At 59.8% G+C, this 56,161-nt stretch carries 57 protein-coding genes and 1 pseudogene (1 of these 58 only partly in view); 26 read left to right on the plus strand and 32 right to left on the minus strand.

Going from position 1 to position 56,161, the window contains the following annotated elements; genetic code table 11:
• The 5 genes from IB248_RS21960 to IB248_RS21980 form a co-directional block, all read right to left on the minus strand.
• On the minus strand, positions 1-1,060 hold the 5' portion of the coding sequence (locus IB248_RS21960) for an efflux RND transporter periplasmic adaptor subunit (protein ID WP_018116918.1). 131 nt of this gene lie to the left of the window's left edge; the window shows 1,060 of its 1,191 coding nt (coding positions 1-1,060); it begins with the start codon at positions 1,058-1,060; the stop codon falls past the left edge of the window.
• Positions 1,061-1,462: 402 nt separating this feature from the next.
• Positions 1,463-2,434: an ABC transporter substrate-binding protein gene (locus IB248_RS21965; RefSeq protein WP_169683554.1), complete on the minus strand. Its 972-nt coding sequence runs from the start codon at positions 2,432-2,434 to the stop codon at positions 1,463-1,465.
• A 57-nt stretch (positions 2,435-2,491) separates the two neighbouring features.
• Entirely contained in the window at positions 2,492-3,619 is a 1,128-nt protein-coding gene (locus tag IB248_RS21970) for an ABC transporter permease (RefSeq protein WP_169683552.1), read from the minus strand.
• Positions 3,616-4,500: an ABC transporter permease gene (locus IB248_RS21975; RefSeq protein ID WP_169683550.1), complete on the minus strand. Its 885-nt coding sequence runs from the start codon at positions 4,498-4,500 to the stop codon at positions 3,616-3,618. Before IB248_RS21975 ends, IB248_RS21970 begins: the two co-directional genes overlap by 4 nt.
• Positions 4,501-4,536: 36 nt before the next feature.
• Positions 4,537-5,325 carry an ABC transporter ATP-binding protein gene (locus IB248_RS21980; protein ID WP_018116922.1) on the minus strand — a complete coding sequence of 263 codons (789 nt, stop codon included), beginning with the start codon at positions 5,323-5,325 and terminating at the stop codon, positions 4,537-4,539.
• 95 nt (positions 5,326-5,420) lie between these two features.
• Between IB248_RS21980 and IB248_RS21985 the strand changes: the two genes are divergently transcribed.
• On the plus strand, positions 5,421-5,834 hold the full coding sequence (locus IB248_RS21985) for a cupin domain-containing protein (protein WP_018858244.1): 414 nt from the start codon (positions 5,421-5,423) through the stop codon (positions 5,832-5,834).
• A gap of 9 nt (positions 5,835-5,843) precedes the next feature.
• Here the strand turns inward: IB248_RS21985 and hydA are convergent, their stop codons facing one another.
• Entirely contained in the window at positions 5,844-7,298 is a 1,455-nt protein-coding gene (gene hydA / locus IB248_RS21990; RefSeq protein WP_169683549.1) for a dihydropyrimidinase, read from the minus strand.
• Positions 7,299-7,376: 78 nt separating this feature from the next.
• Positions 7,377-8,630, minus strand: coding sequence for a Zn-dependent hydrolase (locus tag IB248_RS21995; protein WP_169683547.1), 1,254 nt, complete (start codon positions 8,628-8,630; stop codon positions 7,377-7,379).
• A gap of 302 nt (positions 8,631-8,932) precedes the next feature.
• On the opposite strand from IB248_RS21995, the gene IB248_RS22000 reads away from it, so the two are divergent.
• The gene (locus IB248_RS22000; RefSeq protein WP_018116926.1) at positions 8,933-9,589 is read left to right on the plus strand and encodes a TetR family transcriptional regulator C-terminal domain-containing protein; all 657 of its coding nucleotides are present in this window, start codon (positions 8,933-8,935) and stop codon (positions 9,587-9,589) included.
• Positions 9,590-9,599: 10 nt separating this feature from the next.
• Here IB248_RS22000 and IB248_RS22005 read toward each other — a convergent pair whose 3' ends face one another.
• On the minus strand, positions 9,600-10,667 hold the full coding sequence (locus IB248_RS22005) for a glycosyltransferase family 4 protein (protein ID WP_169683545.1): 1,068 nt from the start codon (positions 10,665-10,667) through the stop codon (positions 9,600-9,602).
• 88 nt (positions 10,668-10,755) lie between these two features.
• Positions 10,756-11,169 carry a rhodanese-like domain-containing protein gene (locus IB248_RS22010; RefSeq protein WP_169683543.1) on the minus strand — a complete coding sequence of 138 codons (414 nt, stop codon included), beginning with the start codon at positions 11,167-11,169 and terminating at the stop codon, positions 10,756-10,758.
• Between the two features lie 68 nt (positions 11,170-11,237).
• Between IB248_RS22010 and ftrA the strand changes: the two genes are divergently transcribed.
• On the plus strand, positions 11,238-12,227 hold the full coding sequence (gene ftrA, locus IB248_RS22015) for a transcriptional regulator FtrA (protein WP_169683541.1): 990 nt from the start codon (positions 11,238-11,240) through the stop codon (positions 12,225-12,227).
• Between the two features lie 88 nt (positions 12,228-12,315).
• Here the strand turns inward: ftrA and IB248_RS22020 are convergent.
• From IB248_RS22020 to IB248_RS22040, 5 genes and pseudogenes are all read right to left on the minus strand, one after another.
• Positions 12,316-12,607 (minus strand): annotated as a pseudogene (locus IB248_RS22020) (GIY-YIG nuclease family protein).
• Between the two features lie 133 nt (positions 12,608-12,740).
• Positions 12,741-14,054, minus strand: a complete 1,314-nt coding sequence (gene preA / locus IB248_RS22025) for an NAD-dependent dihydropyrimidine dehydrogenase subunit PreA (protein WP_018116930.1) — start codon at positions 14,052-14,054, stop codon at positions 12,741-12,743.
• Positions 14,055-14,069: 15 nt separating this feature from the next.
• Positions 14,070-15,431, minus strand: coding sequence for an NAD(P)-dependent oxidoreductase (locus tag IB248_RS22030; RefSeq protein WP_169683539.1), 1,362 nt, complete (start codon positions 15,429-15,431; stop codon positions 14,070-14,072).
• Between the two features lie 366 nt (positions 15,432-15,797).
• The gene (locus IB248_RS22035) at positions 15,798-16,814 is read right to left on the minus strand and encodes a sensor histidine kinase (RefSeq protein ID WP_018858251.1); all 1,017 of its coding nucleotides are present in this window, start codon (positions 16,812-16,814) and stop codon (positions 15,798-15,800) included.
• 184 nt (positions 16,815-16,998) lie between these two features.
• A complete protein-coding gene (locus tag IB248_RS22040; protein ID WP_018858252.1) occupies positions 16,999-17,793 on the minus strand; it encodes a response regulator in 795 nt (264 codons plus the stop codon).
• A 302-nt stretch (positions 17,794-18,095) separates the two neighbouring features.
• On the opposite strand from IB248_RS22040, the gene IB248_RS22045 reads away from it, so the two are divergent.
• Complete coding sequence (locus IB248_RS22045) at positions 18,096-18,257, plus strand: NepR family anti-sigma factor (RefSeq protein WP_245267976.1); 162 nt, start codon at positions 18,096-18,098, stop codon at positions 18,255-18,257.
• A gap of 9 nt (positions 18,258-18,266) precedes the next feature.
• The gene (locus tag IB248_RS22050) at positions 18,267-18,821 is read left to right on the plus strand and encodes an RNA polymerase sigma factor (RefSeq protein ID WP_007533712.1); all 555 of its coding nucleotides are present in this window, start codon (positions 18,267-18,269) and stop codon (positions 18,819-18,821) included.
• Between the two features lie 86 nt (positions 18,822-18,907).
• Here IB248_RS22050 and IB248_RS22055 read toward each other — a convergent pair whose 3' ends face one another.
• The 7 genes from IB248_RS22055 to IB248_RS22085 form a co-directional block, all read right to left on the minus strand.
• On the minus strand, positions 18,908-19,309 hold the full coding sequence (locus tag IB248_RS22055) for a hypothetical protein (protein WP_018116935.1): 402 nt from the start codon (positions 19,307-19,309) through the stop codon (positions 18,908-18,910).
• 9 nt (positions 19,310-19,318) lie between these two features.
• Positions 19,319-19,666 carry a DUF883 family protein gene (locus tag IB248_RS22060; protein WP_018116936.1) on the minus strand — a complete coding sequence of 116 codons (348 nt, stop codon included), beginning with the start codon at positions 19,664-19,666 and terminating at the stop codon, positions 19,319-19,321.
• A gap of 137 nt (positions 19,667-19,803) precedes the next feature.
• On the minus strand, positions 19,804-20,610 hold the full coding sequence (locus IB248_RS22065) for a heme ABC transporter ATP-binding protein (protein WP_018858254.1): 807 nt from the start codon (positions 20,608-20,610) through the stop codon (positions 19,804-19,806).
• 10 nt (positions 20,611-20,620) lie between these two features.
• Positions 20,621-21,733 carry an iron ABC transporter permease gene (locus IB248_RS22070; RefSeq protein WP_018858255.1) on the minus strand — a complete coding sequence of 371 codons (1,113 nt, stop codon included), beginning with the start codon at positions 21,731-21,733 and terminating at the stop codon, positions 20,621-20,623.
• A gap of 2 nt (positions 21,734-21,735) precedes the next feature.
• Complete coding sequence (locus IB248_RS22075; protein ID WP_245267974.1) at positions 21,736-22,626, minus strand: hemin ABC transporter substrate-binding protein; 891 nt, start codon at positions 22,624-22,626, stop codon at positions 21,736-21,738.
• Between the two features lie 14 nt (positions 22,627-22,640).
• Entirely contained in the window at positions 22,641-23,693 is a 1,053-nt protein-coding gene (locus tag IB248_RS22080; protein WP_169683537.1) for a ChuX/HutX family heme-like substrate-binding protein, read from the minus strand.
• Between the two features lie 9 nt (positions 23,694-23,702).
• Positions 23,703-23,885: a hemin uptake protein HemP gene (locus IB248_RS22085; protein WP_018116941.1), complete on the minus strand. Its 183-nt coding sequence runs from the start codon at positions 23,883-23,885 to the stop codon at positions 23,703-23,705.
• A 141-nt stretch (positions 23,886-24,026) separates the two neighbouring features.
• Between IB248_RS22085 and IB248_RS22090 the strand changes: the two genes are divergently transcribed.
• The 6 genes from IB248_RS22090 to IB248_RS22115 all read left to right on the plus strand — a co-directional run bounded on the left by IB248_RS22090 (position 24,027) and on the right by IB248_RS22115 (position 27,269).
• The gene (locus IB248_RS22090; protein WP_025660163.1) at positions 24,027-24,470 is read left to right on the plus strand and encodes a hypothetical protein; all 444 of its coding nucleotides are present in this window, start codon (positions 24,027-24,029) and stop codon (positions 24,468-24,470) included.
• 59 nt (positions 24,471-24,529) lie between these two features.
• Positions 24,530-25,819 carry an energy transducer TonB gene (locus IB248_RS22095; RefSeq protein WP_169683535.1) on the plus strand — a complete coding sequence of 430 codons (1,290 nt, stop codon included), beginning with the start codon at positions 24,530-24,532 and terminating at the stop codon, positions 25,817-25,819.
• Positions 25,820-25,931: 112 nt separating this feature from the next.
• On the plus strand, positions 25,932-26,339 hold the full coding sequence (locus IB248_RS22100; RefSeq protein ID WP_018116944.1) for a DUF2325 domain-containing protein: 408 nt from the start codon (positions 25,932-25,934) through the stop codon (positions 26,337-26,339).
• Complete coding sequence (locus tag IB248_RS22105; protein WP_018858260.1) at positions 26,336-26,605, plus strand: hypothetical protein; 270 nt, start codon at positions 26,336-26,338, stop codon at positions 26,603-26,605. The genes IB248_RS22100 and IB248_RS22105 overlap by 4 nt, the downstream gene beginning before the upstream one ends.
• 9 nt (positions 26,606-26,614) lie before the next feature.
• Positions 26,615-26,929, plus strand: a complete 315-nt coding sequence (locus IB248_RS22110) for an antibiotic biosynthesis monooxygenase (protein ID WP_025660166.1) — start codon at positions 26,615-26,617, stop codon at positions 26,927-26,929.
• 1 nt (position 26,930) lies between these two features.
• Positions 26,931-27,269 carry a VOC family protein gene (locus IB248_RS22115; protein ID WP_169683533.1) on the plus strand — a complete coding sequence of 113 codons (339 nt, stop codon included), beginning with the start codon at positions 26,931-26,933 and terminating at the stop codon, positions 27,267-27,269.
• 4 nt (positions 27,270-27,273) lie between these two features.
• On the opposite strand, the gene IB248_RS22120 is transcribed toward IB248_RS22115, so the two are convergent.
• A complete protein-coding gene (locus IB248_RS22120; protein ID WP_169683576.1) occupies positions 27,274-27,642 on the minus strand; it encodes a DUF423 domain-containing protein in 369 nt (122 codons plus the stop codon).
• 2 nt (positions 27,643-27,644) lie between these two features.
• Entirely contained in the window at positions 27,645-28,040 is a 396-nt protein-coding gene (locus IB248_RS22125; RefSeq protein WP_062376241.1) for a group II truncated hemoglobin, read from the minus strand.
• Between the two features lie 148 nt (positions 28,041-28,188).
• On the opposite strand from IB248_RS22125, the gene IB248_RS22130 reads away from it, so the two are divergent.
• The 3 genes from IB248_RS22130 (at position 28,189) to IB248_RS22140 (ending at position 30,107) form a co-directional block, all read left to right on the plus strand.
• The gene (locus IB248_RS22130) at positions 28,189-28,749 is read left to right on the plus strand and encodes a TetR/AcrR family transcriptional regulator (protein WP_026371931.1); all 561 of its coding nucleotides are present in this window, start codon (positions 28,189-28,191) and stop codon (positions 28,747-28,749) included.
• A gap of 12 nt (positions 28,750-28,761) precedes the next feature.
• Positions 28,762-29,103: an SMR family transporter gene (locus IB248_RS22135; RefSeq protein ID WP_018858266.1), complete on the plus strand. Its 342-nt coding sequence runs from the start codon at positions 28,762-28,764 to the stop codon at positions 29,101-29,103.
• Between the two features lie 161 nt (positions 29,104-29,264).
• A complete protein-coding gene (locus IB248_RS22140) occupies positions 29,265-30,107 on the plus strand; it encodes an aspartyl/asparaginyl beta-hydroxylase domain-containing protein (protein ID WP_112824726.1) in 843 nt (280 codons plus the stop codon).
• Between the two features lie 70 nt (positions 30,108-30,177).
• Here IB248_RS22140 and IB248_RS22145 read toward each other — a convergent pair whose 3' ends face one another.
• A complete protein-coding gene (locus tag IB248_RS22145; protein WP_169683531.1) occupies positions 30,178-30,399 on the minus strand; it encodes a hypothetical protein in 222 nt (73 codons plus the stop codon).
• 406 nt (positions 30,400-30,805) lie between these two features.
• On the opposite strand from IB248_RS22145, the gene IB248_RS22150 reads away from it, so the two are divergent.
• From IB248_RS22150 to IB248_RS22180, 7 genes are all read left to right on the plus strand, one after another.
• Positions 30,806-31,273, plus strand: coding sequence for a MarR family transcriptional regulator (locus tag IB248_RS22150; protein ID WP_018116954.1), 468 nt, complete (start codon positions 30,806-30,808; stop codon positions 31,271-31,273).
• Positions 31,263-33,353, plus strand: coding sequence for an FUSC family protein (locus IB248_RS22155; protein ID WP_169683529.1), 2,091 nt, complete (start codon positions 31,263-31,265; stop codon positions 33,351-33,353). The genes IB248_RS22150 and IB248_RS22155 overlap by 11 nt, the downstream gene beginning before the upstream one ends.
• Positions 33,350-33,559, plus strand: a complete 210-nt coding sequence (locus tag IB248_RS22160) for a DUF1656 domain-containing protein (RefSeq protein WP_018116956.1) — start codon at positions 33,350-33,352, stop codon at positions 33,557-33,559. Before IB248_RS22155 ends, IB248_RS22160 begins: the two co-directional genes overlap by 4 nt.
• Positions 33,556-34,422, plus strand: a complete 867-nt coding sequence (locus IB248_RS22165) for an HlyD family secretion protein (protein ID WP_169683527.1) — start codon at positions 33,556-33,558, stop codon at positions 34,420-34,422. Before IB248_RS22160 ends, IB248_RS22165 begins: the two co-directional genes overlap by 4 nt.
• Positions 34,423-34,550: 128 nt before the next feature.
• Positions 34,551-35,759 (plus strand): adenylate/guanylate cyclase domain-containing protein, encoded by a 1,209-nt coding sequence (locus tag IB248_RS22170; protein WP_169683525.1) that lies wholly within the window; start codon positions 34,551-34,553, stop codon positions 35,757-35,759.
• 191 nt (positions 35,760-35,950) lie between these two features.
• Entirely contained in the window at positions 35,951-36,259 is a 309-nt protein-coding gene (locus IB248_RS22175; protein ID WP_018858272.1) for a hypothetical protein, read from the plus strand.
• A 129-nt stretch (positions 36,260-36,388) separates the two neighbouring features.
• Positions 36,389-38,140: a tetratricopeptide repeat protein gene (locus tag IB248_RS22180; RefSeq protein ID WP_169683523.1), complete on the plus strand. Its 1,752-nt coding sequence runs from the start codon at positions 36,389-36,391 to the stop codon at positions 38,138-38,140.
• Positions 38,141-38,301: 161 nt separating this feature from the next.
• Here the strand turns inward: IB248_RS22180 and IB248_RS22185 are convergent, their stop codons facing one another.
• From IB248_RS22185 to IB248_RS22205, 5 genes are all read right to left on the minus strand, one after another.
• Positions 38,302-38,877 (minus strand): DUF1269 domain-containing protein, encoded by a 576-nt coding sequence (locus IB248_RS22185; protein WP_018116961.1) that lies wholly within the window; start codon positions 38,875-38,877, stop codon positions 38,302-38,304.
• 68 nt (positions 38,878-38,945) lie between these two features.
• Positions 38,946-39,923 (minus strand): HAD family hydrolase, encoded by a 978-nt coding sequence (locus IB248_RS22190; RefSeq protein WP_018116962.1) that lies wholly within the window; start codon positions 39,921-39,923, stop codon positions 38,946-38,948.
• 13 nt (positions 39,924-39,936) lie between these two features.
• Positions 39,937-40,911, minus strand: a complete 975-nt coding sequence (locus tag IB248_RS22195) for a formylglycine-generating enzyme family protein (RefSeq protein ID WP_169683521.1) — start codon at positions 40,909-40,911, stop codon at positions 39,937-39,939.
• A 366-nt stretch (positions 40,912-41,277) separates the two neighbouring features.
• Complete coding sequence (locus IB248_RS22200) at positions 41,278-42,888, minus strand: arylsulfatase (protein WP_192241682.1); 1,611 nt, start codon at positions 42,886-42,888, stop codon at positions 41,278-41,280.
• A gap of 161 nt (positions 42,889-43,049) precedes the next feature.
• The gene (locus tag IB248_RS22205) at positions 43,050-44,189 is read right to left on the minus strand and encodes an alpha/beta hydrolase (protein ID WP_018858277.1); all 1,140 of its coding nucleotides are present in this window, start codon (positions 44,187-44,189) and stop codon (positions 43,050-43,052) included.
• A gap of 423 nt (positions 44,190-44,612) precedes the next feature.
• Between IB248_RS22205 and IB248_RS22210 the strand changes: the two genes are divergently transcribed.
• The 5 genes from IB248_RS22210 (at position 44,613) to IB248_RS22230 (ending at position 52,315) form a co-directional block, all read left to right on the plus strand.
• Positions 44,613-45,806 carry an MFS transporter gene (locus tag IB248_RS22210; RefSeq protein ID WP_169684459.1) on the plus strand — a complete coding sequence of 398 codons (1,194 nt, stop codon included), beginning with the start codon at positions 44,613-44,615 and terminating at the stop codon, positions 45,804-45,806.
• Positions 45,807-46,173: 367 nt separating this feature from the next.
• Positions 46,174-46,470: a hypothetical protein gene (locus IB248_RS22215; protein ID WP_051085606.1), complete on the plus strand. Its 297-nt coding sequence runs from the start codon at positions 46,174-46,176 to the stop codon at positions 46,468-46,470.
• A gap of 177 nt (positions 46,471-46,647) precedes the next feature.
• Positions 46,648-48,357 carry an SbmA/BacA-like family transporter gene (locus tag IB248_RS22220; protein ID WP_018858280.1) on the plus strand — a complete coding sequence of 570 codons (1,710 nt, stop codon included), beginning with the start codon at positions 46,648-46,650 and terminating at the stop codon, positions 48,355-48,357.
• Between the two features lie 30 nt (positions 48,358-48,387).
• A complete protein-coding gene (locus IB248_RS22225) occupies positions 48,388-50,835 on the plus strand; it encodes a phosphoketolase family protein (protein ID WP_026371934.1) in 2,448 nt (815 codons plus the stop codon).
• 163 nt (positions 50,836-50,998) lie between these two features.
• Positions 50,999-52,315 (plus strand): glucoamylase family protein, encoded by a 1,317-nt coding sequence (locus IB248_RS22230; protein ID WP_169684458.1) that lies wholly within the window; start codon positions 50,999-51,001, stop codon positions 52,313-52,315.
• Between the two features lie 43 nt (positions 52,316-52,358).
• On the opposite strand, the gene IB248_RS22235 is transcribed toward IB248_RS22230, so the two are convergent.
• From IB248_RS22235 to IB248_RS22245, 3 genes are all read right to left on the minus strand, one after another.
• A complete protein-coding gene (locus tag IB248_RS22235; protein ID WP_169684457.1) occupies positions 52,359-52,652 on the minus strand; it encodes a hypothetical protein in 294 nt (97 codons plus the stop codon).
• A gap of 387 nt (positions 52,653-53,039) precedes the next feature.
• Entirely contained in the window at positions 53,040-55,088 is a 2,049-nt protein-coding gene (locus tag IB248_RS22240) for a methyl-accepting chemotaxis protein (protein WP_246733904.1), read from the minus strand.
• 497 nt (positions 55,089-55,585) lie between these two features.
• Positions 55,586-56,023 (minus strand): universal stress protein, encoded by a 438-nt coding sequence (locus IB248_RS22245; RefSeq protein ID WP_018858285.1) that lies wholly within the window; start codon positions 56,021-56,023, stop codon positions 55,586-55,588.
• Between the last annotated feature and the right edge of the window lie 138 nt (positions 56,024-56,161).

Here is a 56,161-nt window from a genome sequence, read left to right on the forward strand (position 1 = left end):
GAATGCCGGTTTCGACCTTGGCAAACTTGACGACGTTATTCTCGACCTTACGGGCCGAGGATCCTTCATTGCCCGACAGCACGGCCGAGACGGGGAGCGCTACGTTTTCCGTTGTGCGCACGACGATGTCGGCGCTGCCGTACATGCCCGAACGCGCCTTGCTGGAATCGTCGATCAAAATGTGGACCAAACCGAGGCGCGTGAGCGGATCGACTGTCGGCGAGACCAGACGCACGGAGCCGCTAATCTTTTCGCGACTACCAGAGAGCAAGATGGTGGCCTTCTGGCCGGGTTGAACCTTCACAATCTCGCTCTCACCCACTTCCGCCACAAGCTCGATCTCGTCATCGCGAATGACCGTGAAAAGCGGATCGCCGGTGGCGAGCGCAATTGCTCCGATCCTGGCGTTCTTGGCTGCGACAGTACCGGCGACCGGCGTCTTGACGTCGGTGCGTGCGAGCTTCAGATCAGCGTCCGCGATCTGGCTCTCCGTGACCTTGATCTCCGCGACGGCTACCTGGATTGCCTGCTTTGCCGAGTCGACACGGGCGTTGGCGGAAGCTGCAGCAGCATCCGCCTGTTCGACCGTTGCTGTCGAGACAGTGCCCTTCTTGCCCATTTCCTGGGCGCGGACCTGCTGCTGTCGTGCCTGCTCCGCATTTGCCTCTGCTTCAATCAGTTGTGCGCGAAGCTGGGCAAGGCTCGCCTCGTTCTTGGCCTTCGTGGCCTGCATCTGGCTCTTCTGCAGGATGATTGCGTCGTCGTTCAGGGTCGCCAGCGTGCTATCGGCCTGGACCCTGTCGCCGATATCCGCGTTGAGCGCACGGATCGACAAGCCTTCGACCTGCGGCTGGATATAGACTTCCTCGACTGGCTTAACCGTACCGGTCGCAACAACACGATCGACGAGCGTGCGGGTGGAGGCTTTCGTCACGACGATGGCCGGCAGGTTTTGTTGCGGCTTTGCGACCGGCTGTTCCTGCGCAAATGTCGTTGAAGCTACAACCGCCGCGATCAGCAGAGTTGAGGCGCGAAGTATCTTAACAGGCGTACGTGCCATGCGTCGTCATCCAGTTTTTGCTCGGCCTAGCTTGCGCGTTGTCATCAGCGCGCCCATGACCGGTTCCCGTATTGGTATTCTCAGAAGTATTTTCGTTCATTTGCCGACTCTTACTTAAGAAGTCCCTCATCCGGCAAACTCGGCTTGTACGTGGTAGCTATTTGCCCATCGCGCAAGTCCGGCAGAAAATAATTCCTCGTTCGAACACAATAATTACCAATGTGATGCAGATCAATCACTGTGCGGTTATGCAAGCATTCCGTTAGTTGATTCTGCGTCGTTGTTATGACGTGCGAGCACCGCTCGATGCGACATCGATCGCGAAATTTCTTCGATAAAAACAGCAAAAAAATGAAAAAACGCGCGGAGGGTCCGCGCGTTTCGTGTCTTGTCGTTACCGAATTACTTGGAAGCAGCGTCCGTTACGTCGTGCGTCCACGCTCCGGTCGGTTCCTTGTTGATGATCTTTTGGTCAAGGAGTGCCTTGGCCGTGCGATCATAGAGGGTCGTGTCGAGCTTGCCGGTGCCATCGCCGATCAACTTGGCAACTTCGCCCATCATACGCTTCTGGTGGTTTTCGTCCTGGCCGCCGGCGTCAACGACGATTCCGGCAGCTTCATCCGGGTTCTCGGTTGCGTACTTCCAGCCCTTCATCGAAGCCTTGACGAACTTGACCATCTTTTCCTTGAAGGCCGGGTCCTTGAGCTTGTCTTCCATGGCATAGAGGCCGTCTTCGAGAAGGTCGTTGCCCATGGCGGTATAGTTGAAGACGATCAGGTCTTCGGGCTTGAAGCCGGCATCGATCGCCTGCCAGTATTCGTTATAGGTCATGACGGAGATGCAGTCGGCCTGCTTCTGCAGCAGCGGCTGCACGTCGAAGCTCTGCTTCAACACGGTCACGCCATCGGCACCGCCTTCGGTCTTCAGGCCAAGCTTGTTCATCCAGGCGAAGAACGGATATTCGTTGCCGAAGAACCAGACGCCGAGCGTATGGCCCTTGAAATCGGCTTCGGTCTTGATCGGGCCGTCCTTGCGGCAGACCATTTCCATGCCTGATTTCTGGTAGGGCTGGGCGATGTTGACGAGCGGAACGCCCTTCTCACGAGCAACAAGCGCGCCGCCCATCCAGTCGACGATGACGTCAGCGCCGCCGCCGGCGATCACCTGTTCCGGCGCAATGTCAGGGCCGCCCGGCTTGATGGTGACGTCGAGGCCTTCTTCCTCGTAGTAGCCCTTATCCTTGGCGACGTAATAACCGGCGAACTGCGACTGCGTCACCCACTTGAGCTGCAGCGTCACCTTGTCGGCAGCCATCGCTTGGGTTGCCGCGAGCGACATCGCGCTCGCCATCATCGCAATAATCAGTTTTTTCATTTTCTTTTTTCCCTCTGAAGTTATGCCCTAATCCCATTCGCGGGAATAAAGCGACGCCTAGCCACCACGGATAGACGGATGCCAGAAAGTCACCGCCCTTTCGGCGAGGGCGACGACGCCATAGAAGACCGAGCCTACCAGCGCCGCAATGGCGATTTCGGCCCAGACCATGTCGACATTCATGCGCCCGATCTCGGTGGAGATACGGAAGCCCATGCCGACGATCGGCGTACCAAAGAACTCCGCAACGATGGCACCGATCAGCGCCAGCGTCGAGTTGATCTTCAATGCATTGAAAATGAAGGGCATCGCCGCCGGAAGCCGGAGCTTCAGCAGCGTCTGCCAATAGTTGGAGGCATACGTCTGCATCAGGTCGCGCTCCATCGCGCCGGATGCGGTGAGGCCGGCGACGGTGTTCACCAACATCGGGAAGAACGTCATGATGATGACGACGGCTGCCTTCGACTGCCAGTCGAAGCCGAACCACATCACCATGATCGGCGCGACGCCGATAATCGGGAGCGCCGACACCATATTGCCGATCGGCAGAAGGCCCCGGCGCAGGAAACCGACGCGATCGGCGAGGATCGCGACGGCAAAGCCTGCGCTACAGCCGATGATGTAACCGGCGAATACTGCCTTGAAGATCGTCTGACGTACGTCGTCGGCCAGGATCGGCAGCGAGCCGGCGATCCTGGCTCCAATGGCGCTAGGTGGCGGCAGCAGGACGAAGGGAATGCCGGCGCCGCGCGTCAGCGCCTCCCAGAGTATCAGGATCCAGGCACCGAAGATTGCCGGGATCAGCAGCCGCAGGCACGAGCGGCCCACATTCGAGGCCGGCGTCATGGCCGAAAGCTCGGTGACGCATCGCCAGGCAAGCAGCCAGCAGGCGGCCATCAGTAGGAAGAAGGATTTCGTCGCCAGGCCTTCGTTGCCGGTCACACCAGCGAGCAGGACCCATGCCGCCCAGTGCGCGCCGATCAGCAGAACGGCGGCGACATACAGCTTCGGCAATGGCGAGAAGGAAACGAGGGCGACCGCGACGATCAACGCGATCGTAAGGCCCGCGGTTATCGACGACACCGGGTCCGGTGCGCCCTCGGCCATGATCGGCAAGGTGATCATCGCAATCGCGGTCAGCACCAGGGCAAGAATACCCTGCCAGGAAAAGGCCATCTGCTTCATGCCGACCTCCCGCCCATCGAACGGTCGACGAACTTTGCGACAAGGCCGACGATGGCGACCAAGCTTGCGGCCAACACCGAGCCCGCGACAAGCGCTGCCCAGATGTCGATCGTCTGGCTGTAATAGGAGCCGGCGAGCAGTTTCGAGCCGATGCCGGCGACGGCGCCGGTCGGAAGCTCGCCGACAATGGCGCCGACAAGGCTTGCGGCGATCGCGACCTTCATCGAGGTGAAGAGGAACGGCACGGATGCCGGAACACGCAGCTTCCAGAATGTCTGGGCGGGTGTCGCGTTATAGGTTCGCATCAGGTCGAGGAACATGACCTCGGGCGACCGCAGGCCCTTCACCATGCCAACAGTGACCGGGAAGAAGGAGAGGTAGGTCGAGATCAGCGCCTTCGGGATCAGCCCGGTGATGTTGATGGCGCCGAGGACGACGATCACCATCGGTGCGATTGCCAGGATCGGTACGGTCTGCGAAGCAATGACCCACGGCATGAGGCTGCGGTCGAGCGCCTTGATATGAACGATCCCGACAGCGATCAGGATCCCGAGCAGCGTGCCGAAGCCGAAGCCAAGCAGCGTCGAGGAAAGCGTAACCCAGCTGTGGTAGACGAGGCTGCGGTTGCTCGAGAGCTTCCGCAGAAACGTGTTTTCGAAGACGTTTTGCACTACCTGATGGGGAGCGGGCAGCAACGGCTTCGGTTGCGAGAGCGTTTTCTCGATGAATTCGATGGTGTCAGGCGTCTGGTTGGCGCGCTGATCCATGTCCCGCTGGAAGGAGGCGTTCATCAGGACCGCCGCAACGTACCAGATCGCGATCAGGACCACGAGGATCGTGACGACGGGGACGATCCTGTCTTCGAGAGTGTCGGGCTTCATGAGCGCCCCCGCGCAACGGTTCCAACGCTAAGTGCCTTAGTGCTCATAGCTGTGCCCCGCTCTCAGGCCCTCGCGCACGCGGTGGGCGATTTCGAGGAACTCGGGCGCCTCGCGGATGTCCAGCGGTCGCTCCCTGGGAAGCGGCGAGTCGATGACATCAGTCACGCGGCCGGGGCGAGGCGACATCACGACAATCTTGGTGGAGAGGTAGACCGCCTCGGGGATCGAGTGGGTGACGAAGCAGATCGTCTTGTTGGTGCGCGCCCAGAGCTTCAGAAGCTCCTCGTTCAGGTGGTCGCGGACGATTTCGTCAAGCGCGCCGAAGGGTTCGTCCATCAGGAGCAAGTCGGCATCGAAGGCGAGCGCGCGGGCGATGGAGGCACGCTGCTGCATGCCGCCGGAAAGCTGCCAGGGGAACTTCTTCTCGAAGCCGGTAAGATTGACGAGATCGAGCGCATCGGCGATGCGCTTCTTCTGATCGGCCGACGCATAGCCCATGATCTCGAGCGGCAGGGCGATATTCTTCTCGATGGTCCGCCAGGGATAGAGCGCCGGCGCCTGGAAGACATAGCCGTAGGCGCGGGCCTTGCGGGCCTCCTCAGGCGTCATGCCGTTGACGGTGATTTCGCCCGATGTTTTCTTTTCCAGATCGGCAATAACGCGCAGAAATGTCGTCTTTCCGCAGCCGGAAGGGCCAATGAACGAGACGAAGTCGCCCTTGCGCACGTCGAGATTGACGTTGGTCAGCGCATGCACAGGAGCGTCGCTGGCATCGTAGGTCAGACAGAGGTCCTTGGCGGATACGACTGAGGTAGCTTGCGTCAACGCTTGTGTATCCTGTTTTCCCCGCGCTTCCGCGGTTTGCGTGATAGTATGAGTAGCTGTTTTCATTGTTCCGGCAAGGTCCATGGAGGATGACGATGGACGCGACATCAAAGCCCACCTGTCACATTGTGCACCCCAGTCATGCCTATGATGGCAAGCAGGGGCTCAGTTACTTCGAAGGCATCGCGGCCGAGACGGTCGGCGCCAAGGGTATCTGCATGCATTTGCTGACGATTCCGCCCGGCGTTCGCGCCAAGGCGCATCTGCACGAGTCGCATGAAACGGCGATCTACATGCTCTCCGGCGAGGCTCACACCTGGTACGGCGACGAGCTGGAGCATCATGTCGTCGTCCACGCCGGCGAGTTGTTCTACATCCCCGCCGGAGTGCCGCATCTGCCTGCCAACCTCAGCAGCACCCCTTGCACCGCGATCATCGCCCGCACGGACCCGAACGAGCAGGAAAGCGTCGTTTTGCTTCCGGAGCTTGATCGGCTGGTGAAGGAGTGATGCCAAGGATCAGACCCCCGTCGCCGGGATGCCTGACCGTTCGACCTTGCGCGGCGCCACGAGCTCCTTCCATGTCGACAGCGCCTTGTTAACCGCCTGGAACGGCTCGCGCTTCACGAACTGGCCGTGTCCTTCCTTCGTCTTGACGGTGCTTTCCTCGATCGCGACTTCGCCGCGCGTCAGCGTGTAGCGCGGCAGGCCGGTGACCTGCTTGCCCTCGAAGACGTTGTAGTCGATCGATGATTGCTGGGTCTTGGCCGAGATCGTCTTCGAGCGCTTGGGATCCCAGACGACGATATCGGCATCGGCGCCGACGAGGATCGCGCCCTTCTTCGGATAGACGTTGAGGATCTTGGCAATGTTGGTCGAGGTGACCGCAACGAACTCGTTCATCGTCAGGCGGCCGGTGTTGACGCCGTGGGTCCACAACATCGGCAGTCGGTCTTCGAGGCCGCCAGTGCCATTCGGGATCTTGGAGAAATCACCAACGCCGAAGCGCTTCTGATCGGTGGTGAAGGCGCAATGGTCCGTCGCCACGACCGAGAGCGATCCGGATTGCAGGCCGGCCCAGAGGCTGTCCTGATGCTGTTTGTTGCGGAAGGGCGGGGACATGACACGTCGGGCAGCATGGTCCCAGTCCTTGTTGAAATATTCGCTTTCATCGAGCGTCAGATGCTGGATCAGTGGTTCACCGTAGACGCGCATGCCCTTCTGGCGGGCGCGACGGATCGCTTCATGCGCCTGTTCGCAGGAGGTATGCACGACGTAGAGCGGCACACCCGCCATGTCGGCCAGCATGATGGCGCGATTGGTTGCCTCGCCTTCGACCTCGGGCGGACGGGAGTAGGCGTGCGCCTCCGGACCGTTGTTGCCTTCGGCAAGAAGCTTTGCGGTCATCGAGGCAACGACGTCGCCGTTTTCGGCATGCACCAGCGGCAGCGCGCCGAGTTCGGCACAGCGCTGGAAGGAGGCGAACATTTCGTCGTCGTTCACCATCAGCGCGCCCTTGTAGGCCATGAAGTGCTTAAAGGTGTTGATGCCCTTTTCCTTGACCACTATCTCCATCTCGTTGAAGACGCGCTCGTTCCAGCCGGTGATCGCCATGTGGAACGAGTAGTCGGCGTTGGCGCGGCTCGTCTTGTTGTCCCACATCTGCAGCGCTTCGAGCAGCGATTGCTCCGGCCCCGGCAGGCAGAAATCGACGACCATGGTCGTGCCGCCGGCGAGACCGGCGCGCGTGCCGCTTTCGAAGTCGTCGGAGGAATAGGTGCCCATGAACGGCATTTCGAGGTGAACGTGCGGGTCGATGCCACCCGGCATCACGTAGCAGCCCGTCGCATCGAGCGTTTCGGTGCCGGAGAGGTTCGGGCCGATCTCGACGATCTTGCTGCCCTCGATCTTCACGTCCGCCTTGTAGGTCAGGTCGGCGGTGACGATGGTTCCGCCCTTGATGACTTTGCTCATGATCAGTTCCCTTGCATTGATTGCTCGCGGCTCTTCGTCCGCTGGTAAAAGAAAAGGCGGGAATGACCCCGCCCTTGATTATGCAACGATTTCAGCGGTCTCGACGACGGCGTGGAAGAGGACGTCAGCGCCGGCCGTCGCCCATTCCTTGGAGATGTCCTCCGCCTCGTTGTGCGAGAGGCCCCCGACGCAGGGGCACATGACCATCGTTGTAGGGGCCACCTTCGCGGCCCAGCAGGCGTCGTGGCCCGCACCCGAGATGAGGTTCATGTGGCTATAGCCGAGCCGTTCGGCAGCACCGCGCACGCGGGAAACAAGCGTGGGATCGAAGGTGACGGGCGCGAAGTGGCCGATCGCCTCGATCGCGCAGCCGACGCCCAGCGCCTCGCAAATCTTGGGTGCTTCCGCCTCGATCCTGGTACGCATGCCGTCGAGTTTCGCCTGATCCGGCGAGCGGATGTCGACGGTGAAGACGACCTTGCCCGGCAGGACGTTGCGGGAGTTCGGCGTGAAAAACACCTGGCCGACGCCGCCGACGGCGCCCGGCTGGTTTTCCATCGCCACGGTCTGCACCATTTCCATGATGCGCGACATCGCAAGGCCGGCGTTGACGCGCATGTTCATCGGGGTCGAACCGGTATGGGCCTCCCTGCCGGTCAGCGTGAACTCCAGCCACCACAGGCCCTGACAGTGCGTGACCACGCCGATCTGCTTGTTCTCGACCTCAAGGATCGGACCCTGCTCGATGTGATACTCGAAATAGGCGTGCATCTTGCGCGCGCCGACCTCTTCGTCGCCAACCCAGCCGATGCGCTTCAGTTCCTCGCCGAACGTCTTGCCTTCGGGATCCTTGCGGTCATAGGCATATTCCAGCGTATGGGCGCCGGCGAAAACGCCGGAGGCGAGCATGGCGGGCGCAAAGCGGGCGCCTTCCTCGTTGGTCCAGTTGGTGACGACAACAGGGTGCTTGGTCTTGATGCCGAGGTCGTTCATGGTGCGGACGGCCTCGAGTGCGCCAAGCACGCCGAGTACGCCGTCATACTTACCGCCGGTCGGCTGCGTGTCGAGGTGCGAGCCGACATAAACAGGCAGCGCGTCCGGATCGGTGCCCGGCCGGGTCGCGAACATCGTGCCCATCTTGTCGACGCCCAGCGTCATGCCTGCGTCTTCGCACCATGTCCGGAAGAGGCTGCGCCCTTCGGCATCGGAATCCGTTAAGGTCTGGCGATTGTTACCGCCAGCAATTCCCGGGCCGATCTTTGCCATCTCCATGAGGCTGTCCCAAAGACGGTCCCCGTTGACGCGCATGTTCTCGCCTGGTGCTGCCACCATGTCTAAAGTCCTCACCTGTTTTCTGCGGTCATGCAATGCACATGGCCGCCTGTTCCCGTGGTCAGTATCCGAGCGCCCTTGTTTGTTTTGTTAGCGCCGGAAAATCGCCAGTTGCCTTTGTTTAGCATCTGATCGATAATTTGACCGATTGGTAAACATTACAACTTCCGGCGCTGGGCTCAAGACGAAAATCAGGAAAAATACAGACAAAATTACCGGCATCTGCTCATTTTTGTAGCACGGTGCCGCGCCGGTTCAATCTTGAGTGAAACGGTTGAATTTGAAGGGAAAACAAGATCGACATGGCAATCCCGAGAGCAGCCAAGACCCAGCGCCGCACGCGCATTCAAGAAGAGAAGGAAGAGCAAATTCTTGAAGCCGCGCTCGATGTGTTTTCGGTCAACGGCTTTCGTGGCTCCACTATTGATCAGATTGCCGAAGTTGCCGGCATGTCGAAGCCGAACTTGCTTTATTACTTTCGCACCAAGGAAGCGATCCACCGGGCGCTGATCGACCGCGTGCTCTTTACCTGGCTGGAGCCGTTGAGAGCCTTTGACGCCGATGGCAATCCGGAAAGCGAGATCCGCAGCTACATCAGACGCAAACTCGAAATGGCCCGCGATTTCCCGCGCGAGAGCCGGCTTTTCGCCAACGAGATGCTGCAGGGTGCACCCCATGTCGAAGACGAACTGAAGGGTCCGCTGAAGGAACTCGTCGACGAGAAGGCCGAGGTCATCCGAGCCTGGGCGAAAGCCGGGAAGATCGCCAGGTGTGATCCATACCACCTGATCTTCTCGATCTGGTCGACAACGCAGCACTATGCCGACTTCGATGTTCAGGTGCGGGCGGTGCTCGGGCAGGAGCATGCAGGTGCCGGCCGCTTCGAGGATGCCGCGCGCTTTCTCGAACAGCTGTTCATCGACGGACTGAAGGTTAAGCCGGTGCCAGGCGCCTCCTGACGTCGCGCCATCATTCGTCGAAATCCAAGAGCGTGCCGATAGCGGCGCGTGCCTTGGCATGGCGGGTTCTATAGGCTTGCCGGATCGCCTTCCGTCTTGCTTCCAGGGCGGGCTCTGGCGACATCGCCGCCAACCACGCCAATGCGGTCGGTACAAACTCGCCGCCCGAGTGGATCAGCAGATCGTTTTCGTCGAGCTGTTTCCTGATGCAGCCGCGGTCGCTGGAGATGACCGCGTTTCCGGCGGCCTTTGCTTCGAAGATCACCAGCGGCTGGGCCTCGTTGTCATAGGCTGTGGGAAAAACGAAGACGTCAAGTTCGCTATAGAAGGCAGCCTTCGCGTCGTCATAGAGGGCGCCCCGATAATCCAGGGTATCGCCAAGTTCCGCGACGGCGGCATCGATGGCCACGCGCTCGCTAGCGCCAGCCGGCCCCGCAAGGATCGCCCTAATCGGCACGTTCTCGCTTCGCGCTTGCCTTGCGAGATGAAGAAACGTTTCGAGACCTTTCTCGGTGGTGAGATTGCTAAGCATGCCGATCACGAGATGCGCGCGGTCCTTCGGCTCGTCCCCTTCGTCTTGCGGGGTCACGTAGGCCGCATTGGAGATCAGGCTGCTACGGACGCGTCGGCCGTAAGTCTCGGTGAATCGCTCGAGCATGATGTCGCATAGGAAGATGTGTTGCAGTTGTCGGCCGCCGAGCGTCAGGATGGCCTGCATTAGTAAACTTGGCCTGTCGATGTAGCTGAAACTGTGATGGTGCAGGTAGATGGAGTAGGCGACCAGTCTCGCGACTAGAACAAGCAGCAAGGTGTAGACTAAACCCAGCCCTCCTTCGCAGGCGAGATAGCAGATCCTGTCGTGATGTTTGCGGCCGCGAAACAGCGGGAGGCAGGCACGGAGGACACGGCTGAATTTGATCGGATGCCTCAGCAGCGAGGGACTGCCTGCCGCTGGAGCGATGTTGCACACGGTGACGCTCATTGCTTCCGAAAGAAGCGCGATCATGCTCTTGGTCGCGAACGAGAAGCCGTTGAGCGGCGGAGGCAACTGACCGATCGCAACGATATGACGTGTCATGCGGGAGGCTACCTCTTTGCGCCTCCCGACTATCGCACCGGCGTTAGAAAATTCAATCTCCCGTGCAGGCCATGCAGCGAACGTTTCGTCAGGCCGCGGCTGTCGCCGGGCTGCTCTCGAAGGAAAACCCTTCGTCTGCCCAGCCGGTCATTCCGCCGATCATGACCTTCACTTGTAGCCCTAGCCGGGCAAGGCGCAGGGCTGCCTTGTCGGTCCCGTTGCAATGCGGGCCGGCGCAATAGACGACGAAGAGCGTATCTGCCGGCCATTTCGACATGTGATGGGCCGTCATTTTGCCGTGCGGGAGGTTGATCGCGCCCGGAATGTGGGCGGCGGCGTAATGGGTCGGAGAGCGGACATCCAACAGCACGAAGTCGCCGTGGCCGGCGGTGAGCGATGCGTGGACGTCCCAGCAATCGGTCTCGAAGGAGAGCTTGCGGGCATAGTAGGCGGCAGTGGCTTCGGGAGAGGCGGCAGGGACTTCGGCGACGAAGCTCGGCATGACGTTTCCTTTCGGTTCGAGTTGCCGCCAACCATCGCCGATGTTATGGCTTTGCGAAATTGGCCATAATGACGGTTAGCGTAAAGATCATGCCAAATGCGTTGAGAGGACCCCATGTTGTTGTGCTCGCCTATGACGGGCTCTGCACCTTCGAATTCGGCATCGCTTACGAGGTTTTCGGCCTGCCGCGTCCGGAAATGGGCGAGGGCTGGTATCGCTATTCGGTCTGCGGGGTCGAGCCTGGGCCGCTTCGCGCTGCTGGCGGCTTGACCGTCTCCGTCGATCATGGACTGGACGTGCTGGAGAAGGCGGATCTGATCGTCGTGCCCGGCTGGCGCTCGATCGATGCGGAGGTTCCGGGTGCCCTGATCGATGCGCTGTGCGCGGCCCACCAGCGCGGTGCGCGGATCATGTCTCTCTGCTCGGGTGTCGCGGTGCTTGCCGCAACAGGGCTTCTTCGCCATCGCCGCGCCACCACGCATTGGCGATATGTCGCCTCGATCTCGAAACGCTATCCCGACATCAACTTCGATGCTGATGTGCTTTACATGGATGAGGGCCCCATCCTGACGGCAGCCGGGAGTGCTGCCGGTATTGATCTCTGCCTGCATGTGGTCCGTGGTGACTTCGGCGCCGAGGCCGCCAACAGTGTTGCGCGTCGCCTGGTTTTGCCGCCGCATCGCGAGGGCGGGCAGGCGCAGTTCATCCATGCGCCGGTGCCGCTGGAGCGTGAAGGCATCCGGCTAAGCCCGCTCATGGACTGGATGCGGCAGCGGCTGGACGAGGAGCAGCCGATCAGCCTGCTTGCCGCGAAAGCTGGGATGAGCCACCGGACCTTTCAGCGCCGGTTCGAAAGCACGACCGGGCTCAGCGTCGGCGAATGGCTGCTCAAGGAGAGGCTTCGCCATGCACGCGAATTGCTGGAAAAGGAGATCAGCGGGTCTCTCGACGATATCGCGGTCGCCAGCGGCTTTGGAACGCTGGCGACGATGCGGCACCATTTTCGCAAACGGTTGGGCACGAGCCCCAGGGCATACCGGAAGACTTTTGCGGGGTAAAAGAGGTAGGTCGGGTGCCTCACCCGCCACCCTCATTCCTGTGCTTGTCACAGGAATCCAGCAGCCTTGCGTCGGCACGGCAGAAGACTCATAGGCTGTGCAGAAAAGATGAAATATCCTCCCGTTCGGGGTTCGTCGCTTCGATCAGGTTGAGTTTCCACTGCCCCGCGGCCATTTTTAATGGTCTTCTCCCGCGTGATCGCCGTCGTCAGCAGATCATGCTCCTCGAACCACACCAGCATCTTCACGCCGTATCGAGACGTGAAACCTCCTGGTAGCTCGCCCTGATGCCCGAAAAGCTGGGCTGAGAGATCGCGGGTCACGCCGGTATAAAGCGTGCCGTTTCGCGGGGATGCGAGAATATCGACGCAACCCTTCATGGTTGAAGAATGGCGAAAATGCCCGCATTGAGCAAGAGTCATTCACGGCGCCGACGCGCCGTGGCTGGATTCCTGTGACGAGCACAGGAATGAGGGAGGGGGTGCCGCACGGAGTTTTGCGGCACCCTTGATCTTACTCCGCTGCCTGGCGAGCCATCGGGTTGTTCGGGTGCGTCGTCCAGTTTGCATAATTCGGATCGACGATCTTTCCGGTGCGCTTGTCGAGGTCACCGACGGGGAGCTGCTCCATGGTGATGCAGTTCTCGACAGGGCAGACGTTGACGCAAAGATTGCAGCCGACGCATTCCTCTTCCATCACCTCGAAATGCCTGACGCCGTTGACGAACTGGGTGATCGCCTGGTGCGAGGTGTCCTCACAGGCGATGTGACAGCGACCGCACTTGATGCAGGCATCCTGATCGATCTTCGCCTTGGCGATGTAGTTCAGGTTGAGATACTGCCAGTCGGAAACATTCGGCACTGCGCGGCCGGTGATGTCGTCGAGGTTGCGGTGACCCTTGGCGTCCATCCAGTCGGAAAGCCCCGTGATCATCTCCTGGACGATCTTGAAGCCGTAGGTCATCGCCGCCGTGCAGACTTGCACGTTGCCGGCGCCGAGCGCCAGGAACTCAGCCGCATCGCGCCAGGTGGTGATGCCGCCGATACCTGATATCGGCAGGCCGTAGGTCTCCGGATCGCGGGCGATCTCGGCGACCATGTTGAGGGCGATCGGCTTCACCGCCGGGCCGCAATAGCCGCCGTGGCTGCCGCGCCCGTCGATCGACGGTTCCGGCGAGAAGGTGTCGAGATTGACCGAGGTGATCGAATTGATCGTGTTGATCAGCGACACGGCATCGGTGCCGCCGGCCTTGGCAGCACGGGCTGGCTTGCGGATATCGGTGATATTTGGTGTCAGCTTCGTGATGACGGGCATGCGCGTGTACTGCTTGCACCAGCGCACGACCATTTCGATATACTCAGGCACCTGTCCGACCGCGGAGCCCATACCGCGTTCCGACATGCCGTGCGGACAGCCGAAGTTGAGTTCGATGCCGTCGGCACCGGTCTCCTCGACCAGCGGCAGGATTGCCTTCCAGGCATTCTCCTCGCAGGGAACCATGATCGAAGCGATCAAGGCCCGGTCGGGCCAGTTCATCTTCACCTGCTTCATTTCGCGCAGGTTGGTGTAGAGGTCGCGGTCTGTGATGAGCTCGATGTTGTTCAAGCCGAGCAGGCGGCGGTCGGCGCCCCAGATCGCGCCGTAGCGCGGGCCGTTGACGTTCACGACCGGGGGGCCTTCCTCACCAAGCGTCTTCCAGACGACGCCGCCCCATCCGGCCTTGAAGGCACGTTCGACGTTGTAGGCCTTGTCGGTCGGCGGTGCCGAGGCCAGCCAGAACGGGTTGGGCGACTTGATGCCGACGAAATTATTGCGGAGATCAGCCATTGTTCATTCTCCCCTTCACGCGACGGCAACGGCCGGCTGCGCACCGGCAGCAAGCATGCGGTTGATGGATTCAGCGGCATAGCGGCCCTGCGCGACCGCCGAGACGGTTAGGTCGTCACCGCCGAAGACGCAGTCGCCGCCGGCCCAGACGCCGTCGAGCGAGGTCTTGCCATCAGTATCGACGGCGATGCGGCCGGATTCCAAGCGCAGCGCGCCGAGGCTGGAGGTGTCGAGAGTCTGACCGATCGCCTTGAAGATCTGATCAGCGGCGATGACGCCAGTCTCGCCCGTCGTCGACAAGCGACCGTCGACCAGCTTGGTGTATTCCACCTCGATCGCGGCGACTTTGCCGTCCTGCGCGAGAATGGATTTCGGCGCCAGCCAGTGACGAATGATGACGCCCCTGGAGGTCGCGAGATCCTGCTCGAATTCCGAGGCGTTCATATGCTCCTTGCCGCGGCGATAGCAGATCGTCACTTCCTCGGCGCCGAGCAGCTTGGCTTGCACGGCCGCGTCGATCGCCGTCATACCGCCGCCGAGAACGACGACGCGGCGACCGACCGCAATGTCGCCCTTGTCAGCAGCCTGCCGAAGGCCGGCGATGAAGTCCACGGCATCATCGACGCCCGGCAGGTTTTCGCCTTCGACCCGCAGCGCGTTGACGCCTGAAAGGCCGATGCCGAGGAAGACCGCATCATATTGCGACTGCAGATCGGCGAGGGAGAAATTACGGCCGAGCTGCTGGTTGTGGCGAACTTCAATGCCGCCGATGGCCAGGACGTAGTCCACTTCCTTTTGCGCGAAGTCGTCAACGGCCTTGTAGGTGGCGATGCCGTATTCGTTGAGGCCGCCAGACTTCGGCTTTGCGTCATAGATGACGACATCATGGCCCTTGACCGCGAGGCGATGGGCCGCGGCGAGGCCAGCCGGGCCGGCGCCCACGACGGCGATCTTCCTTCCGGTCGAGGCGGCGCGGCTGTAGAACTGCTTGTCCGCCTCCATGGCCGTATCGGTCGCATATCGCTGCAGGCGACCGATTTCGACAGGGCGTTCCTCTGCCGTGTTGCGCACGCAGGCTTGCTCGCACAGATCTTCGGTGGGACAGACGCGGGCGCACATGCCGCCCAGAATATTCTGGTCAAAGATCGTCTTCGCCGATCCGATCGGATTTCCGGTGGCGATCTGCCGGATGAAGAGCGGGATGTCGATGGAGGTGGGACAGGCCGTCATGCACGGCGCGTCGTAGCAGAAATAACAGCGGTCGGCTGCGACCAGCGCCTCGTGTTTGTCGAGGCGCGGATGAAGATCGGAGAAGTTCGAATCGTATTCGGCGGGCGAAAGCCGGCCAGCACGAATCCCAGTTCCCAGTCGTTCCATTGAAGTTCCCTCATTATTGGTAAACGGCCAGTAAGAGGAAGCGTAACTCAGCTTCAAAAATTTATCAAACGGTAAAATTTTTGCCTGATATCGCCGTTATCACATTGTTTTAATGGAATTAATTTCTGCGCGGCGGATGGCCGTGCACCGGTGACTTCGGCCTGAAAATAAAAAAGTAAAAAAATCGACTTTTTCTCACTGGTTCCCGGAACCATTCGGATACTTGCCCGTTACTGCGATATCCGAACGATGACCGCATCGACCCAACATGCGCGCCCCCAACCCATCGTTCGGATGTACTCACGGTCCCCTCCCGGTGAGTGAAAGAACAGCCGGTGCGCCGCCCTCGCACTGGCTGTTCTTCGTTTAGCGTGTAGCTGCCTTTTGAGAGGGGTGCCGGAGGATCTCGAACTCGGCGTCGGGGATAACCAGATGATATTCGATCCGTCCCGGCACCAGCGTCAGTTCGGCCTTGCCGTTGACCGACGAGGGAACGACGCGCTCAAGCACAGTCTTGCCAAAGCTGTTTTCACTGAATTCGTGAACCTCTGTCGGATCGCATAGCGTCTCCGCCCATGAAACCTCGATTGCCTTTCGCCCGTCAGCGGCCACTTCATGACAGCTCAGAGTGACCGCAGGCGTGCTGCCGGCAATCGCTCCGTAGGAGGCCGAGTTGACGATCAATTCATGCAGCGCGAGCCCGACGTGCACGGCGGCATTGGGTGTCAAGTGGACGTTTATCCCGGAGATCGGCAGCGGTCCCGCCGTCTCGGGCCAGTAGGGCGCGAATTGCTTTTCAGCGAGTTCGAAAAGGAACGCACCGCGCCAGCTGGAATCGGTAATCAGGTCTTGTGAATTCGACAGGGATTGCAGTCGCCCGCGGAATTTCACCAGGAAGCTATTCAGCGATATGGTGTTGCGGGCTGTTTGTGTGGCGATTCCTTGAATAATGGCCAGAAGGTTCTTCGAGCGATGCGAGAGCTCGCGAAGAAGGGACTTCAGCACCTTTTCGCGATGCCGGGCCTCCGTCACCTCGGCGACCACGGAAAGGATGCCCATGGCGTGATCGGTACCGACGCGCTGGATCTTCAATTCGTAGGTGCGCATTTCTCCGTCGATCGAAATGTCGATCTCGGTTGTCGTCGGCTTTCCGGTTTCGAATACCTGCTGCTTCAGCTTCTCCAACTCGCGTCCATGCGCTTCGCCGAAGAGATCGACGTCAGTACCGCCCGGTATTGCAAGCGGCTGAAAATGCGGAGGAAGGTTGTCGGCATAGATGATCGATAGCCTAGGGTCCTGGTAGATCACGGAGATTCCGGCGCTCGCCAGTGCGCTCTCCAGCAACACCGCTCTGCCTTCCAGCGCGAAGGGCACTCCGGGCACTGGTCCGTTCCTGTTCACTAGTCGCCTTTCCCATTTTTGATCTTTCCTCACGGGGAGGAAGGTGCCCATTCGGGAAGCTCATCCTAGAAGAAAGCACGAAAAAAAACCTTAAGGTCGGAATAGCGCTCCAGATTGACCGAAACGCATTTCCGCTCCCTTTGTTCCTAGGCGACCGCCATTTCCCTTAGGCAGCGGCCTTGGTGGATTCGTTGAAGAAAAGTGCCTGACTGATCAGTGCCTTGACCATGTCCGGATTAAACGGCTTCGTGACCAGGAATGTCGGCTCGGGCCGTTCGCCGGTCAGCAGCCTTTCGGGGAAGGCGGTGATGAAGATTACCGGCACGCTTGCGGTCTTGAGAATGTCGTTGACGGCATCGATGCCGGAGCTTCCATCCGCAAGCTGGATATCCGCAAGAACCATGCCTGGCCGGGTCCTGTTATAAAGTGCAACCGCTTCGGCGTGGGTACGGGCAATGCCGGTGACGCGATGGCCGAGGCTCTCCACCATCTGTTCGATGTCCATCGCGATCAGCGGTTCGTCTTCGATGATCATGACATCAGTGGCGACCTGGCGAGAGATCTCGCGTGATGCGTTGTCGAGCAGGCTGACGACTTCGTCCTCTTCCACGCCCAGGATCTCGGAAATTTCTCCCACCCGAAAGTTCTCGACGGAGGCGAGTATGAAAGCCTGGCGGGCACGCGGCGAAACTTTGGCAAGGTTCAGCGTTGCGCGCTGTTCCCATATGTAGGGCGAGGCAGGTTCCGGAATCTGGACGGTGACGGAACCAAAAAGCGTAGTGAAAAGTTTGTACAATGCGACGCGGTCATCCGCGGTATCCGGGAAAATGGATATGTCGGTAATGATCGCCTCGAGTACGGCGGCTACATAGGCGTCGCCTGAAGTCTGCGTTCCAGTAAGCGCGCGGGAATAGCGACGCAGGTAAGGAAGATGCGGCGCAATTCGAGTCGAAAGTGTCATGTAAAGCTCCCACTATAGGCCGGTGAACGGCCCCAATGGCGATTAAAACGCGACGGATTGTAAAAATGTTCCTCGCATGTAGGAACTTTTTTTTCTCAACGGCATTATCGTGGCTACCAACAGAGGGCTTATCGCATTTGTTTCATGGCACGCGACGGGATGTTCGCCAATCGGCCGGGACAAGCGGCTGTTTTATTGAGGCGAACTTAATCAAGGCGACGTGGCAGAGCACGTGGATAACAAAAGCAAAGTGACGATTGATGACGACACGGAAGAATGAAAAGGATCGGCAGCGGCTGGAAATGCGCGCAAGCGATATCCTTGACCCCAACAGCCAGATCGGCGTGAAGTTACGATCGCTTTATGCTGCCGTGCAGGAAGAGGCGATTCCCGACCGCTTTCTCGATCTGCTCGAGAAGCTTGACCAGGCTGAGCTCGTCGCGTCGGCAAAAGCTGTGAAGTAAGGTGGCTCCATGGAAAAGCAGCAACCAAGCTTCAAGCGCGAGCTCCTCGCGTCGCTCCCTAGCCTCCGCGCCTTCGCCATCTCGCTGATTGGCCGGCACGACCGGGCGGATGATCTTGTCCAGGACACCATCATGAAAGCCTGGGCAAAGCAGGATCATTTCGAGATGGGCACGAACATGAAAGCCTGGCTCTTCACGATTCTGCGCAACGAACTCTACAGCCAGATGCGCAAGAGCGGGCGCGAGATTCAGGACAGCGATGGCCTGTTCACCGAGTCCATGGCTATGCACCCGGCCCAATACGGGGCGCTCGATCTTCAGGACTTCAAGAAGGCGCTCGATCAGCTGCCGCCGGACCAGCGTGAAGCGATCATCCTGGTCGGCGCTTCCGGTTTTTCCTACGAGGAAGCGGCGGAAATCTGCGGATGTGCAGTCGGAACGATCAAGAGCCGCGTCAATCGCGCTCGCCAGCGTCTCCAGGAACTGCTTCAGATATCCGGTGAAGCCGATTTTGGTCCGGATGCGACATCCTCGCCGCTGACGTCCAAGGCCTTCGCCTTCTGATATAATAGTCTCGTTCGATCCATAGGAGAGGCCGGCTGCCCAACAGGGCGCCGGCCTTTTCCTTGAGCTACGCGAAAATTGAGAGGTCAGTCGTCGCGCTTGGAACCGACGAGGTTGGCCGCCACGATTGCTGCAAGAACGCCAGCCGTCAACAAGGGCTGAGCTCGGACAAGACCAATGCCGACCGCTGCAAGCGATTCCAATGCCTGCTTGCGTTCTTTGGCACGGCGCGCCTCCTGGGCGTTGATCACCATCATGATGACGAGAACGACGATCGCCACCAGCAGGGCTGCGGCTGCCAGGAACAGCGCTGCGCCGATCGGACCGTAGATGCCTGAGAGCCAGATGGCACCGGCGACGACCGCGAGCGTATAAGCGGTCAGCAAGAGCACGACGGCAATGGCAACGAAAATACCGTTGCGCTTCGTCCGCGCAACGGTTCGGTGAACACTCGTGCCTACCAACAGGCTGAGGAGCGGGAAGAGCATTTAGCCTCCTTAACGGCGGGCAAGAAGGGCGAGGACGAGCCCAAAGGCTGCTGCCGCCCCGACGGTGGCGATTGGGTGACGGCGCACGGTATTGCGCACTTCGTTGGCGCCGCGAAGGTAGCTTTCCTGCAATTCATGCATCAGGTCTTCGCTGCGAGAGAGCAGATCGTCGTAGCTGGCGGCTGCCTGATAGCGCATGCGATCGCTCGACTTTCGTGACTGCTTTCCGGCAATCTTCGTCAGTGCTGCGATCTCTTCACGAAGAGACTCGATCTGTTCTTCGATGGTGGATTCGATGTTGTGAAGCGTGCCGCCATTGCGCCGGCTGCGAATGGGGTGGAGGAGCGAAGAGGCCACGATTTTCTCCATCGGTGAGGCGCGCTCTTAGCGGCCTGATTCAACACAGGGCCGCTGCCGAAGTTTGCATGAAGATTATCGCCCGGCAATGACCCACATCATCAATTGCTTAACGCGGTCACCCTGCAAAAGTTCCGCTACGCTGGATTGTATCCGGTTTGGATCGCACTGTGCGCAAGCACGAAGGGCGTACCGTCGGCCGGAACCTGATTGATCCGCAGGGCACAGCCGAAGACAGATTCCATTGTCTCGTCGGTCAGCACATCGCGGACGCTACCGCTTGCAGCCAGTTGGCCGGATTTCATGAGAATGATCCGGTCGGCGAAAAGCGCGGTCAGGTTGAGGTCGTGCATGACGGCGATGACGCCGCCACCGGCCTCGCAGAAATTGTGCGCCAGAGTCATGATCGTCAGCTGGTGGCTGATGTCGAGGCTGGATACCGGCTCGTCGAGCAGAAGCCAGCAGGGCTTGCCGTCGACGACCGGCTCGGCGATCTGGCAGAGCACGCGGGCGAGTTGAACGCGCTGCTGCTCGCCACCCGAAAGTTCCTGATAGAAGCGGCCTTCGAAGCCCCCCAGGTCGACGGAGGCCAGTGCATTCGCCGCGGTCTGCTCGGCTTTCTCAGGATTGCGATTGACGCCGGTGGTCAGGCCCATCCGCACCACTTCGCGCACCGTGAAGGGAAAGGAGATCGAGCTTGCCTGCGGCAGCACCGCCCGCATCGTCGCCAGCCGCCACGGCTGCAGCGCGTTCACTTCCTGACCATTGAGACGAATGGAGCCGGAGTAGGGGAGTTCGCCGGAGACCGCTTTCATCGTCGTTGTCTTGCCCGAGCCGTTCGGACCGGCAATCGCGGTCAACTGGCCTGCCTCGGCGGAGAAGCCGACCTGACTAACAATGGTCTTGCCGGAAAGGCGCACGGAAACGCCGGATACCTCAATCATTGCTCAATACTCAAAGGGCAAGGCGTGCGCGATGCCGCAACAGAATCCAAAGGAAGAACGGGCCGCCGACGGCGGCCGTAATGATGCCGATCGGCAGTTCGGCCGGCGCGACGATGGTCCTGGCAAGAACATCGGCAAAAATCAGCAGCGAGCCGCCGAGAAGCGCCGAAGCTGGCAGCAGGAAGCGGTGATCGGGGCCGATCGACATGCGCAGAACATGCGGAACGACGATGCCGACGAAGCCGATGCCGCCGCTGACTGCGACCGAAGCACCCGTCGCCCCGGCGACGGTGACGATGGCGATGTTCTTCAGCCGCTGAACAGGGACGCCCATGTGAAAGGCTGTAGCCTCACCGAGAGTGATGGCATTCAGGCCAGGGGCCATGAAGGGTATCGCCGCAAAGGAGAGAAGAATGATCGGGCCGGCGGCGGCGATCTTTGCCCATGTCGCCCCGGCAAGCGATCCCATCCCCCAGAAGGTGAGGTCGCGGAGTTGCTGATCGTTGGCCATGTAGATCAGGAGGCCCGTGAGCGCGCCGGCAAGCGAGCCGAGCGCGATGCCGGCAAGCAGCATCGTGGCAACTGAGGTCTGGCCGTTCCCGGTTGCGATCCGGTAGAGCAGCCACGTGCTGGCAAGTCCGCCGCAGAAGGCTGCGATCGGCAGCGCGTAGATGCCGAGCAGCGTGTAAAGCGGCGCGGCAAAGGTGCTGGCGAGCACGATGATCACCACGGCACCGAGGCTCGCGCCGGAGGACACGCCGACGAGCCCGGGATCCGCAAGCGGATTGCGGAACAAGCCCTGCATGATGGCGCCTGAGACGGCAAGCGAGCCGCCCACCAGGAAACCCAGGATCGCGCGGGGCATTCGGATATCGAAGATGATGATCCGGTCTCTGGCGTTCAGCGCATCGTCCGAGCCGGCCATGTTGGCGATGACGTCGAGGAACGAGGCGTTGGAAGCACCCGTTGTCACTGAGAATAACAGGGACAGGACGGACCCGACGGCAAGCAGAACGATTGCCAGCAGCGCGAGGCGACTGCGATCACCCGCCCTTTGAAGCTCCCGCAGACCTGTCAGCGAAAACATGGAGCGCTTCTGTCCGATGGCGTCCTGCAGAGCCATTATCAGCTTCCGTAGATCGCTGCGTTCAACTCACGGACGGCGCTCGCGGTGCGCGGGCCGAACCCGAGCAGGTGGAGGCCGTCCATGCGAATGATTGCCTTGTTTTGCGCCGCGGGTGTCAGGGCCAGCGCGGGCTGCTTCAGAAGATCTTCATCCTTGGTGGCTGACCCGTCGCCGCGGTTCATCATCAAGATGACGTCAGGCTTGGCTTCCACGATCGCCTCGTCGGTTAGCGGCTTGTAGCCCGGGAAATTGCCGACGGCATTGACGGAACCGGACAGCTTGATGATGCCATCGGCTGCCGTGCCGGTTCCGGAGGCCATGATCTTTCCTCCTTGCATACTCAGAATGAAGAGGATGCGCTTCCGCTCGCCTTCGGGGCGCTTGGCGGCGTCGGCGATTGCCACGTCAAGATCCACACCCACCCTTTCCTCTAGCGCCTTTGCCTTGTCGGGCTGGCCGAGGAGATCGCCGACCCGGTCGATCTTGGCGAGGATGCCTTCGCGGGTATAGGCGTTGGGCACGGTCTCGAAGGGGACGCTCGCGCTCTTGAGCACGTTCAGCGCTTCCGGTGGCCCGGATCCCTCGATGGCGATGATCGCCGTCGGGTTCATGGCGAGGATGCCCTCCGGCGATAGCGCGCGCATGTAGCCTACGTCGGGCAGCTTTGTTGCCGCTTCGGGATACAGGCTGGTCGTGTCGCGCGCGATCAACCGGTCCTGCTCACCGAGCGCGTAGATGATCTCGGTGACATCGCCGCCAACGGACACAAGGCGCGTCGTATTCAGTTTTTCAGCGGCCGGGGCATTCGAGACCGGAGCCAGCGACAGCCCAATAACCGTGGCTGAAAACGCCATCGCCCGAAGCCGCTTGCTGCGCGGTGCCTTACGCATCGTTATCCCCTTGCTCATGCCGCGACGCTGGTTCCTGCGCGCGGCAGGTTTTCCATGATCGAGCGCCAATCGTCGCGCTCATCGGTGCCTTCCTTGCGCTTGCCGAAGAACTGGATGATCATTTCGCCCTCGGCATTGTAGGCCTCGAGCGAGGTTACATGGCCGTCCTTTGTCGGCTTGCGTACCGCCCAGGTCTCGGCGATGTGATCCTGCCGAAGATGCAGGTGGAAGGTCGGGTCGAAGATATTGATCCACGGACCCATCGGCTGCAGGTTGAAGATCGGGCCGGAATGGATCTGCACGATGCCGTTGTTTGCCACGAAGCACATGACCGGCAGACCGGCCTTGACCGAAGCGTGCATCATCTCCGCCGTTGCCGTGTTGTCGAGTTGCCACGCGTAGTCGTCGCCGACGGTGCGAACGGCGGCTCGGCGGCCGATCTTCAGCTTGCGCAGCATGCCGAAGAACTCGTGCGTGTCGGTGAGCTTTCTCCAGTGCTCCCGCAGTTCATCGCGGGTGACCTCGCCGCTCTCATCCATCGATGAGGGCGTCGGATCAGCGTTGAATTCTTGCGACTGATCGTCGAGCGTCAGATCCCGGACGATGGCGCGATAGGCTTCGACATTCGAGTCCGGGCGAAGATGGATCTTGTGAACCGCGTTGCCTGCCTTGTCGAAATACTGCAGGCTGAGTCGCTCCTGGTCGCCGTCCTTCTTAGAGACGGCAAAAGCATGCGCCCAGCGGTTTGGAAAAATGCGCAGGTCGATGTTTTCCCCGAGCACGATCGAGGCGTGCGGCCCGGCGGTGATGTTCTCGTAAACGCCGATCTTTTCGTGAACGGCGCTTTCGTTACGGGAAAGGGCCATGACTTCGCCGAGTTCAGCGACCCGCTCCAGGAGCTTCACGGCGCTGCCGTCGATGCGGGTTGCGGTGATGCCGACTTCGGCCGCAACGAGAGCAGCTTCCGAAATCTGAAGCTGTGCGGCGATATCGCGCTCGCGCATCTTCGGATTCTCCGCGCGAAATGCGCGTATGTCGGCGGGAGCCGGTTTCGTGGTTTCAGTCATGTCCTAGCCCTACTTGTTGAGAATGAGTTTGCCCTGACGGGTGATTTTCATGCGGTAGACCACGCCGTCGTGACGGATCATGATCTCGGTCGCTCCGCGAAAAATGTCCGCACTTTCCAGAACGCGCATTTCTGCCGTTGGTTCGCGCTGCGGCGACGCGTGACTAAAGCTATCTGGCTTCTCAACCATCATTTCGGTCGGCTATTTCCGCTCGATCCGCGGCGTCCAAACGCCCGGAAAATCCATAATTATCTTGACTTTCATAGTCATCATTTTTTAATGACGCAATAGCGGAGTTTAGAAGTCAAGTTTTAGAGTTTATTGATGGAAGGAATGGCAGTGAGCAAGGTTGCAGCGCTTTTGACGAGCGGTCTGATCGTGGTTGCGAGCGCATCGCAGGTTTTTGCTCAGGACGCTGCTGCAGCGTCGCCGGCCAAGGGCCTCGAGGTCGAGTTGAACGGTCTGGCGCCATCACAGAAGGGCTGCATGATGACCTTCGTTGCGCTCAACAATCTTGCCGCGCCAATCAGCAAAATCTCCTTCGAGCTTGCTTTCTTCAACGACAAGAACGCGGTCGACCGGGTTACCGTGCTGGACTTCCGCGATCTGCCGCAAGGCAAGAAGCGTGTGCGCCAGTTCGACATGCCGAACGTCAACTGCGAGAGCGTGACGCGCTTGCTGATCAACGACGCGCCAGTCTGCGACGGGCCGGCCTCGGGAGAGTGCATGAAGGGCCTTGTCACTCGTTCACAGGTTTCCGTTCCCTTCGAGGGTTGAGTGGTTCGCCGGCATGACAGCCGACGGTTTTCTGTTTCAACTGGCCGAGGCAGGCACAAATGGCAGTTTCAGCAAAATCCAAATCGAGAGTCATTCTCGTCGAGGAACCGGTCGCTGACGGCGGAATGAACGACAACAATCCCGGCATGCATCCCGGGCATGAATTGTCCGATCTTCGCAATGTGCCACGCCAGCCAGCCGCCGAAGCTTCCATACACTACGCGCGCCTGGCGTTGATCGAATCCTTCCCGCAGGCTCCGCAGAGTGCGAGCAGCACCGTCGCAACCGCGCCGTCGCTGGAGGCGAGCGCCGAAAGGGAAGAGAACGCGAAACCACCTCAGCGCAATGTGGTGATGGCTTGCCTCAGTTCCTTTGCCTGCCATGCGGCCGTCATCGCGATGCTGGTGGTCGGATTTGTGGTCACACCGCACGATCCGGTCGAAGAGGCCGGCGAAGTCGTGAGCGTCATTATCCTTGGCGATTCGGAAGCGGACCAAGCGGCGGCGGGCGAGAAGGCTGAGGAGCAGCAGCCCGAGCAGATCGTAGCCGAGACCGCGCAGACTCAGACGGTCCAGCCGACGGCGGCGACGCCGACGGAAACGGTGACCACCGAGCCGGTAACCGTTGCGCCTACACTAGAGGTTACGCGCGTTTCACCGGAGAACATCGTTGCCGCGGAACCGGAGGTTTTGACTTCGCTCTCATCGGCCGAGACGTCCTTCGTGCAGCCGATGGCGACCGAAGTGCCGCTCGAGGTGCCTGCGGAAACGCCTCCGGTTGCTCAAGCGGCGCCGGAAGAGATCAAGCCGGTTCAGCCGGTGGAAACGGCGGCGGTCGCTCCCGAGCCGGATAAACCAACACCGGAGCCCAAGCTGAAAGCGGAAAAGCCCGTCAAGAAGCCGATCGAGAAGAAGGAGCCGCCGAAGAAGGCTCAACCATCCGCAGAATCCGGCGGTAAAAACGAGCAGGATTCCAAGAGAGGGTCCGCCGACGGGACCGAGACGGCAACATCGAACCAGAATTCGCGTGGGGCTGGCAGCAGTGGCGGTGCGGGGAGCGCGGCCGTCGCCAATTATCCCGGCAAGGTACAATCCCGGATTCGTCGCTCGGTCAGGGTGCCGTCGGAGTACAAGCGCATGAGCACATCCATGAGCGTTCGCGTTCGCCTGACAATCGGCGCCAGCGGCGATCTGAGCGGTCTTTCGATCGCGCGCAGCTCCGGTATTCCGGAGCTGGATCAGGCTGTTGTCGAGGGCATCCGCCGCGCTGCTCCGTTCCCTCCGCTCCCTGTCGAGTGGGGCAAGCCGGTCTGGTCGTTCAGCCAGGACGTCCAGGTGACGGGTCATTGATAAAATATGACTTCTATAATCAACTTTATACTTTACTCTAAAAATCAAGTTTAATAAGGTCCCCCGGCACACGCAGGAATCGTGTGACGATCAACGAGCGAACGGGTGGGCAATGGCTCGAAAGACGAAGAAGGGTTCCAACCGCGAGATCCGCGTTAACGCTGATGCTCAGACGGTTCAGGAAACGTCGGGGCGGTCCAAACTTGATGGACGCAGTTTCCTGTATGTCGGCGGACGGGACTGCCAGGTGGCGCATCTTCGCCAGATCGCAAGCGATTTCGGGGCAGAGCTGATCCATCACGACGGCGGTTTGCGCGAGGCGGTCTCCCGCATCGACACCGTACTTCCCTCGGTCGACTGCGTCTTTTGCCCGATCGACTGTATCAGCCACGATGCCTGCCTGCGCGTGAAGACCGGCTGCAAGAAGTTCGGCAAGGCCTTCATCCCGCTTCGAAACGGCAGCAAGTCCAGTCTGGAACGTGCGTTGCAGACAATGAACGAACGAGACAATTCCCGATGAATGAAGAACGCCCCGGTGGGGTCATGATGATCGGCCTGCACAAGATCGCCGCTCAAAGAGGCGACGGCCTTGTGCCGGAGCTTTACGAACTGCTGCTCCGGAATGCCGAGCGGCGCAAGGACTATCCCAACGTATCGGAGTTTCCCCTCTGGGAGGCACGGTTGCCTGGCCAACAGCCTGAAAAGCCGCTTGGTCTGGAGGCCGCAAACGGCAATAATGTTGTAGCCTTCGCGCCTTCGCGCGTCGCTGCGAAAAGCAAAGCGTAGGGATCACCCATGTATATTGCAATGAACCGCTTCAAGGTTGCGATTGGATCCGAGGCAGACTTCGAGAATGTATGGCGCGACCGCGATTCCAGCCTCTCGCAGGTTCCTGGCTTTGTTGAATTCCGGCTGCTGCGGGGCAAGACGAATGCGGAAGAGGACTACACGCTGTTTTCCTCGCACACGCTCTGGCAAAGCGAGGACGACTTCCTGAACTGGACGAAGTCCGAAAACTTCCGCGCCGCGCACCGCAACGCTGGTGAGCGCAAGGCAATGTATAAGGGGCCTCCGGTTTTTGAAGGCTTCACCGTGGTTGCTGGCATCTGAAATGACCGAACAGGATCCGGATCGTGTCGAAGTCCTTCCGGTCTTGCCATCGCTTGATCTCGATGGCTTCGACCGGATCATCCACCAATCTCCGGACTATCTGATCCTCCGCCGGAACGAGATGGAGTCGCATTTCTGGCTGGCGCGCGACCGGGCGTTATGCGAAGCGACGTCCGTCTATCTGCGTGGCCGTCGGATCGCTGCGCTCCATGCGGAGTATCAGGAGAAGCGGGTGGCGCGTCTGACCGCACTTGAGCGACGGCCGTGGGGCATGGAAGAGTTCTATATCCATGACCCGCATGGCAACCTGCTGCGGTTTGGGCGCATCCCCGTCAGCTGATCGATCAGCCTCGGCGAATGAAAGCGCCCACGGCGATCGCCAGCCAGCCGAACATCATGGCAAATCCGCCGGCGGGGGCCGCCAGCGGAAACAGGCCGGAGCCAGCGTAGCGCAAAACAACGAGATCCCCGGCAAACAGAAGCGTGCCGACCCCTATCAGTATGCCGGCAAGCCACGCCGTCTTAAGTTTTTCGGCGCCGATCGCGAGGGCGAACAGGGTGGGGGCGTGCGCCAGGCACATTGCCGAAGCCGAAGCGAGAAGATGCGCGTCGCCGCCGCCATGCGCTGCGGCCGCGGCCAGCGCCACGCCGGCAAAACCGAACAAGCCGGCAAGCAGATAAAACAGCGGCGCAATACGCGCGTTCAGCGTCATGGTCATCCGTGTTCCTTGTTCTGCATGTGATATGCGAGGCGTTCGATGGGGGGCAGGATGATCTCGCGCAGCTTCGGATTGGCGATGGTTTCCTCGAGCGCGCGACGGAAGCAATGTAGCCACTCGTCGCGTTCCACCGGACCGATCTCGGCAACGAAATGCCGGCTCCTGAGGCGTGGGTGACCGCGCTTGTCGGTGTAGAGCGGCGGGCCGCCGAAATATCCAGTCAGGTATTCGTAGAATTTCTCCTCGCTGCCTTCCAGCGTCGGCGGATGGACGGCGCGAACGTGCTGTGCCTCCGGCAGCGTATCCATCAGCTCATAGAAGCGGCGACACAGGGCGCGGACGGCCTCGTCGCCGCCAATCGCCTCATAAAGCGTAATGACATTTTCCGTCACGGTTCCATTCCTCGAAATCGGACTCTTAATGCACTGCGGGGAGCGGGACTGCAACCGCTTGGATCAGCACGCGGCAATTCGCCATCCGCACAGACAGTCGAATATGAGTTGGCTTGACAAAACCGTCTGGACGGTATCTTCTGTTGGCATGTCACTCGCTCATCATCGCCGCAAACAGCCCCTTGTCGTGCGCCAGCAGCTGCTGGACGTGGCCGCTCGCCTCACGATGGAGCAGGGCATGGCCGCACTGACACTGGATGCCGTATCCGGCGCATCAGGCGTCAGCAAGGGTGGGCTACTGCACCATTTCCCGACGAAGAACGCGTTGCTGGACGCCCTTTTCGAAAGTCTCCTGGATCGCTTCGACGCCGATATTGACGAGCGCATGCGCGAAGACCCTACCCCGCATGGCCGCTTCAGCCGGGCCTATCTGCATGCTGTCGCCGATCTTAGGGATAAGCCCGACGAGGCCGCCCATTGGGCTCAGGTCACCATGGCGCTGCTCGCCGAGCCAAGGCTTCGGCAGCGCTGGCGCGAGTGGGTGCAGGAGCGGACGGAGGAATATGTCGGCACGGATTCGTCCGTCGATGCGCAGATCGTTCGATTTGCGGCCGATGGGCTCTGGCTTGCCGACATGCTCGGCAGTCATGACAGCGGCGGCGACCGCCAGGCGCTCATCTCCCGTCTCGTCGAATTGGCCAACAAGTAGGGTAGGTCCACCATGGCTCCAGCTGCCGTATATGCGCTGCTCTTTGCTGCGATCGCGCTCGAGGTCATCGGCACGACGGCGCTGCAGTTGTCGCAGCAGTTCACCCGCGTAGGACCGACGGTCGTGGTGGTCGTCTGCTACGCGACAGCATTCTATTGCCTGTCTATGACCTTGAAGATCATCCCCGTCGGGATCGCCTATGCGATCTGGAGCGCGCTCGGCATCGTGCTGATATCCGGGGTCGGCCTCGTCTATTTCAAGCAGCGGCTCGATGCGCCGGCGATCGTAGGGCTCGGGCTGATTATCACCGGCGTGCTCGTGGTCAACCTCTTCTCGAAGTCCATCTCGCATTGATCTTGCCCGAAGGCGGGCAGATGCGGGTAAATGTCCTGCGCCGCGGGTCCCCTATATGTCGTCGCGACATTTGACCTCATCCTGCGCGATCTTGCGAAACATGCGGTCCTTTCCATATTTCTTTGAGCTTTGGGCCGCTTGTTCCACGCATTGGACCACTCATGACCGACCGCACCACCGATTCAGGTCTTTCCGGCAAACCTACCCAGTCCAGGGACCAATCCCTTAACACTGCCGGCATCACGCCGATGGGTCGACCAAGCGCAATTACGCGCTTCTTCATGGGTATCGTCGCGTGGGCGGAAAAGCTGAACTTCAAATATGCCAGGCTCGGCAACCCGCCGGTCTATGATACCGCGACATTCCCTTGGGTCGCCGAGGTTGAGAAGGCGTGGCCGGAGATACGGTCCGAGCTGGACCGCGTGCTCGTGCGGCAGAGTGAACTGCCGTCATTCCAGGACATCTCGACTGATGTGAAGACGATCTCAAGCGATAGTGGCTGGAAGACTTTCTTCCTCGTCGGGTTTGGCGTGAAGTCGGAACAGAATATCAGGGCATGCCCGCAAACCTGGGAGGCGGTGCAGAAGATCCCCGGATTGAAAACCGCCATGTTCTCGATCTTCGAGCCCGGAAAGCATCTGCCGGCTCATCGCGGACCTTACAATGGCGTGCTTCGCCTGCATCTCGGGATGATCGTACCGGAGCCTGCCGACAAGCTTGCCATCCGGGTCAAGGATCAGATCTGCCGTTGGCAGGAAGGAAAGGCGCTGATCTTCGACGACGCCTACGAGCATGAGGCGTGGAACCATACCGACGAGACGCGCGTGGTGCTCTTTATCGATTTCGTGAAGCCGTTGAAGTTCCCGGCGCGCTTTGTGAACTGGACGCTGATGAACCTTGCCGTTTTCACGCCCTTCATTCGTGAGGGGTTGGACAATCACAAGGCATGGGAAAAGAAGTTCTACGCGGAAGCGGAAGCCTTCAGAAACACGCCGCAGAACTAACCTTTCGCCTGCATCGCCGATCAATTGAGCCGTAGAATTGCGCAGGCTTTTCTGCGGTGCCAAGCTTCGTTCAATTGTTGTTGGCTGCCATCAATCGGCGCTGCGCGCTTATGGCCAGATACATCACGTAGTCTCCTGCGGCGTCTGCGAGATGAAGAGCAATTTCCTCTTCCCGCCATCCCGCGACCGCGCGACGGACAACTTCGGTGATTGCCATATTGCAGGCAGCTTCGCATTCCCGCGAGCGTCCCATATCGTCGGCGCTATATTTCGGAGTGCGGATGTTTGTCATGGCTGCAACGTGCCATAATCCCCCGCGTTTTCAAGGGGATGCTAATGGAGTGGTTAGCCGGTAAGGTTAAGTGCAGTGCGGTTGCGTCAAAAAGAAAAACGGCGGCTTCGCATGCGCTAATTTGGCACTTCCGGCGCTGCTAATATGTGCCGATTTCGCCAAGAATGCCGAATGAAGTTTGCTCCTCAGCGAGCGAGCCTAGCTCGCAAATGACATTTCCGTGTGAGCTACCTTGCCTAGCCTCCGGGCATGCAATGTCGGCGTCGCGGCAAATTATGATTGGTCGCCGGCAGTGACGAACAGAAAGTCCCGCAATTGCGGGGCAAAAAAAACGATCCGCTAACCACAATCGTCATGCGCCCAACAATACCATTGAATTCTAATCGATAGGATGTTATCTAATTCCATGACAACGAATCAGACACAAACCTGGGCCGAGTTCGCACCATTGCTTATGATCTGCGGGCGCGGGTGGCGTCGCGCTTTGAACGCCATTCTGACCGAGCACAATCTATCCGATGCCAGCGCGGCGCCGTTGATTGCGCTGCTTCGGCATGGCGACCGGATCCCACAGGGTGTTCTGGCCGAACGGGTCGGTGTGGAAGGGCCGACGCTCGTGCGGGTTCTTGATAGTTTGGAAAATGACGGCTTGATCCGCCGGGTCCCCGATGAGGCGGACCGTCGCATCAAGCTGGTGCAACTCACCGGAGGAGGCACAGCGGTCGCCGAGCGCGCCGAAAGCTGTGCGGCGGAGCTGCGAGCACAGATCCTTGGCGACCTCGATCCTGAACAGGTCGGGGCCGCCCTGGAAGTCCTGCGCGCCATCGCGGCGAAAACCGCGGCCCTATCCGGAATACAGGAAAATGACGAGTAGCAAGAACGCGACCGATCCCAGTCTGGGAGACGTCGTTTTTTCCATCAAGACCTTCGCCGCCGCAATGCTGGCGCTTGGCCTTGCGCTTTGCTTCGACCTGCCAAACCCATACTGGGCGGTCGGCACGGTTTACATCGTGGCCCATCCGCTGTCCGGGGCGAGTACGTCGAAGGCGCTCTACCGACTGATTGGCACCGCACTCGGCGGTACGGTCACGGTGATCCTGATCCCCAACCTCGTCAATTCGCCTGAAATGCTGACGCTTGCGATTGCGCTGTGGATGGCCTTTTGCCTCGGCGTCAGTCTGCTCGACCGGACGCCACGGAGCTACAGCTTCATGCTGGCGGGCTACACGACCGCTCTCACCGGATTCCCGATCGTCGCAAATCCGGACACGGCCTTTACCTATGCAACTGCCCGCGTCGAGGAAATCGCGCTCGGCATCATCTGTGCGGCGATTGTCAATCGTATCTTCTTTCCCCGGCATGCAGGGCCGGTTCTGGCCGCGCGCATCAATGCCTGGCTGCGAGACGGCGCCGAGCTCGCCATTGGCACGCTGGAGGGCAGGGGACGCGATCCTTCGCTTCTGGCGGCAGCCCGACGGCTGGCTGCCGACGCAGTCGACCTCCACAGCTTTACCACTCACGTGGCCTACGACACTTCGGCACTGCGCGATATGGTCGGTCGCACCCGAATGCTGCAGCAGCGCATGGTTGCGATGCTGCCTGTCGTTTCAGGGTTGGCTGACGTGCTGCACGCGCTCGACAAGGCGACGGCGGGCAAATTCACACCCGCCATCACTGCACTCGTAACCGAAGTCAGCGCGTTGCTCGAAAACGGTGCGCCTCTTGCCGAGGATAAGCGCCAGCAGCTCCTTGCCCTGATAGCGAAGTCTGAGGAGGAGGGACGCGAGCAACAGGAGTGGAATGGGCTTCTTGCTCACAACTTCACCGCTCGCATCCGCGATCTGGTGCAGATCTGGGGCGACTGTCTCAGTCTGCGCGAGGATATCCAATCCGGATCGCATCACGATCTTCGTTGGCGCCGCTTCGGCACGTCGTTCGATCGCGCGCCTATCCACAAGGACTACGGCATGGCCGTTCACTCCGGCCTATCCGTGATGCTGGCGACGTTCATTGCCACAGCCCTCTGGATCTATACCGGCTGGCCGCAAGGCAGCGCCGCCGCGATGATGGCAGGTGTGCTCTGCTGCATCTTTTCATCGATGGACGATCCCGCGCCGATGATGATCAAGTTCGTCAATGTGGCGATCGTCACCGTGATCGCAGCGTTTGTTTTCGAGTTCGGCCTGATGCCGTTGGTCCATACCTATGTCGAGCTTGCCGCAGCACTTGGATTGGTCCTGGTGCCGGCGGGGTTGTTGATGACCAAGCCATCGCTCGCTCTCTACGGCATGGGCTTCTGCGTGAACCTGCCGAACATGCTGACGCTGCAGGATCGCTTGAGCCTGGATCTCGCCTCCTTCCTCAATTCGAACGCGGCCATGATCATCGGCATGGTGATCGCCTGCGGAACGACCGTTCTTGTTCGTTCTGTCGGTGCAGAATGGACCGCCTACCGGCTGCTGCGCTCGGGCTGGACCGATATCGTCGCTGCGGCGCGTCGCCCTGAGGACGTCGACTTCACGAAGTTGCTTTATCGGATGGTCGACCGGTTTGGCCTGGTTGCCCCGCGCCTGGCGATGATCCCGGCCGAGTCCGCCGTCGCTCAGACCGATATCCTGCGGGATCTGCGGAACGGCCTCAATACGCTGGAGCTCCAACGCCACAAGCAGCTTGTCTCGCGCGACAAGCGCGAGCCGATCGAGAACGTGCTGTCGGGCGTTGCGGCTTATTATCAGCAGAAGCAGAAGAGCCGGGATGCTCAACCCGACGGAAACCTGCTGACGACACTGGACCAGTCGCTCGCAGCACTGATTGAGGCCGGCCGGTCGTCGGCGATCGAGGGCGCGCGCCGCTCGATGACAGCGCTCAGATACACTCTCTACCCGGATGCAGCCTCCCTCGCTCAGGCTGTCACGGGCGCGACAGCCGGAACTGCAAAGGAACATGCGGCATGAGGCCGGATATCGATATTTACGGGGTCTTTCTCCCAACGCTCGGCGCGATCGCATTCGCCGCTTACCTCCTCAACGCCATCCTGCGGAGTGCACTGGCGTATGTCGGCTTCTATCGTTTGGTCTGGCATCGACCGCTCTTCGACACGGCCATGTATTTCTGCCTGCTCGGCGCCATCGCGCTATCTTTGAATAAGGTGTCACTATGAAATCGCTTTTCGCTCATTCCGGTCGCTTCCTGGTTACCGGCGTCATGGTCGCTTTGGCGGGAGTGCTCGGCTGGCATTTGTGGGACTACTACATGGACGAACCATGGACCCGCGATGGCAAAGTTCGCGCGGACGTCGTACGCCTAGCCGCCGATGTCTCCGGGATCGTCAGTGAAGTCGATGGAAAGGACAATCAGACTGTTCGCAAGGGCGACGTGATCTTCCGTATCGATCAGGCGCGTTTTACGCTCGCCTTGCGCCAGGCCGAAGCGCAGATGGAAAGCAGCAAGGCGGCTCTCGACCTGGCGAGAAGCGACCTCGAGCTCTATCGCAAACTTGGCGAGAGCTCGGTGACACGGCAGAAGATCCAGCAGGCTGAGACGACAGTCCAGCAGGACGAGGCCGCCTACAACCAGGCCGTGATCAGCCGTGACACTGCTCAGCTCAATCTCGACCGTTCCGTGGTGCGGGCGCCGGTCAACGGCGTGCTCACCAACTTCTCCATGCAGCCGGGCAATTATGTTACTGCGGGCACCGCCGTTACCGCCCTGATCGACAGCGATTCCTACTACGTCGCCGGCTATTTCGAAGAAAACAAGCTGGACCGCATCAAGGTCGGCGATCCTGCGCTCGTCTATCTGATGGGCAGCAAAACGCCTCTTAAGGGGCATGTCGATGGCGTCGCGGGCGGCATAGAGGATCGCGAACGCAGCGATACCAGCGCGCAGCTCGCTAACGTAACTCCGACTTTCACTTGGGTGCGGCTGGCTCAGCGCGTCCCCGTACGCGTGGCGCTCGATGCGCTGCCCGACGACACGGCGCTTGTCGCCGGTCGCACTGCAAGCGTCACCATCGTTAATTGACCCGAGGCGGCTTCAAGAGCCGCCTTCGCAAAACTGTAAGTTCACCGGTCTGGGCGTCCCGCGATGACCGGATACGCAGCCATTCGGCTTGAGAAAAGCAAAATGACGCCCGGTTCTAGGAGACAGCCGTGGACGACCGTCACGTCATAGAAATCACTACCTGGCTGATGCAGAGCGGGCTCAAGGGCGTGGCCGAAGCGGACCTGCTCGCCGGCTTCTGTGAACGGTGTGGTGCGAACGGACTGCCGGTCGAGCGTTCCGTTGCCGTCATGGACACTCTGCATCCGGTCTATGAACGCCGAGCTTTCCGCTGGGACAGCCGAGAGCCGATCGAGCGGGTGTCGGAATACGGCTTTTCCGGTGCCGGAGCGATCGCCGACAACTGGCTCCGCTCCGCATTCCATCATTTGGAGACGACGGGGTCCGTAGAGGTCCGCAGAAGCCTGAGCAATGGTGACACGACCGATTTCTACCTGCTGGACGATCTGAAGGCTGCTGGTTTCACAGACTTCATCGCCATTGCGCATCGCTTCGGCGATGGTGGTACGATCGGAGACATCGACTGCTTCTTCTCCCACTTTGCCACGCGAGCGAAGGATGGATTCTCCGATCGTGACGTCGCGGTATTGCGCGATCTGCTTCCCTGCCTGGCGCTGGCCGTCAAATGCGTGACGATTAGCGGCGTTGCCGGCACGATTGCCAAGGTCTATCTGGGGCAGGATGCGGCCAACCAGGTACTGCACGGCAAGATCACCCGCGGTCAAAGCGACCGCATATCGGCCGCGCTGTGGTTTTCCGACCTTGCCAACTTCACGCACATCTCGGACACAGTCGATCCGGAAGAGATTATTCCGATGCTCAACGACTATGCGGATGCAGTGATCTCGTCGGTGCAGGAAGCGGGCGGCGAAGTGCTCAAGCTGATGGGCGACGGCACGTTGGCGATTTTCAGGGGCAGGCGGCCGAGCGAGGCCTGCTCGGCGGCGTTGAATGCCCGGTCGCTGCTCGATAAACGCCTGCTCGACCTCAATGCGCAGCGCCGTATCGAGGGGAGGCCGGTGACCGACGTCTATCTCGGGCTCCATCTCGGCGAGGTCTTTTACGGCAACATCGGGAGTGCAGATCGCCTCGATTTTACGGTCATCGGGCCTGCCGTCAACGAAGTCAGCCGAATTGTCTCGCTCTGTCGGTCGCTGCAGAGCCGCTTGCTGATGTCGGCGAGTTTCGCGGCAATCGTTGCACCCACACAAATGGACAGCATGCATTCGATCGGCCAGCATGTCTTGCGCGGCGTCAATCGTGCTCAGGAACTGTTCACGCTGATGCCGCTCATTTGAACTGATCCCGGCCGCGTGACCATACAGGCCCAATTTGCAGCACTCTTGTTGCGTTCCAGGCGGGTACGGAACGTAAATGCCAAGGTAACAAGGCTTGGTGGCCGCTATTAACGCGGGTCTGTTACCGTTGCGTACTTCCGCCAAGCCACTGGCTCGCTAAGATTGTTCAAACGAAGCCGACTGAGGCCGGGGTGGTCTTCATGGGCAAGGAAAACGACGGGCTAAGAACGCCTTCCGATGCCGAGCGGCGAGGGTTACACCGCTTGATGCTGAAGCTGCCCTCGGTCCGCGGGCGGCTTCAACTGATCGGGGAGAAGTCGGAATCTCTTGGCAGCCTCTGCGAGGCCTATGAGGATGCTAGCTCCACCCTCGACCGGCTGAGGAGCAGTGCCGGCGACATGAACCATGCGATGGTCCATGAATATGAAATGGTCTGCGCAGAGATCGAGGCAGACGTGATCAAGTACTGTCGTGAGCGCGGAGGCGGCGGCCTGGAATAGGACCGACCAGCTCGCACCAATGTCGGTCACGTTTTGGTTTTGTTAGCGTTTTGTGTTGCAACCCCTTGTTTTCTGCGAGGCAAGCCCATCTGTTCTACTTGGCATTGAGCATTGCGTAGCGGGGCGGCAATGAAGGCTAAGGAATACGAAGGCTGGGCTCATGACGTTTCATGCTCGGAAGCCAGCGGAGAACTGGAGCGTCTGCTCGCCGACGAGCGGTTCAGGGCCACCGAAAGAAGCCGCAGCATCCTTAAATATATCGCGGAACAGCAATTCGCTGGGCACGCCGAGGGCGTGAAGGCCTATTCTATCGCCATTGACGTGCTTGGCCGACAAAGCAATTTCGATCCGTCACTCGATCCCATTGTTCGCATCGAGCTCAGCCGATTGCGATCCTCGCTCAGCCAGTATTACGAGGCTTTCGGTGAAGATGGTGGGGTCACGGTTCAATTGCCGAGAGGGCGCTATATTGCGATTTTCACGCGGTCCACCGGTGCATCCCCAGGCATCGATGATCGAGAGCATCCCGCAACGACCTGGGGCGAACCCGTAAAGCTGGTTCCTCAGTTGCCCGTTTCTACGGTTGCGCCGAAAGTCCAAGGCGCCTTCTGGGCGACCTTGCGGCTCGCTGCAACCCTGGCGCTGCTGATGGTCGTGGTCGTAGGCACCGGTATCACCGTTTATGCGGCGCGTACCGTCACAACAACGGCCAAGCCTACAGTCGCACTCACGCTGACTGCGGTGGATGAGGGGCTGCGTGACGAGGCCGCTGTTACTCGGGACATGTTGCTGACCGCCCTCACGCAATTTCAGACTCTGACGGTTTCGCAAGCCGACCGGCGCGAGAGGCCGCTTGCCTCGGTGCTTCGCCCGGCCAGATCGAACGCCTACGCAATCGATATGAAATATTACGGTGATGGTGACGATCGCAGTATCTGGTGGCAGGTCGTCGACACGGCGACGGGCGATCTTCTCAAATCCGGTTTGGAGAGGGTCGATACCAGCGGCAGGACGGTTGCGTCGGTCCGGGAGGAATTGGTCGCGCAACTCTCGCGCCGCTTTGCTGCTACACGTGGGATCATCAACAACATCGAAGCACACGATATGGCTGAGGGCTCGCTTGGCAACGCATGCGTCCTTCAGGCCGAACACGAGTTGGACGACGGCCCGGCATCGGCCCTCGCGCGTACAATCAATTGCCTGGAAAGAACGATTGCGGCAAACCGCTACGATGCCGACGCAACCGCAGCGCTGGCAATGCTGCTAGCGGCGGGGCAGGCGGAGATCACCGACAACAGCAAGCTCGCGCGTGCGCTCGAGCTTGCCAACCGGGCAGTCTCATTGTCGCCGCTTTCGGACCGGGCGCACCTGGCGCTGATGTTGTCGCAATTCTACAGTGGAAGGATCGACGCGGCGATTGCCGCGGGCAACCGCGCGCTCGCGCTCAATCCCAACAACCCCGATGTGGCTGCAAAGCTTGGTCTTGCACTGTTCGCGCTGGGCTATTTTGATGCGGGCGTTTCTCTTGCGCGCGATGCCGGTAGATTAGTCGATGTCGTTCCGCGTGATGCGGTCCTGGTTCTCGCACTCGACGCTTACCGCCGAAGAGATTGGTCGGAGGCTTCGCTGCTTGCCGAGCAGGCAAGTGACAGGAATTTCCTGATCAGCGTCTTGCGCGTTGCCGCACTCGGGCAACTCGGGTCGGATGAAGCGGCGCAGCGGCTTACAGAGCTCCGGCAGCTCACGCCGGATTTCGAGACGACCTTCCGCGAGAGAATGGCGCAGCGACGCTATCAACCGCTGCTTTCCGCCTCCATCGAAGAAGGACTGACGAAAGCGGGCGCCCGCTTCACAGCGGAGGGGCTAGCGACTGCCTTTTAGCCGGCGCTGCAGCGTGTAGTGAGTCCGCGTCGGTAGCGCAGCGAGTTCCGTAAGAGTGTTTCGCTGCGTGCGACCGGCGGCAAGGGCCGCGCATTTGCGCGCGGCTCGCCCGGGCCGATATTGCATGTAGGTTTACAGTCGTGGCTGGTATCGATCGCCGTCTAACTTTGGTTGGCTGCCCCTTTGGCAGTCGTTCGGCGTTTGGCTGGCTTGGCGGGCGCTTCGTCTGAGCCTCCTGAGAGTGCCTTGCGCAGGTTCTCCTCCTGATCCGGCGCTAACGAGGTTTTCAGTACGCGGCCACGCAGCCCCTGGAACTCTGCCAGGACTTTTTCCGGCTGCACCTTGCGTATGAGCACGAAGAGAGCGGAGGAGGAGTTCGGTATGGTTCCGCCAAGAGACTTGATGAATTCGTCGTTGATGCCGTAGTCGGAAAGCGAACCGGAGATCGCGCCAGTGCCTGCACCGACGAGCCCGCCGATCGCAAAGCCTGCGAGCGGATTGAGGAATAGCAGACCAACCAGGGCGCCCCAGAGTGAGCCGGACAAAAGCCCCGATGTGGCCCCGATTGCTGCCAGGTTGAGGCTCTGCTTGAGATGGACCTTGCCGGCTTCATCTCTCACGACGACCACCGCGTCCTCGAGGTCGACCAGATATTCCTTCTTCAGGTTGTGAAGTTTCAACAACACCTTATCTGCTTCATCCATGGCATCGAAGCCGATCACAACGAGTTCCGACATTGTTGTTCCTTTCGTTTGATAGCAGGGGTACAGAGCGGTTGAACGGCTGGAAAACGCCAGCCGGGAGGCTATTGATCAAACGCGTAAATCTTCTTCCAATCGGCTTTCATATCGACGAGCAGCCAGTTGCGGCTCTCCGCCTCGTCGAGCGCCTTGTCCAGCTTCCCGAAGTCCGATTTGCGATCATAGGCGTATTCGCGATCTGCGTCGGTATGATGAATGATCATTGCAAAGTGCGGTCCCTGGCCAGCCATTACCCAGCGCAGCATCTCGTAGTCGCCGTCCGAATTGCCTGCGGCAAGGATCGGTCGCCTGCCTATGAATTTGTTGATGCCCACCGGCTTGCCCGGGCCATCGTCAACGAAATCGACTTTCGGAAGGCGGTTTAGAACCGGGATGTCGCCGACGAGCGCGTATTGCGTCGTGATCGTGCTTCCGACGACTTGTTCAGGCGGAATGCCGTATGCTTTCTCGGTCATCGGGCGCATGAACTCGACGCCGCCACCCGAAACAATGAAGGTCTTGAAGCCATTGGCGCGCAGGTAATCCAGCAGTTCGCGCATGGGCAGAAATGTCATCTCGTTGTAAGGCTTGCCGGTCTTCGGGTGTCTCGCCGTGGCGAACCAGTCGATGACGATGTTGCGGAAATCGTCGGTCGTCAGACCGGCGTGGGTCTCCATCACAAGCTCGACGAGGCCTCGTTCGCCGCTCTTTGCGATACCCTTGAGATCGCCGGCCAGAATCGACTTGAAGGGTTCCTTTTCCTTCCACTCGGGGTGCTGTGGAGCGAGCGCCTTGACCCGATCCAGTATGAAGCCAAGTTGGAAGTAGAACGGCTGCTCGGTCCAGAGCGTACCGTCGTTGTCGAATACGGCGATGCGGTCCTCGGGCGCCACGTAGTCGGCGCCGCCTTGCGTTGTCACTTTCTTGATGAAGTCGACAATTGCCTGCTTCGATTTGCCATCGTTCCAGGAGGGAAGCTCCTGCGCGAATGCGCTCACCGGCAACAGCAAGAAAAGCAGGAGGAAGCGCACAGACCGGGACATCGGATACTCCTGATCAGGTTGCAACGCGTTTAATGCAGCGAAAGCCGACGTGGCTAGTGGACGTGTCTTCTGGCTCGGCGTGGCGCGCCGCCGGGCGATAGCGCCGGCAGTAGTTCGGGGCGCAAAGATGCGAGCCGCCCTTCAGTACTCGCCTCGGGATAAGAATATTCGGCTGATTGGGATCGTAACTTGCCTCTTTTTCGCCGCCGCGCGGGTTCTCGGGGATGCAGCACGCCTTTGCCGCAGGCTGCGGATGTCGCGTCGACCAATAGTCCTGCGTCCACTCCCAGACATTGCCGATCATGTCATAGGCGCCGTAACCGTTTGGCGCAAACGACCGCACGGGTGTCGTCCGGTCCTTGCCGTCAGGTTTCGTGCTGTGGGTCGGGAAGGTGCCCTGCCAGGTGTTGGCCATGGCAACACCACCGGGCATAAGCTCGTCGCCCCAGGCAAATTCAGTGTCGTCAAGCCCACCACGTGCCGCCAGTTCCCACTCGGCCTCTGTCGGCAGATCCATTCCGGCCCATTCGGCATAGGCCTTCGCGTCGGAGTAGGCGACATGGACAACCGGGTGATCGAGCTTGCCGCGGAGGTCGCTGAGGCCGCCGTAGGGTCGCCGCCAGTTGGCCCCGAACTTGAATTTCCACCACTGAGCGATATCCGCGCCACTCACCGATTTCGGCGGTGTGAAGACAAGAGATCCGGCCCGAAGCATGTTGGGCAGGGCGCCCGGATAGTCCTTCGGGTCGGGCGCCTTCTCGGCCAATGTTACGTGGCCGGTCGCCTTGACGAATTCCTGGAATTTGCGGTTCGTGACAGGCGTCGCCTCGATCCAGAAGCCATCGACGGCAACAGGATGAGCCGGGGCCTCTTCCGGATAATGGTCGTTGGACCCCATCACGAAGGTCCGGCCGGCTATCCAGACTAGGTCGCCATTGTCGTCGCCCTGACGTTGCGGCCGGTGTTCTGCGTCAAATGCCAGTGCCATCGTCGCCTCCGAAAGCCTGCCCTTAATATTCCGCGTCTTGCCTTACCCGTAAGTACGTTACGGTAACACGGCTTCCACAAAACGTTACATCAGGCGTAAATCTGCTGCTGTGGGCCATGAATTCAACTCGGCCAATGGATTTCCGCGCGTCGAAGGGGGAGGGTGTTGCAGTGTTGGGCCGATGCGGCTGCCCGCGCGGCCAATCGAGTGCATCTTCAGGTGCTGCAGGGCCGTTCGGCAGCTTTTGTTGCCACCTGACCTGACTGGAGGGTTCGCCACCGGAAGGCTGTCGCCAAGGGCTTGGCCGTCCGGTGAATCGCTGGCGCGGCGGCTGCTTGAAAAGCAAAGCCGCCCGCCGCCGCTTTGCTATTTTCCTGACGCTGGGCTCTCCAGCGAGCGCATCAAGGCGTCGACCATCTGATCGATGCTGAAGCTCGCGGAACGCTGGCTTGGAGGATAGTCCTTGAACGTCTGCAAGAAGGGGGCGACTCGGTAGACGCCGTACTGGATGAGATAGGCATTCTTCGCCAGCCAGTCATAATACTGGTCAGAGACGACGTCGGCGCGCTCGAAGGGGTCCATGCGCAGATTGAAGACCTTCGGCGCACGCAAACAAGTAAAGGGGTTTGCCCATACCACGAAGCCGCCCGGCTCCCTCTGTTCACAGAACACGATCTTCCAATTGCCATAGCGATAAGCGACGACCTCTCCATCATCGTTGAAATAGTAGAAATCTTCGCGTCCGGACTTCGGCTGCTGTCCTGTCAGGTAAGGAAGCTGGTTGTAACCGTCGAGATGGACCTTGAACTGATTGCCGTTGATGCTTGCGCCATTGAGGAGCTGTTCCTTGATGCCGGGATCGCCGGCTGCGGCAAGCAAGGTCGGAAACCAGTCAAGTCCGGACATCATCTCATTGGACACCTCGCCCGCCGTGATGTGGCCGGGCCAACGAACGATCGCCGGAACGCGGAAGGCGCCTTCCCAGTTGGTATCCTTCTCGCTTCGGAAAGAGGTCGTCGCCGCATCTGGCCAAGACCACTGGTTCGGGCCGTTGTCCGTCGTGTAGACGACGATCGTATTGTCGGCGATCTTGAGATCGTCCAACGCCTTGAGGAGCTTCCCGACATCGCCGTCATGCTCGATCATGCCATCGGCATATTCGTTGCCGGGCATGCCGCTTTGCCCCTGCATCGAATCCCGAACATGGGTAAAAGCGTGCATGCGCGTGGTATTCATCCAGGTGAAGAAGGGCTTTCCTTCCTTGGCCTGACGCTGGATGAAATCGATCGCCGCAGCGGTCGTTTCATCGTCGATCGTTTCCATACGCTTGCGATTAAGAGCGCCAGTATCTTGGACCCGTCCGTCAGCGAACGAATGCAAGACGCCGCGCGGCGAATTCGCTTTCACGAACGCCTGGTCGTTCTTTGGATAATAGGGACGCTCAGGCTCTTCTTCGGCATTCAAGTGATAGAGGTTGCCGAAGAACTCGTCGAAGCCATGCTGCGTTGGCAGGAACTCGTCGCGATCGCCGAGGTGGTTCTTGCCGAACTGGCCGGTTGCATAGCCGAGTGGCTTCAGCGCCTGCGCGATGGTAATGTCACGCGCCTGCAAGCCGACCGTTGCTCCGGGAATGCCGACCTTGCAGAGACCCGTACGGAGGCAGACCTGGCCGGTAATGAATGTCGAGCGGCCGGCAGTGCAGCTGTTCTCGGCGTAATAGTCGGTGAACAGCATGCCTTCCTTGGCAATACGATCAATATTGGGCGTCTTGTAGCCCACGACGCCCATCGAATAGGCGCTGATGTTTGTCTGGCCGATGTCGTCACCGAAGATGACGAGTATATTCGGTTTGGTCGTATCTTGAGCCGGCGTCGCCGGCTGCGCATGGGCGATCCCATAGCTGAGGGATGTCGAGGCCAGCGCCAATGCCAAAGCTGCGCCGGCGTGCCGAAGCCGTTTTGAGAGAGATGCACTCATTGCGATCTCCCTTGTCCATGCAGGTGATTCAACATCTACGCTCTCCTGATTGTAGGTAGGCCAAACTCGGCCGCAGATTCCCACTGAAAAGCGTTGGTCGGTAAGTACGTTACGGTAACAAACGAGGGTCACGACGTAACAGCGCACAGAATGCCTGATTGCTACTGGGTCAACTGCTGTGGTTTGAGATCGCCTTGCAGGGTTTCGTCGACAGGGCGCTTCTTGGCCCGCATCGGCTGTTCAAGCACCGTCACCGGCGCGGCGACAGCCGTGGCTGCGACGTTACCGATGGTCGTCACTGTTCCGCCGACGACAGCGGTAAGTCCTTGGCCGAGCGTGACGTTGGAATCCGTCAGCGTCTGACCGGTGACGATCCGCTGGCCAATCAGCTGAACGATTTCAGGACTTTCGGCGAACTTGCCGTGGTTCAGGCCTTCGCCTTTGACCTTGGTGAGATCGATGGCGGTAATGCCGGCGGCTTCGAGTTTCGAGCGATAGGGCTCAACGGTCGGATCGATCGCGCCCAAACGCGAGACCTTTCCCGTGATGAAACTTGAAACCGCAAGCGCCTTGTCATCCTGAGACACGAAGATCGTGAATTTCGGCGTCGGCGTGCCCATCTCCGCGAACTGCTTGGCAAAGACCTGAATATCGATATCCGGGGACGCGAGAATGACGTTGTGGATCTTGCTGTTCACGTGTCCGTCGCGGATACCCATCTGCCGCAGGGATTCCATGGTCAGCCAGGTGCCCATTGAATGAGCGAGGATCGTGATGTCCTTGACGTCGGGGTCGGCGGCTAGCGTCCGCAGCGCCTGCTCGAGCGCCGTGCGTGAATAGTTGGTGCTTTCCTTGTCGTATTCATAGGCGGTAAGCTGCGCGCGTGACGGCCATGTGAACAGGATAGGGGTCGCCTGCATCCCTGAATCGTGGACGATCTGGGCCAGACGGAAGACGGAATCCTCGTACTTGTTGTTGAAGCCGTGGACAAAGACCAGCGCATGCCCGCCCTGGATGTTCTGGTGGAACCAGGCGCGCCCCTCTGGAACGGTGTCGATCTCCTTGACGCTGGTCACCGCAAAATCGGTTGCGGGATTGGGCGGTAGACGCTTCGGCCATTGGACTGTGCCTGAGGCCCGTTTCGGCGGGATGGAGACGTCAATCGCCGTCAGATAGGGCTTTGGGCTGCGTTCGCCGGTGAACAGCGTCGCCTGGTCGCCGGAAGGTTCGCGCGTGGTTGCGACCAGCATGCTGACCTTTGAGGTATTCTGCGTTGCCGCCGATAGCGCAACAGGGGCCATGACTCCGCTTGGATGACCGCAGCTGGCAAGAACTGCCGCGACGAGCAAAGGTGCAAGTGTCCGAACAGTACGGGCAGCAATCACGTTCCGGTTCCCTCATTGAAACGCAAGCACCTTACGGTGGCCGGGCTTTGGTGAAGTACTCTCACAGAAACGACGCGAATGTTACGTGCAATTCGCGCTCCATGCCCTAGGGCCACGACGAGTTTTAAGTAAGTGTTACCGAACCGCAACGAGCTTTGCCTGCCGCTTGGTTGCCAGGCAATCCGTCTGCTGCGCTTGGTCGTGCCAGGTTTGGTCGTTTTGTGAATTCGGTTCACAGATGCTTGGACCAAGTGACCGCTTATCACCTAAATCCAGTGCCTCCATATGTTCGCCAGTCAACCAAGCCGGCAGACCGGCAACATCATTTTGAGGCACATCATGCCAACTGCTCTCTTTGCTTTGACGATCGCGGCCTACGCGATCGGAACCACGGAATTCGTCATCGTCGGCTTGTTGCCGACCGTTGCTTCAGATCTCCAGATCAGTCTGCCGTTGGCGGGATTGATTGTCAGCGTCTATGCGCTCGGCGTCACATTCGGCGCGCCGGTGCTAACGGCTTTGACCGGGCGCATCGCAAGAAAACCATTGCTTCTCGGCCTTATGGCGCTCTTCATCGTCGGCAACGGCATGGCGGCAATCAGCCCAAGCTATGCTCCGTTGCTGGTTGCGCGCGTCCTTTCAGCCTTCGCACATGGCGTCTTCTTCTCCGTCGGCTCGACGATCGCAGCTGATCTCGTTCCCGAGAACCGTCGCGCCTCGGCGATCGCGATGATGTTCATGGGCTTGACGGTCGCCATCGTAACAGGCGTCCCGCTTGGCACTCTGATCGGTCAGATCTTCGGCTGGCGCGCAACATTTGCGGCGGTAGCAGGCCTCGGTGCGATTGCCTTCGTTGCGATTGCAGTGTTGCTGCCTTCGAACCTCAAGAAGGCACCGGCCGCCAGCGTCGGCGACCAGATCCGCGTGCTCGGCAGCGGCCGCCTGTTGATCGTCTTCGCCATGACCGCACTTGGCTATGGCGGCACCTTCGTCGCCTTTACGTTCCTGGCGTCGATCCTGCAGGAGATCACCGGCTTTGCTGCCAGCACGGTCAGCATCATCCTCGTGGTCTATGGCATCGCGATCGCCATTGGCAACGTCGCCGGCGGCAAACTTGCCAATCGCAGCCCGGTACGCGCCCTGACCGGCTTGTTCATCGCCCAGGCGATCGTGCTGGTACTCTTCAGTTTCACCGCGCCATCGCGCTGGCTGGTCGTCCCGACGCTGGCGGCACTCGGCTTCCTCTCGTTCGCCAACGTGCCCGGCCTGCAGATTTATGTCGTGCAGTTGGCGAAGCAGGTTCGTCCCGCCGCCGTCGATGTGGCATCGGCCCTGAATATCGCCGCCTTCAACCTCGGTATCGCCGCGGGCGCATGGATCGGCGGCCTTGTGGTGGAATCTTCGCTGGGGCTTGAGGCGACACCCTGGGTTGGCGCAATTCTCGTGGGCGGAGCCTTGGTCCTGACGCTCTGGAGTGGCGCTCTGGACGGTCGTTCGACAGCGGATAGCGATACTGTGACCCAGCCCGCCTAACCCGCGAGGCGAATTCCGACGTCCCGGGAACGGTGGTTGACGTGAGCCCATCGCGTTGGCCACCATTGCTTCTGTGGACGGTGGAGTACCTGTGCGCCTAACTAGGTGGGGAAAGGCGGCGCCCCGGGAGGCGCGCTCCTCGGTGTTCCTCCAAGATGCCTCTTTTCCCGGTAAAATTGTGTCCTTGCTGACCACAATTTTCTTGCCTAACAGCGGCATGCTGCGACATACTTACAGCCGCTGATAGCCACTTGAATGCATGCCTAGAGACACCTTGCGAATTCGCGTTCTTCACGCAGTTGGGGTTCGATCAATGGAACATGTGTCGCTTCGCAGTATCACTGCATTTCTCAATATATCGATTGCAATGCTCGTCGCTTGTGGGGCATCGGTTCTGACCAGCGCGTTCGCATACGCACAAGATCCCTTTGACGATTTTCCGATGGTTATCAGCTGTGAATACAAGGGCACCTACCACGCATTCTATTTGTCCAGGGTGACGAAAGACGGCACCGCCACTTTTTCAGCCTCCGACCGGATTGCGGGGACGATTACGCTGGACGGTAAAGCAAAGGCCGTGGGCGGATCCGACGGGGGAAGCTGCTTGGGCAAAACCCTCAAGGAATTGCGCGAGTCAGGGCAGGCGCACGACCTTAAATCCTAGCCCCGCAACGCACTGGCTCTGGAGAATTGGCCGGACCAGGGCCAGCATGCGCGCGGGCGGTGGAGAAGTGCCGGAATGTCGTTCGACGTTGGGCCTGAACCTACGTCGCATGAAATAGCCTTCGAGGAGGCCGTCGGGGAGGCGGGCTTCATTTTCTAGGTGAAGGTTGGGAGGAGCATGGAAGAGCTGCGAACTCCTTTCAGGGTAACGGCTGGTCGCTTTCTGCGCTCGGTGCGCGTTTTCATGTCCTCGGAGGTCGGCGGCACGGCAAAGCTTCTGACCGCATGCCTTGTCGTGCTCTTCCTCGCGATCAACGGGCTCAATGTGCTGAATAACTTCGTGGGCCGGAACTTCATGACGGCGATCGCCGACAGGCAGATCGCTGAGTTTGTCCGGCAGGCCATATTCTATCTTCTCGTGTTTGCCGGCTCCACGATCGCATCGGTTTATGCGCGCTTTACGGAGGAGCGGCTGGCCCTCACATGGAGAGACTTTCTGACGCGTCGCGCCGTCAATCTCTATCTTACTGACGGAGCCTTTTACCGCCTCGGTGTTTCGGGAGGACTCTCGTATCCGGATCAGCGCATTTCCGAAGATATCCGCGCATTTACCGTGACCACACTGTCCTTCCTGCTCATGATCTTCAGCAGCGGGCTAACGATCCTTTCATTTTCAGGGGTACTTTTATCCATCAACCCCGTCTTGTTCGCCGTGGCGGTCCTTTATGCTGCCTGCGGCTCGTTTCTCACGGTCTGGCTGGGCCGCCCGCTCATCAAGCTGAACTATGACCAGCTCGACAAGGAGGCGAGTTTCCGCACGGGGCTCATCCAAGCAAGGGAGAATGCAGAGCGAATTTTGCTGACCGGCAGCGAGCCGCGTATGAAGTCTTTTCTCGCGGTCCGAATTGATGACCTGGTGACCAACTTTCGCAACATAACATCGGTGAACCGCAATGTCGGCTTCTTCACGACGGGCTACAACTGGCTGATCCAGATCATCCCTGCATTGATTGTCGCGCCGGCCTTCTTCCGCGGTGATATCGAATTTGGGGTGATTACGCAGTCCGCGGCAGCATTCGCCATGCTGGTGGGCGCTTTTTCGCTGATCATCAACCAATTCAACTCGATCTCCAGTTTTGCTGCAGTGGTGGCGCGCCTGAGTACTCTTTCGGAGGCGATAGAGAGACCAAAGGGGGGTGCCAAGATTCAGGTCGATGAGACCCGGGACGACCTGTCGTATGAGAAACTCACGATATTGTCGGAGCGGGACGGATCGTCGTTGCTGCAGGAGTTGACCGTCGCCATCCCGCCTCGTGCCCGCGTCATGGTGACATGCGCTCGAGAGGACCAAGGGAGCGCACTTTTCAGGGCTACCGCAGGTGTTGCTTATCCCGGCACCGGCCAGATTTTTCGCCCCACGGCTGAAGGCATACGCTTCCTGCCGCAGCACCCCTATTTTCCGCCAGGGACACTTCGACAACTGTTCATTCCCCCGGCCGCGAGCCCGGAAATTTCGGACGAACGCATTGCGCTGCTACTTGCCGAATTTGAACTTCAGCGCATTTCTAAGATCGAGGAATTTCAACAAGAAGTGGAATGGCATACCGTTCTGACGCAAAGAGAGCAGTGCCTGCTCATGCTGGCGAGCGCATGCGTTGCGAAGCCGCATGTCATCTTGCTTGAGAGAACCGAGGCTATGGTTGGCTGGGAGACACTTTTCCGGATCATGACACGCTTTGCAAATGACGGCATCGCCTGCGTTCATATCGGAAGCGCCGCCGACATATCATCCTATGACGCCATCCTGGACTTTGACGATAGTGGCGCATGGCAGTGGAATACGCCGCATGACCGCGGGAACGGCAGCGGTGCAAAGCACGCAAATTGAGACGACAAAAAAGTCGATAGGAGGCTGATGATGACGAACGCCGCTCGTGCAACCAACGACCATCAGAAGACGAGTGCTCCGCTTGGGGCCGAAGAACTCCGCTTAATGGACGCCTATTGGCGTGCATCGAACTATCTCTCTGTCGGGCAGATCTATCTGCTCGACAATCCGCTACTGAGAGAGCCGCTCAAGCGGGAGCATATCAAGCCGCGGCTTCTCGGTCACTGGGGAACGTCGCCCGGCCTGAACATGCTCTATGTGCATCTGAACCGCGTGATCAAGCGCGACGACCTCAACATGATCTACGTGATCGGGCCGGGCCATGGCGGACCTTCGCTGGTCGCACATGCCTACCTGGAAGGGACATACAGCGAAGTCTACCACAATATCGGCCAGGACGCCGAAGGGATGAAGACCCTATTCAAGCAGTTCAGCTTTCCCGGCGGCATTCCGAGCCACGTCGCCCCTGAAACGCCTGGAAGCATCCACGAGGGTGGCGAACTGGGTTATGCCTTGAGCCATGCCTATGGCGCGGCCTTCGACAATCCGGACCTGATCGTCGCCTGCGTCGTTGGCGACGGCGAGGCGGAGACCGGCCCGCTTGCCACGAGCTGGCACAGCAACAAGTTTCTCAATCCAGCCCGTGACGGATGCGTACTGCCGATCCTGCATCTCAATGGCTACAAGATCGCCAATCCATGCTTCTTAGCCCGCATTCCCGAGGAGGAGCTGCGGAAGCTTTTCGAGGGGATGGGCTATGCGCCCCTCTTCGTCGAAGGGCACGAGCCCGACAAGGTGCAGCAGCAACTGGCGGCAGCGATGGATACAGCCGTTGCCGAGATCAAGCGGATCTGGGGGGAGGCGCGCGAGAAGGGCAATCTGAAACGCCCGGCCTGGCCGATGATTGTTTTCCGCACGCCAAAGGGCTGGACTTGCCCGAGTGAAATCGACGGCAAGAAATGCGAGGATTACTGGCGGTCGCACCAGGTCCCGATGGGCGAAATGGACAAGCCGGAACACATCAAGATCCTTCAGCAGTGGATGAAGGAATATAAGCCCGAAGAGCTCTTCGATGACGACGGTAAGCTGCGCGCCGAACTCGCTGCGCTAGCCCCGACTGGCATTCGCCGGATGAGCGACAATCCGCATGCGAATGGTGGCCTGCTCCTGCGTGACCTGAGGCTGCCCGACTTCCGTGACTACGAGGTTTCCGTCCCTAGCCCCGGAGCGACGACGACCGAATCTGCCCGGGTGATGGGCAAGTTTCTTCGCGATGTCATGAAACTGAACCTGAACACCAAGAATTTCCGATTGTTCAGTCCCGACGAGAACAACTCGAACCGCTGGCAGGACGTGCTTGAGGTCACCAATCGTTGCTACATGGCCGAAATCTATCCCGAGGACGACCACCTGTCGCCCGATGGCCGGGTGATGGAGGTGTTGAGCGAGCATCAATGCCAAGGCTGGCTTGAAGGGTACCTTCTGACAGGGCGGCATGGCTTCTTCTCATGCTATGAAGCCTTCATTCACATCATCGACTCGATGTTCAATCAGCACGCCAAATGGCTGAAGGTGTGCAACGATATTCCATGGCGCCGTCCGATCGCGTCCCTCAACTATTTCCTGAGCTCGCATGTCTGGCGCCAGGACCACAACGGCTTCAGCCACCAGGATCCGGGGTTCATCGACCATGTGGTCAACAAGAAGGCCGAGGTGATCCGCGTCTATCTGCCGGCGGATGCCAACACGCTGCTTTCCGTTACCGACCATTGCCTCCGGAGCCGCAACTACGTGAACGTCGTCGTTGCCGGCAAGCAGCCGGCGCCGCAATGGCTGACTATGGATCAAGCCGTCAAGCACTGCGCCCAGGGCCTCGGTATCTGGGAATGGGCCAGTAACGACAAGGGCGGCGAGCCTGATGTCGTCATGGCGTGCTGCGGCGACGTGCCAACGCTGGAGACGCTGGCGGCGGTGCAGATGATCCGCGAACATCTACCGGAATTGAAGGTGCGCGTCATCAACGTCGTCAACCTCATGAAGTTGCAGCCGTCGAGCGAGCACCCCCATGGGCTTTCCGACGCCGATTTCGATGCGCTCTTCACCAAGGACAAGCCGATCATCTTTGCGTTCCATGGATATCCCTGGCTGATTCACCGGTTGACCTACCGGCGCACGAACCACGACAATCTGCACGTCCGCGGATACAAGGAGGAGGGGACGACGACGACACCTTTCGATATGGTCGTTTTGAACCAGCTCGATCGCTTCCACCTTGTCGAAGACGTCATCGATCGACTGCCGCAACTCGGTGCCCGCGCCGCCTACTTCAAGCAAGCGATCCGCGAGAAGCTGATCGAGCACCGGCATTACATTGAAAAGCACGGTGATGACATGCCTGAAATCACCGGCTGGAAGTGGGGCGTCCTCGGAGGGGCGGCAAGCAAGCAAAGGACATCGACGGAAGGCGACAACACGTAGCGTTCGGCGCAGCCGGGTGCCTCCCGGAGCCGTTGCTCCGGGGGGCACTATCAAAGACGATGCAGAGGACGCAGGCTGCTGGCGCCCGTTCGAGTGGCGAAGTGCGTATTGGTACGATGCCGTTGGCGGCAAGCGATTGCAAAGCTGTATGGGAGGGGAAGCCATGGTTGCGGTGTCACCCAGGCCAAACTTGGAGTCGGGGCTGACCGACGAGGACTTTGCGCGACTGCAGTTCACCTCGGTGCTCTACTATCTGCATTCTACGAACCCGGACAACGGCCTCGTTCGCGACAAGACGCAACCCGGCGCACCGGCAAGCATCGCTGCCATCGGCATGGCGCTCGCCACCATTCCCGTCGTCGTGGAGCGTGGCGTCCTCATTCGCGAGTTTGCCGTCAAGATGGTCCGGCGCAGGCTCGAATTCCTGATGCAATGCCACCAGGGCCCCGAGCCGGACGCCTCGGGCCACAAGGGCTTCTTCTATCATTTTCTCGACATTGAGACGGGACAGCGGGTGTGGGAATGCGAGCTGTCGACGATCGACTCGGCCTTTCTGTTCGCTGGTGCGCTGACAGTCGCCACCTATTTTGACGGGGAGAGCGCCGAAGAAGCGAAGATCAGGACGCTTGCGACGGCGCTATACGAGCGTGCAGACTGGAACTGGGCGCGGGATCAGGGCGCTACCCTGACGCATGGCTGGCGACCCGAGAGTGGCTTCATTCCTTACCGTTGGCGTGGTTATGACGAAGGCCTGCTTCTCTACATATTGGGGCTGGGATCACCGTCGCATCCGCTGCCGCCCGAGAGCTATGAGGCCTACACGGAAAGCTACGAATGGCGGAACATTTACGGCCGCGAGCTGCTCTATTCCGGTCCGCTGTTCACCCACCAGCTATCGCATATGTGGATCGATTTCCGAGGCATCCGCGATCAGTTCATGCACGAGCATGACAGTGACTACTTCCAGAACAGCCGGCAAGCGACCTTTGTCCATCAGGAGTATGCGATCCGAAATCCAATGCAGTTCGAGGGTTATGGTGAGCATTGCTGGGGATTTACCGCGTGTGACGGCCCGGGCTGGGTGAAGGCGGATGTCGGCGGGGTTCGTCGCGAGTTCTTCGATTATGTTGCCCGTGGCGCGCCCTTCGGGCCTGATGACGGGACCGTAGCGCCCTGGGTTGTCGTGGCATCCCTGCCTTTTGCGCCCGAGATTGTCCTTCCGACCGTCCGGAAGTTCGCGGGCATGAAGCTGGGGATGACTAGGCTTTACGGCTTCAAGCCATCATTCAATCAGACCTTCAAGGATCCGAACAGTCCGACTGGCTGGTGGATCAGCCCGTACCACTTCGGGATTGACCAGGGGCCGGTGGCGCTGATGATTGAGAATTACCGCACCGGCCTTTTGTGGACGCTGATGCGTGATTGCGAGCCTATTGTCAGGGGGTTGCGGCGAGCGGGGTTCACCGGCGGCTGGCTGTAGGCGCGCCCGCGGCGATCCACCCAACGATGCCCTGCCAAGTTGATCAGTGGGAGCCGCGAAGCTGGTCGTCCTTCAGCCAATTTCGATTGAAGACACTCTTCTTCCCGTCCGTCGCCTGCGACGTATGAACGATATCGTCCCGCAACCACCAGTCAATCGAGGTGGCGGGCGCCGATAGCGCGCCTTGTTCGAGGTCGGCTCTGACGAGGATTGATATCGATGGATCCCGCACCGTTTTGACGACTGCTGTTTCGGCCGCCGACAACGCGAACAGCGGTGCAACAACGCCCGTCACCAGAACGGACGCATAGACTGGGAGCGTTTGCGAGTACGACATGACATGCACCCCGCGTGAACTGCAGCAATACTACAATGTCGCAAGTCAAACCTACAGTCGACCCTCTATTTCCGGTGTTTTCTCGAATAGGATGCTCGGGGAAGCATAGAACAGCAATTGTTCCGCGGTCTGTCGCCTGCCGGCTCGTTCTACCGAGAATTCGCTGGGCATCGGGCGGCTTCAGTTTCAACGGTGCGCTCAAACGCGGCGAGCCGAGAGCGAGGCGATGTAATCGACGATCGAGGACTTGCCTGCCCGGTATGGAACATGCCGCATCATGCAGCTTGCGCTGATTTATGATTCGGCATGTCGGATCAATCCCGTTAGGGTGAATGCGGTCTCATCACCAATCCCGATCAGAAATATCGGCAGCGCGGTACGCCGATGTCAGCACTCCTCCCAATTGTCATGGGCGGGAGCGGCGTTTCCGTGGAAGGCGGCCGCGACTTTCCCCACCAGTTTGCGGGCCGGCGAGGCGGCAGGCCCGCTATCCCGGGTGGCGCGTGGAGCGGAATACGCGCTCGCAGCCGGGCCGCCTGTTCCGAGGTTGAAGCGGGCGATCAGTCGCGAGAGGTTCGAAGCCTCGTCCGCCAGCCGGTTGGTCGCCGCTGTCGACTCCTCTACCATGGCAGCATTCCGCTGGGTGACCTGATCCATCTCATTCACCGCCATGCTGACTTCCGACAGTCCCGTTGACTGTTCCTTCGCGGCCGTCGCGATCGAATGAACATGTTCGTTGATTTTGATCACATGCCCCTGGATCAGCCCGAGCGCCTCACCGGTTGCCGTCACCAGCGTGACGCCTGCGTCGACTTCCGCGCTGGAGCGGCCGATGAGCGTCTTGATGTCCTTTGCGGCATTGGCGGAACGCTGCGCCAGTTCGCGCACTTCCTGGGCGACGACGGCGAAGCCTTTGCCGGCCTCGCCGGCGCGGGCCGCTTCCACTCCGGCATTGAGCGCCAGCAGGTTCGTCTGGAAGGCGATCTCGTCGATGACGTTGATGATCTGACCGATTTCGCCCGAGGCCTGCTCAATGCGTCTCATGGCTGATACGGCGTCCTTGACAACCGCGCTCGACCGCTCGGCGCTGCGGCGCGCCTCGTCGACCATATGGCTCGCCTCTGTTGCCCGTTCGGTGGAATTTTTCACCGCGACGGTGATCTCTTCCAAAGCGGAGGAGGTTTCCTCCAGCGAAGCCGCCTGCTGTTCGGTGCGCTTGGAGAGGTCGCCCGAGGCGCTGCGTATTTCGCTCGAGCCGCTGTTGATCGTGTCGACGGCGGCGCGCACCTCGCCGAGCACCGAGCGCAGGTTGGCCATGGTCGCGTTGACATTGTCCCTGAGTTCGCCGAAGGCGCCCTGGAACTCGCCGCGCATCGTTTCGGTCAAATCACCCTCGGCAAGGGCAGCCACGACACGCCGGGTCTCTGCGACGCCGCGATCGACGGAGGCCACCAGTTCGTTGACTTGCGTGGCAAAGCGGTTGAGGTCGGCATCGCCGTAGTCCTTGGCGATACGCCGCGTGAAATCACCGCCAACGGCGGCCAAGACCACCACGCCGATGCTCGACTGCAGATCAACACTCTTGGCATGAAGGGCAGCTTCATGTGCATTCAGCTCGCGAACCCGGAGGCCGTTCTGCTTGAACACTGCGACGGCGCGCGCCATGTCGCCGATCTCGTCGCTGCGCCCAGTGAAAGGGATCTCGGCGCCGAGATTGCCGCTCGCCAGGACACTCATGTTTTCGGTGATACGACCGATCGGCTTTGCCAGCGCTTTCGCGCCGAAGAGAGCGGCGCCGAGAAGAGTAATCATCACGAGAAATCCACCGGCGAGCGATGTGGTTTCCATCGAATTGAGGGCCACGTTCGAAGCTGCGGCGGCTGTTGTCGCACGGCCCTTTGCGATCGTGCCGGCCTCATCGAGGAGGGACATCGTCTTCTGGATGAGATCGATCTGGTGTGTAACGAATTCCCGTTCCTTGGCGGCGAGGCTTGCGTCGACGCCCGCCGCGCTCAGTTTCGTGCGGAGGAACTCCGCGAGCTGGCCGCTCGTGTTGTAATATTCGTCAACCAGCGCCTTGATGTTTTTCACCCGCTCCTGGTTGACCTGGATTGTCAGGATCGAAAGGGCCGAATCCAGGGCTCTGATGGCTGCGTCGTGATTGTCCCGCGCGGCGGACTTGGCCTGCAGCACCTCGTCCATGGCGTTCGCCAGGCGCATGTTCAGGCTCTCGATCTGCATGCCGCGAATGGCGGCCTTGGCCTCGACATAGTCGCGTGATGCGCCGACCTGTTGCCGTTCGAGTATGGCGCTCTGGCCGACCGAGCGATCCTCTAACCAAAGGCCAGCCAGCATGACGAGCATCATCGCAATGCCGGCAGCGGACATGAGGGCGAGTTTCGTGCTGATACGTGAAAAGAAGGCGGGTAAATTCATGTCGGTTATTCGCCTAGGTAAACCGGCGCGATCGTCATGAATTCCGGCTTCGGTATAAGAATGGCCGGACGCTCGTCATTTCGCCGACAACGTTGCAAGACCACGAGGCCGAAACGTCGCAAAACACTACTTTCCAAAATGCGCGCGACGCAGTGGTTCCGATCGGGAGATCTGACCTTGATCTTTCAAGATTTGAATAATCTCCATAGTTCGCATAGCATTTCTGGGTTAATAAAATGTAAATTTCGAGAAAAAGTTATAATTGATTTTCGTCAATTTGCAGAATATCGAAATAACTCATAGTATAACAAAATTCAAATCTTGTTTGTTGCTAGGTACTATCAACAGATTTAATAGTGTTTGCCCTTAGTCACTTTTTTTTATTTGAAGTACCGCTCTCGCTCAGTTTGGCCATTAGGGATCGCTCCACTGGGCAACGTCGAGTATCCCTTGTTGCCTTTGCCAGACGCCTTAAGAGTCCACGAATGCCGATGCCGTTATCTGACGACAAGAACAGGAACGGTCGAATTGGCGAGGACCTGCTGGGTTTGGCTGCCAAGTATCATTCTTCCGATGCCCGTGCGCCCATGTGAGGAAATAACGATCAGGTCGCAGTTTTTTGCCTGAGCAGTCTCGAGAATGGCCGTAGCAGGAGAGCTATTTATCTCGTGGACAAAATCGACCGTCACCTGCGCTTTCGCCGACTTGTTGCGGACAATTCTTTCGATCTCGATCAGGTCTTCTTTCACCGCGTGAGTATAGCTGTCCATGGCCTGTGCCTGAACTACTCCCTGAAGCGCAAAGCCAGCCAGCGGCACCGTGACGTTGATGACCGTCGCTGGAATGCCGAGCGCCTTTGCAAGTGCAAGACCGTGATCGACGCCCTTGGAAGCAAGCTCCGAGCCGTCGGTTGGAATGAGTATACGCTTGTACATGGGACATCCGTTCCAGATCGTGGTACAATAAATTCATCCAAACCTAGCGGACTGTCCATGTCGAACATTGATCCGCGTCAAGATGGCGAACATGTTTCCCGATATTGACGAATGCGACGGAGGGCGCGCGACTTTAGA

It is taken from the genome of Rhizobium sp. RHZ01 (assembly GCF_014851595.1).
Lineage (GTDB): Bacteria > Pseudomonadota > Alphaproteobacteria > Rhizobiales > Rhizobiaceae > Rhizobium > Rhizobium altiplani.

Bases quoted from the DNA above. Each gene is read 5' to 3' on its own strand.
- IB248_RS22080 (WP_169683537.1), bottom strand. From the start codon at position 23,693: ATGACTGAAACCACGAAACCGGCTCCCGCCGACATACGCGCATTTCGC.
- IB248_RS22110 (WP_025660166.1), top strand. From the start codon at position 26,615: ATGTATATTGCAATGAACCGCTTCAAGGTTGCGATTGGATCCGAGGCA.
- IB248_RS22055 (WP_018116935.1), bottom strand. From the start codon at position 19,309: ATGCTCTTCCCGCTCCTCAGCCTGTTGGTAGGCACGAGTGTTCACCGA.
- IB248_RS22100 (WP_018116944.1), top strand. From the start codon at position 25,932: ATGGCTCGAAAGACGAAGAAGGGTTCCAACCGCGAGATCCGCGTTAAC.
- IB248_RS22180 (WP_169683523.1), top strand. From the start codon at position 36,389: ATGAAGGCTAAGGAATACGAAGGCTGGGCTCATGACGTTTCATGCTCG.
- IB248_RS22090 (WP_025660163.1), top strand. From the start codon at position 24,027: ATGGCAGTGAGCAAGGTTGCAGCGCTTTTGACGAGCGGTCTGATCGTG.
- IB248_RS21975 (WP_169683550.1), bottom strand. From the start codon at position 4,500: ATGAAGCCCGACACTCTCGAAGACAGGATCGTCCCCGTCGTCACGATC.
- preA (WP_018116930.1), bottom strand. From the start codon at position 14,054: ATGGCTGATCTCCGCAATAATTTCGTCGGCATCAAGTCGCCCAACCCG.
- IB248_RS22155 (WP_169683529.1), top strand. From the start codon at position 31,263: ATGACGAGTAGCAAGAACGCGACCGATCCCAGTCTGGGAGACGTCGTT.
- IB248_RS22130 (WP_026371931.1), top strand. From the start codon at position 28,189: ATGTCACTCGCTCATCATCGCCGCAAACAGCCCCTTGTCGTGCGCCAG.
- IB248_RS21965 (WP_169683554.1), bottom strand. From the start codon at position 2,434: ATGAAAAAACTGATTATTGCGATGATGGCGAGCGCGATGTCGCTCGCG.
- IB248_RS22030 (WP_169683539.1), bottom strand. From the start codon at position 15,431: ATGGAACGACTGGGAACTGGGATTCGTGCTGGCCGGCTTTCGCCCGCC.
- IB248_RS22245 (WP_018858285.1), bottom strand. From the start codon at position 56,023: ATGTACAAGCGTATACTCATTCCAACCGACGGCTCGGAGCTTGCTTCC.
- IB248_RS22075 (WP_245267974.1), bottom strand. From the start codon at position 22,626: ATGCGTAAGGCACCGCGCAGCAAGCGGCTTCGGGCGATGGCGTTTTCA.
- IB248_RS22010 (WP_169683543.1), bottom strand. From the start codon at position 11,169: ATGCCGAGCTTCGTCGCCGAAGTCCCTGCCGCCTCTCCCGAAGCCACT.
- IB248_RS22190 (WP_018116962.1), bottom strand. From the start codon at position 39,923: ATGTCCCGGTCTGTGCGCTTCCTCCTGCTTTTCTTGCTGTTGCCGGTG.
- IB248_RS22095 (WP_169683535.1), top strand. From the start codon at position 24,530: ATGGCAGTTTCAGCAAAATCCAAATCGAGAGTCATTCTCGTCGAGGAA.
- IB248_RS22120 (WP_169683576.1), bottom strand. From the start codon at position 27,642: ATGACGCTGAACGCGCGTATTGCGCCGCTGTTTTATCTGCTTGCCGGC.
- ftrA (WP_169683541.1), top strand. From the start codon at position 11,238: ATGACGGTTAGCGTAAAGATCATGCCAAATGCGTTGAGAGGACCCCAT.
- IB248_RS21995 (WP_169683547.1), bottom strand. From the start codon at position 8,630: ATGGTGGCAGCACCAGGCGAGAACATGCGCGTCAACGGGGACCGTCTT.
- IB248_RS22115 (WP_169683533.1), top strand. From the start codon at position 26,931: ATGACCGAACAGGATCCGGATCGTGTCGAAGTCCTTCCGGTCTTGCCA.
- IB248_RS22240 (WP_246733904.1), bottom strand. From the start codon at position 55,088: ATGAATTTACCCGCCTTCTTTTCACGTATCAGCACGAAACTCGCCCTC.
- IB248_RS22140 (WP_112824726.1), top strand. From the start codon at position 29,265: ATGACCGACCGCACCACCGATTCAGGTCTTTCCGGCAAACCTACCCAG.
- IB248_RS22065 (WP_018858254.1), bottom strand. From the start codon at position 20,610: ATGATTGAGGTATCCGGCGTTTCCGTGCGCCTTTCCGGCAAGACCATT.
- IB248_RS22150 (WP_018116954.1), top strand. From the start codon at position 30,806: ATGACAACGAATCAGACACAAACCTGGGCCGAGTTCGCACCATTGCTT.
- IB248_RS22185 (WP_018116961.1), bottom strand. From the start codon at position 38,877: ATGTCGGAACTCGTTGTGATCGGCTTCGATGCCATGGATGAAGCAGAT.
- IB248_RS22200 (WP_192241682.1), bottom strand. From the start codon at position 42,888: ATGAGTGCATCTCTCTCAAAACGGCTTCGGCACGCCGGCGCAGCTTTG.
- IB248_RS21985 (WP_018858244.1), top strand. From the start codon at position 5,421: ATGGACGCGACATCAAAGCCCACCTGTCACATTGTGCACCCCAGTCAT.
- IB248_RS22040 (WP_018858252.1), bottom strand. From the start codon at position 17,793: ATGACACTTTCGACTCGAATTGCGCCGCATCTTCCTTACCTGCGTCGC.
- IB248_RS22135 (WP_018858266.1), top strand. From the start codon at position 28,762: ATGGCTCCAGCTGCCGTATATGCGCTGCTCTTTGCTGCGATCGCGCTC.
- IB248_RS22050 (WP_007533712.1), top strand. From the start codon at position 18,267: ATGGAAAAGCAGCAACCAAGCTTCAAGCGCGAGCTCCTCGCGTCGCTC.
- IB248_RS22210 (WP_169684459.1), top strand. From the start codon at position 44,613: ATGCCAACTGCTCTCTTTGCTTTGACGATCGCGGCCTACGCGATCGGA.
- IB248_RS22205 (WP_018858277.1), bottom strand. From the start codon at position 44,189: ATGGCCCCTGTTGCGCTATCGGCGGCAACGCAGAATACCTCAAAGGTC.
- IB248_RS22005 (WP_169683545.1), bottom strand. From the start codon at position 10,667: ATGACACGTCATATCGTTGCGATCGGTCAGTTGCCTCCGCCGCTCAAC.
- IB248_RS22000 (WP_018116926.1), top strand. From the start codon at position 8,933: ATGGCAATCCCGAGAGCAGCCAAGACCCAGCGCCGCACGCGCATTCAA.
- IB248_RS22085 (WP_018116941.1), bottom strand. From the start codon at position 23,885: ATGATGGTTGAGAAGCCAGATAGCTTTAGTCACGCGTCGCCGCAGCGC.
- IB248_RS21970 (WP_169683552.1), bottom strand. From the start codon at position 3,619: ATGAAGCAGATGGCCTTTTCCTGGCAGGGTATTCTTGCCCTGGTGCTG.
- IB248_RS22145 (WP_169683531.1), bottom strand. From the start codon at position 30,399: ATGACAAACATCCGCACTCCGAAATATAGCGCCGACGATATGGGACGC.
- IB248_RS22195 (WP_169683521.1), bottom strand. From the start codon at position 40,911: ATGGCACTGGCATTTGACGCAGAACACCGGCCGCAACGTCAGGGCGAC.
- IB248_RS22070 (WP_018858255.1), bottom strand. From the start codon at position 21,733: ATGGCTCTGCAGGACGCCATCGGACAGAAGCGCTCCATGTTTTCGCTG.
- IB248_RS22230 (WP_169684458.1), top strand. From the start codon at position 50,999: ATGGTTGCGGTGTCACCCAGGCCAAACTTGGAGTCGGGGCTGACCGAC.
- IB248_RS22045 (WP_245267976.1), top strand. From the start codon at position 18,096: ATGCGCGCAAGCGATATCCTTGACCCCAACAGCCAGATCGGCGTGAAG.
- IB248_RS22165 (WP_169683527.1), top strand. From the start codon at position 33,556: ATGAAATCGCTTTTCGCTCATTCCGGTCGCTTCCTGGTTACCGGCGTC.
- IB248_RS22215 (WP_051085606.1), top strand. From the start codon at position 46,174: ATGCTCGTCGCTTGTGGGGCATCGGTTCTGACCAGCGCGTTCGCATAC.
- IB248_RS22160 (WP_018116956.1), top strand. From the start codon at position 33,350: ATGAGGCCGGATATCGATATTTACGGGGTCTTTCTCCCAACGCTCGGC.
- IB248_RS22105 (WP_018858260.1), top strand. From the start codon at position 26,336: ATGAATGAAGAACGCCCCGGTGGGGTCATGATGATCGGCCTGCACAAG.
- IB248_RS22235 (WP_169684457.1), bottom strand. From the start codon at position 52,652: ATGTCGTACTCGCAAACGCTCCCAGTCTATGCGTCCGTTCTGGTGACG.
- IB248_RS22225 (WP_026371934.1), top strand. From the start codon at position 48,388: ATGACGAACGCCGCTCGTGCAACCAACGACCATCAGAAGACGAGTGCT.
- IB248_RS22220 (WP_018858280.1), top strand. From the start codon at position 46,648: ATGGAAGAGCTGCGAACTCCTTTCAGGGTAACGGCTGGTCGCTTTCTG.
- hydA (WP_169683549.1), bottom strand. From the start codon at position 7,298: ATGAGCAAAGTCATCAAGGGCGGAACCATCGTCACCGCCGACCTGACC.